Raw genomic sequence first — 57,671 nt, forward strand, 5'->3', positions numbered from 1 at the left:
GAAAAAGTACAGCAGCGTGGAATCATTCTCCGGCGACCAGACTTACAAAGATAAAGCGTTTGATGTGAAACTGCGGTTGTGGGAAGAGAGTTACTGGATGCCGCAGGTGGCGGTTGGCGCGCGCGATATCGGCGGAACGGGGCTGTTTGATGCGGAATATATTGTAGCGAGTAAGGCCTGGGGGCCGTTTGATTTTTCATTAGGTCTCGGCTGGGGCTATCTTGGCACCAGCGGCAATGTGTCTAATCCTTTCTGTTCGTATAGTGATAAATTCTGTTCGCGTGATAACAGCTATAAAGAGGCAGGTTCCGTCGACGGTAGCGATATGTTTCACGGCCCGGCTTCGCTGTTTGGCGGCGTGGAATACCAGACCCCGTGGCAACCGCTACGCCTGAAGCTGGAGTATGAAGGCAATAACTATCAGCAGGATTTTGCGGGTAAACTGGAACAGAAGAGCAAGTTTAACGTCGGCGCCATTTACCGCGTCACCGATTGGGCCGACGTTAACCTCAGCTACGAGCGCGGCAACACCTTTATGTTTGGCGTTACGCTGCGCACCAATTTCAACGATTTACGTCCCGCGTATCATGACAATTCACGCCCGCAATACCGACCACAGCCGCAGGATGCCATCCTGCAACATTCGGTAGTGGCTAATCAATTAACGTTATTGAAATATAATGCCGGTCTGGCGGACCCGAAAATCCAGGTCAAAGGCGATACGCTGTACGTTACCGGCGAACAGGTGAAGTACCGCGACTCCCGTGAAGGGATCGTGCGCGCTAACCGGATCGTCATGAACGATCTGCCGGAGGGGATCCGCACGATCCGCGTGACGGAAAACCGCCTTAATCTGCCGCAGGTCACCACTGAAACCGATGTCGCCAGCCTGAAACGCCATCTGGAAGGCGAACCGCTGGGACATGAAACTCCGCTGGCGCAAAAACGTGTGGAGCCGATCGTGCCAGAGAGTACTGAACAGGGTTGGTATATCGACAAGTCGCGCGTTGATTTTCATCTTGATCCCGTGCTGAATCAGTCGGTAGGCGGCCCGGAAAACTTCTATATGTATCAGCTGGGCGTAATGGGAACTGCGGATCTGTGGGTCACGGATCATCTGCTCACCACGGGCAGCGTGTTTGCCAATATCGCCAACAACTACGACAAATTTAACTACACCAATCCGCCGAAGGACTCGCATCTGCCGCGGGTGCGTACGCATGTCCGTGAGTATGTGCAGAACGATGTTTATGTGAATAACCTACAGGCCAACTACTTCCAGTATTTTGGCAATGGTTTCTATGGGCAGGTCTATGGCGGTTATCTGGAGACCATGTTTGGCGGTGCCGGGGCGGAAGTCCTGTATCGCCCGGTAGACAGCAATTGGGCGTTTGGCCTGGATGCCAACTACGTGAAACAGCGTGACTGGCGTAGCGCGCAGGATATGATGAAGTTTACCGATTACAGCGTGAAGACCGGACATTTGACCGCATACTGGACGCCGTCGTTCGCCCAGGATGTGCTGGTGAAAGCCAGCGTTGGTCAGTATCTGGCGGGCGATAAAGGCGGTACGCTGGAGATCGCCAAACGCTTCGATAGCGGCGTCGTTGTCGGCGGTTACGCGACGATTACCGATGCGTCGCCGGATGAATATGGGGAAGGGGATTTTACCAAAGGCGTATATGTTTCCGTGCCGCTGGATATCTTCTCGTCCGGCCCAACCCGAAGTCGTGCGGCAATTGGCTGGACGCCGCTGACGCGTGACGGTGGTCAACAGCTTGGCCGTAAGTTTGGCCTGTATGATATGACCAGTGACAGGAGCGTAAATTTCCGTTAATACTCAGGCCGGATAAGGCGTTTACGGCGCTATCCGGCAAATTATCTTATTGAACAAAATATAAACATAAATAAAAAATATAGATGCCCGTCACATTTGTGCGTTATACAGAAACCTCGCCGCAGAGAAAGAGGGGGCTGTTATGATGCCATTATCGCGCTCACGTCTTGAGTTTATCGCCACGATTTTACAAAACGTACTAAATTTGGGGCTGCTTACCCTCGGTCTGATCCTGGTCGTTTTTCTCGGTAAAGAGACGGTTCATCTGGCGGATGCATTATTCGCGCCTGAGCAAGCCAGCAAATATGAACTGGTGGAAGGGCTGGTGATCTACTTTCTTTATTTCGAATTTATTGCGCTGATTGTGAAGTACTTTAAGTCTGGCCTTCACTTTCCGCTGAGCTATTTCGTGTACATTGGGATCACGGCGATTGTGCGTCTGATCATTGTCGATCATAAAACGCCAATGGATGTATTACTCTATTCGGCGGCGATCCTCCTGTTGGTTATCACGTTGTGGTTATGTAATTCGAACCGACTACGGCGAGAATAGGCGTCGCCACACCGTAACGGACGTATGGCGTGGCAATAAATTAGCCGCTGTCTATAACGCATAAAAAAAGCGCTCCGAAGAGCGCCAAAATACGACCATAAGTGGGGATAACATAACTTGAGGGCAGTGGCATTGCCCGTTGCCGGGCAGGTACTTCGATAAAACTTAACCTTTCACACCCCCTGCCGTCAGGCCGTTGACCAGCCAACGTTGCGCCAACAGGAACACCAGGGTGATAGGAATAGCTGAAAGGACGGCGGCGGCGGCAAAGTCGCCCCACAGGTAGTTTTGCGGGTTGAGATATTGCTGCATACCCACGGCCAGCGTATAGCTGTCCACATCGCGCAGTAACAACGAGGCGACCGGAACTTCGGTAATCGCTGCGATGAACGACAGAATAAACACCACCGCCAGAATCGGTACGGAAAGCGGCAGCAGCACCAGGCGAAACGCCTGCCACGGGGTTGCGCCATCCAGCGCGGCGGCCTCTTCCAGCGAACTGTCGATAGTTTCGAAGTAGCCTTTAATCGTCCAAACATGCAGCGCGATGCCGCCAAGATAGGCGAAGATCACGCCGCCATGCGTATTCAGACCGATAAATGGAATGTATTGTCCCAAGCGATCAAATAACGCATACAGCGCTACCAGAGACAAAACCGCCGGAAACATCTGGAAAATCAGCATCCCTTTGAGCAGTGTTGCTTTACCTGGAAAACGCATTCGTGCGAAAGCGTAGGCGCAGGTGGTGGAGAGCGCCACGATGCCGATGGCGGTAATACCGGCGATTTTCACCGAGTTCCACAGCCACAGCAGGACCGGGAAGGGAGGCGGCGTTACCCGACCATCCGCATGTTCCACTCTGAAACCCAGCGCCAGCCGCCAGTGTTCCCAGGAGATTTTATCCGGGATCAGGCTTCCGGTGGCGAAGTTCCCTTCACGTAGCGAGATAGCGATGACCATCAGCAGCGGGAACATAATCGCTGCGATGAAAATCAGCAGCCCCAGGTGCGTGATGAGGAGACGCAGTTTCTGAGATTTGGGTTGGACCATAGCCATTGTTATTATCTCCCTTAATCAAACTTCATACGCGTGGCTTTCAGGTTCACTATTGCCAGCGCGCCTACCAGCAGGAAGATCAGCGTGGCAATGGCCGCCGCCAGACCGAAGTCCTGACCGCCGCCGCCTTCAAAGGCGATACGGTAGGTGTAGCTGACGAGTAGATCGGTATAACCGGCAGGCGTGGTGGTGCCGAGACGGTCTGGCCCGCCGTTGGTCAATAACTGAATCAGGACAAAGTTATTAAAGTTAAAGGCGAAGCTGGCGATCATCAGCGGCGTTAGCGGCTTAATCAGCAGCGGTAAGGTGATCTTAAAGAAATTCTGAAATGGACCGGCGCCGTCCATTGCGGAGGCTTCGTACAGGTCATCCGGAATCGCTTTCAGCAGTCCCATGCACAGGATCATCATGTAGGGATAGCCCAGCCAGGTATTCACGATAATCACCATTGCCCGCGCGGTGTTGGGGTCGCTGAACCAGGCAGGTTTAATGCCGAACAGCGCGCTCAGCATCATATTGATTTCACCAAAGCTTTGGTTGAATAACCCTTTGAAAATCAAAATTGAAATAAACGACGGTACGGCGTAGGGCAGAATCAGCAGGACGCGGTAGATAGCTTTACCTTTCAGCGCTTCCCACTGTACGAGGCAGGCCAATACCATCCCAACCGCCACGGTTAACACCACAGTGAGGACCGAAAAGACCACGGTCCAGACGAAGATAGCGAAAAAGGGCTTCTGGATCCCTTCGTCGGTAAAGACGCGCGTAAAGTTTTTCGCGCCGATAGTAACGGTATAACCAGGACTGAGTTTTTCATCACCCCAGCTTCCGTCGGCGTTGATCGACTGATAATAACCGCTATCGTTGTTTGGCCGGTATTTTACGCCGCTCTGGTTATTGGTCAGCAGGCCGTCATCAGCCAGTGTGTACAGCGGACGAGTACCGGAAAACTGACGTAGCGAGCTCATAATTACTTTACTTTCATCCGGCAGGACGGCGGTTATCTGGTTCAGCGCCAGACGGTTCTGGGTGATTATCCGCAGATTGGCGCGTTCGCCGCCCGGCAGGGCATCGGTCTCTTTCAGCTGTAATTTTTGTTCGCCGCCGAAGGAAAATGCGTCAGACAGGTAATGTTTGCCCGTTTCTCCGTCGGTGAGGGCCAGTTGCCACTCGTCGCCGGCCGGGTAAAGACCGAAGTTATAGGTTTTTCCCGCCTGATAAGAACGGTCCATCAGCACTTGCTGGGCGCGTTCAAAGGTGAGCTGGTTGGTGCTGCTGTAGTTAGTAAAGGCGATGGCGATAGTGCACACCAGCGGGAATAGCACAAACAGCCCCATGCCGGCGAGGCCAGGGTAAACGTAGCGCCAGGCGTAGGTTTTACGATTTGCGAAAATATACAGGCCAGCAGAGCTTAAAATCAGCGTCATGATGGCGAACAGATACTCCCCTTGTACGTACATTAAAACTACAAGGTAACCCACCAGCAGGCCCAGCAGACCAATTACTGACCATTTAAGCTGGTCGCTTTGCCACCAGTGTTTCTTTTTAATGACATCCATGGGGGTTTTCCTCTACAGCGTTGAAACTTCCTGGCCGGAGATGTGCCTGATGGCGCTGCGCTTATCAGGCCTACGGTGTGTTGTAGGCCGGATAAGGCATTTATGCCGCCATCCGGCACAGGCTCGCGGCATTACTTGGTGATACGGCTTTGTGCATCTTTCAGCGCGGCATCCACGGTTTGACGGCCGCTGGCGGCGTTGATCACAGCCGTACGTACCGCATACCAGAAGGCGGACATCTGCGGAATATTAGGCATGATCTCGCCTTTCTGGGCGTTATCCATGGTGGCGGCGATACGGGGGTCTTTCGCTAACTGCTCCTGGAAAGATTTCAGCGCCACGGCGCCCAGCGGTTTATCTTTGTTCACCGCTTCCAGACCCTGATCGGTCAGCAGGTAGTTTTCGAGGAACTCTTTCGCCAGCTCCTTGTTCGGGCTGGCAGCGTTAATCCCCGCGCTCAGCACGCCGACGAACGGTTTCGAGGGTTTGCCTTTGAAGGTCGGCAGCAGGGTTACACCGTAGTTGACTTTGCTCTTGTCGATGTTCGACCATGCCCACGGGCCGTTGATGGTCATTGCCGTTTCGCCTTTATTGAAGGCCGCTTCGGCGATGGAGTAATCGGTATCGGCGCTCATATTTTTGTTCTTGATCATATCGATCAGGAAAGTCAGGCCCGCTTTCGCGCCGGCGTTGTCGACGCCAACGTCTTTCACGTCATACTTGCCGTTTTCAAATTTGAATGCGTAACCGCCGTCAGCGGCGATCAAAGGCCAGGTGAAATACGGTTCTTGCAGGTTGAACATTATCGCCGACTTCCCTTTCGCTTTTAGCTCTTTATCCAGCGCCGGGATCTCTTCCCAGGTTTTCGGCGGGTTCGGGACAAGGTCTTTGTTATAAATCAGGGAGAGGGCTTCAACGGCGATGGGGTAGGCGATCAGCTTGCCGTTATAGCGTACCGCATCCCAGGTGAACGGATAGAGTTTGTCCTGAAACGCTTTATCCGGAGTGACCTCCGCCAGCAGACCAGACTGCGCGTAGCCGCCAAAACGGTCGTGCGCCCAGAAGATAATGTCAGGACCGTCGCCGGTGGCTGCCACCTGCGGGAATTTCTCTTCCAGCTTATCCGGGTGCTCAACGGTCACTTTAATGCCGGTGTCTTGCTCAAATTTTTTACCGACCTCGGCCAGACCGTTATAGCCCTTGTCGCCGTTGATCCAGATAACCAGTTTACCTTCTTCAATTTTGGCGAGAGCCGGGGCGGAAATCATCATCGTCGTAAGTGCGGATAATGCGAGGATGCCTACGCCAGTTTTAATCTTCATATCTCCCATCCTTTTTGGTGATGTACACAGAGGTGGTTTAACGGTCTCTAGTTTCTTTATACGACAACCTCTTTCCATCCTCCCCGCCCCTACGCCCCACCCCGGCTTTATGTGATCTGTGTTACATAAATGTGAGTAACGCGTGCTGGCGCACATAAAAACACGCCGATTTTTGCGGGTGGCATCACGAAATTCCTTTTCTGTCCGCGCCCGTGGTCTCAGGCGCTGTGTCCTCATCCTCCCGCCTCCTCCCCCATAAAAAAGCCGGGGGGTGGAGGATTTACCCCAGTCAGGGATCGCGCATAGTCAGGCCATCATGAATGTTGCTGTCAATGACAGGTTGTAACGAAGGGAGAAGGGCATGGCGAGCGTACAGCTACGAAATGTAACGAAAGCCTGGGGTGACGTGGTGGTATCGAAAGATATTAACCTCGATATCCATGACGGGGAGTTCGTGGTGTTTGTGGGACCGTCAGGCTGTGGTAAATCGACCTTGCTGCGTATGATCGCCGGGCTTGAAACCATCACCAGTGGCGACCTGTTTATCGGGGAAACCCGTATGAATGATATTCCGCCTGCCGAGCGCGGCGTGGGCATGGTATTCCAGTCTTATGCGCTCTATCCCCATCTCTCCGTTGCAGAAAACATGTCTTTCGGCCTCAAGCTGGCGGGCGCCAAAAAAGAGGTAATGAATCAACGCGTCAATCAGGTGGCGGAAGTGCTGCAACTGGCGCATCTGCTGGAACGTAAGCCAAAAGCGCTTTCCGGCGGTCAGCGTCAGCGCGTAGCGATTGGCCGCACGCTGGTGGCGGAGCCGCGTGTGTTTTTGCTGGATGAACCGCTCTCTAACCTGGACGCCGCGCTGCGCGTGCAGATGCGTATTGAAATTTCTCGCCTGCATAAACGTCTGGGCCGCACGATGATTTACGTCACCCACGATCAGGTCGAGGCGATGACGCTGGCCGACAAAATCGTGGTGCTGGACGCCGGTCGCGTCGCGCAGGTCGGTAAGCCGCTGGAGCTGTACCACTATCCGGCGGACCGCTTTGTCGCGGGCTTTATCGGCTCGCCGAAGATGAACTTCCTGCCGGTGAAAGTGACCGCCACCGCAATTGAACAAGTCCAGGTCGAACTGCCGAATCGCCAGCAAATCTGGCTGCCGGTCGAAAGTCGCGGCGTGCAGGTCGGCGCCAATATGTCTTTAGGCATTCGGCCGGAACACCTGCTGCCGAGCGATATCGCCGATGTCACCCTGGAAGGTGAAGTCCAGGTGGTCGAGCAGTTAGGGCACGAAACACAAATTCATATCCAGATCCCCGCCATCCGTCAAAACCTGGTTTATCGCCAGAATGACGTGGTGCTGGTAGAAGAGGGCGCCACATTCGCTATCGGCCTGCTGCCAGAGCGCTGTCATCTGTTCCGCGAGGATGGCAGCGCATGTCGTCGTCTGCATCAAGAGCCGGGTGTTTAAGGCCTCCATAAAAAAACGAAACGCAAAACCATTCGCAGTTTTAGAAGGTGGCAGCGTTTAAAGAAAAGCAATGATCTCAGGAGATAGAATGATGATTACTCTGCGCAAACTCCCACTGGCGGTTGCTGTCGCAGCGGGCGTAATGTCCGCTCAGGCAATGGCTGTCGATTTCCACGGTTACGCCCGTTCCGGTATTGGCTGGACGGGAAGCGGCGGCGAACAACAGTGTTTCCAGGCAACGGGTGCCCAAAGTAAATACCGTCTTGGTAACGAATGTGAAACCTATGCGGAACTGAAACTGGGCCAGGAAGTGTGGAAAGAGGGCGATAAGAGCTTCTATTTCGACACCAACGTCGCCTATTCGGTTAACCAGCAGAACGACTGGGAATCGACCGATCCCGCCTTCCGCGAAGCGAACGTGCAGGGTAAAAACCTGATTGAATGGCTGCCGGGCTCTACCATCTGGGCCGGTAAGCGCTTCTATCAGCGTCATGACGTACACATGATCGACTTCTACTACTGGGATATTTCAGGTCCTGGCGCGGGTATCGAAAATATCGATCTGGGCTTCGGTAAGCTTTCACTGGCGGCGACCCGGTCTACTGAAGCGGGCGGCTCTTACACCTTCAGCAGCCAGAATATTTATGATGAAGTGAAAGATACCGCTAACGACGTCTTTGACGTACGTCTGGCTGGTCTGCAAACGAACCCGGACGGCGTACTGGAGCTGGGCGTTGATTACGGCCGCGCCAATACGACCGATGGTTATAAGCTGGCTGATGGGGCATCGAAAGACGGCTGGATGTTCACCGCCGAACACACGCAAAGCATGTTGAAAGGCTATAACAAGTTTGTCGTGCAATATGCCACCGATGCCATGACTACGCAGGGTAAAGGCCAGGCGCGCGGTTCCGACGGTTCTTCATCTTTCACTGAAGAATTGCCTGATGGAACCAAAATTAATTATGCCAATAAGGTCATCAATAATAATGGCGATATGTGGCGTATTTTGGATCATGGCGCCATCTCGCTTGGTGATAAATGGGATTTGATGTACGTCGGTATGTACCAGAATATCGATTGGGATAATAACCTGGGTACTGAGTGGTGGACCGTGGGTGTACGTCCAATGTACAAGTGGACGCCAATCATGAGCACCCTGCTGGAAGTCGGCTACGACAACGTGAAATCTCAGCAGACCGGCGATCGTAACAATCAATATAAAATCACCCTGGCGCAACAGTGGCAGGCGGGCGACAGCATCTGGTCGCGTCCGGCTATCCGTATTTTCGCCACCTACGCGAAATGGGATGAGAAATGGGGCTATATCAACGACGGCGATAACATTTCCCGTTATGCCGCAGCGACTAACTCCGGCATTTCCACCAACAGCCGTGGCGATAGCGATGAGTGGACCTTCGGCGCCCAGATGGAAATCTGGTGGTAATACGATGGTCATCTGACGTAACGAGGGGCGCAAGCCCCTCTGAAACATCAGGTCTGATGATGCTTGTAAGCCGAATAAGGCGCCAGCCGCCATTCGGCGATATGTTTGGGTTGGCGCGCTATTGCCTGGCTACCGCTGAACCCGCCTTATTGAGGTGAGAATAATGAAAATGAAGAAAAGTCTCGTCGCCCTCTGTTTAACCGCAGGGCTGTTCGCCAGCGTGCCGGGTATCAGCCTGGCGGAAGTGAACTATGTACCGCAAAATACCAGCGCCGCGCCCGCTATTCCTGCTGCTGCGCTACAGCAATTAACCTGGACGCCTGTAGATCAGTCAAAAACGCAGTCTACCCAACTGGCGACGGGCGGCCAGCGCCTTGACGTCGCCGGCATTACCGGCCCGGTCGCCGCTTATAGCGTTCCGGCGAATATCGGCGAGCTGACATTAACTCTGACCAGCGAGGTCAATAAGCAAGCCAGCGTTTTTGCGCCAAACGTGTTGATTCTTGACCAAAATATGACGCCTTCGGCGTTCTTCCCCAGCAGTTACTTTACTTATCAGCAGCCGGGCGTCATGAGCGCAGACCGGCTGGAAGGCGTGATGCGCCTGACGCCTGCGTTGGGGCAGCAGAAACTCTATGTTCTGGTGTTTACGACCGAAAAAGATCTTCAGCAAACTACTACGCTGCTCGATCCGGCAAAAGCCTATGCCAAAGGCGTCGGTAACTCTATCCCGGATATTCCCGATCCAGTTGCTCGCCATACCACTGACGGCGTGGTGAAACTGAAGGTGAAAACCAACAGCAGCTCCAGCGTATTGGTCGGGCCGTTGTTTGGCTCGTCCGGTACCGGGCCGGTAACGGTAGGCAATACCGCCGCGCCGGTCGCTGCGCCAGCGCCAGTCGCGCCGAAGAAAAGCGAACCGATGTTGAACGATACGGAAAGCTACTTTAATAAAGCGATTAAGGATGCCGTAGCGAAAGGCGACGTCGATAAAGCGCTGAAACTGCTTGATGAGGCCGAACGTCTGGGATCGACATCTGCCCGTTCCACCTTTATCAGCAGTGTAAAAGGCAAGGGGTAATTGTTTCCCCACAGTGCTGATTTTGCAGCAACTGGTGCGTCTCCTGGCGCACCTTTTTTTGTCATTTCATGCGAATTGTTATTTTTTTGTTGCGCAACAGATCACTTAATTGTGATTGCGCCCCCCGTAATGTCTTTTCTGAGATACAATGACTTTAGGTTATGAATCGGAGAGTAAGGCATGTCACACCCTGCGTTAACGCAACTGCGTGCGCTGCGCTATTTTGATGCGATTCCTGCGCTTGAACCCCATTTGCTGGACTGGCTGTTGCTGGAAGATTCTATGACTAAACGTTTTGAGCAGCAGGGAAAGCGGGTAAGCGTGACGCTGATTCGGGAAGCGTTTGTCGGCCAAAGTGAGGTCGAGGAAGCATCAGGTTTACTGCCATCCGAGTCCCGCTACTGGTTACGTGAGATACTGCTTTGCGCTGACGGCGAGCCCTGGCTTGCCGGACGTACCGTGGTACCGGAATCCACGCTGTGCGGACCTGAACAGGTCTTACAACATCTGGGTAAAACCCCGCTTGGACGTTATCTATTTACATCATCGACACTGACCCGCGATTTTATTGAAATTGGACGCGATGCAACGCTGTGGGGGCGCCGCTCTCGACTGCGGTTGAGCGGAAAACCGCTGTTGCTTACCGAGCTTTTTTTACCTGCATCGCCGCTGTACTGAGAGGAAGATAAAGATGGAGTGGAGTCTGACGCAGAGTAAGCTGCTGGCGTTTCACCGTTTGATGCGTACAGATAAGCCTATTGGCGCGTTGCTGCTGCTCTGGCCGACGCTTTGGGCGCTATGGGTGGCGACGCCGGGTATGCCTCAGCTGTGGATTTTGGCGGTTTTTGTCGCTGGCGTGTGGTTAATGCGCGCGGCGGGCTGCGTGGTGAATGATTATGCCGATCGTAAATTTGACGGACATGTAAAACGTACGGTCAACCGACCTTTACCCAGCGGCGCCGTGACAGAGAAAGAAGCGCGCAACCTGTTTGTGGTGCTGGTGCTGCTGGCGTTTCTGTTGGTGCTGACGCTGAACGCCATGACGATTCTGCTTTCCGTGGCGGCGCTGGCGTTGGCCTGGGTTTATCCCTTTATGAAACGCTACACCCACCTGCCGCAGGTCGTGCTGGGGGCCGCTTTCGGCTGGTCAATCCCCATGGCGTTCGCCGCGGTGAGCGAATCCCTGCCGTTGAGCTGCTGGCTAATGTTCCTCGCCAATATTCTCTGGGCAGTGGCTTACGATACGCAATATGCGATGGTCGACAGAGATGATGATATCAAGATAGGCATTAAATCGACGGCGATCCTGTTTGGTCGTTATGACACATTGATTATCGGGATTCTGCAGCTTGGCGTCATGGCGTTAATGGCGCTGATCGGCTGGTTGAATGGTCTGGGATGGGGATATTACTGGGCTGTGCTGGTGGCGGGCGCGCTGTTTGTCTACCAGCAAAAACTGATTGCGAACCGTGAGCGTGAAGCCTGCTTTAAAGCCTTTATGAACAATAACTACGTTGGCCTGGTGCTATTTTTAGGGCTGGCGATGAGTTACTGGCACTTCTGATGTCATGCCGGGCGGACCCGGCCTACAAAGCCAAAATATTCAATACGTCATATCAGTTGCCCGATAAGCTTACGCCATCGGGCATTTCAGGCACGGGCTTACTCGCCCTGCGTCGCGCTTTCAATCGTCAGACGGACATCAGAGGTAATCAGATCGGCAAGCATCTGATATATCTTCATCGTTTCTGCCGGTTCGGCATCGCCCGTATCACTGATATAACCCTCATCCCGTAGCGTCAACACGAGTGAACTGAACACCGCTTTGTCGAAAAACTCCGGCGCGTTAATACCGTGCAGGACAGACAGACGTTGCGCCACGGTACGGCTTTCTTTCTCCAGCGTACTGCGGTTGATGGACGGATTGGCGCTCAACAGCCAGAACGTAATGGCATAACGCTGTAGCGTTTCGTGCGCGCCTGCCGCCAGCAGCTGCAGCGTACGGGAATGCGTCGGGTTGATATGCAGTTCATCATCCTGCAGGGTAATTAGCCCCTGACGCTGCATTTCACTGGCCAGAGCGTCAATGACCGAGGCTAACTCCTCGCGCTCCCAGCGCAGGAACAGCTCCGCTTTTAACATCGGATAGAGCGCTTCAACATGCTGCTGCAACGCATCACGCGAAATGCGACGATGCTGGGTGATAATCGCCGCCATCAGCGAAGGCATAATCAACATATGCGCGATATTGTTACGATAATAGGTCATCAACACCGCCTGCTCGCGCGGCAGGATGATGATATCGCCAATGGTGTCTTTCTCGACCTCAAACTTATTCATCTGCAGCGCGTGAGCGATGAGCTCGCCAGCGCTGGCGGCAGGAACGGTTGAGTCTGTGGAATAAGGGACATTGCGCATCAGATCGAGATAGCAATCAAGCTGCTCGGTGAGCTGCTCGCGGGTGAGCGAGCGCTGACGCGACGCTAACAGCGCGGTACAACACAGGTTCATCGCGTTTGCCGCGCCAGCGTTGTTAATACGCACCATCAGATCGGCGGCGATACTATTTACCGTCGGCGTCAGCCAGGCTGGGCGTATGGCCTCTATAGGGTCGATAGATTCGCGCCACTCCGGCACATGCTGGTTCAGGTACGTCATGAGCGGCATCGGTTCGCCAAAGTTAACGTAGCCCTGACCCAGATTGCGCAGCTTGCTCAAGCCTTTCAGCATCTGCGGCAGGCTCTCTTTCTCTTTTGTCGCGCCGCGCAGTTCTTTCGCATAGGTGCCCACTTCCATGACGTGCTCATAGCCGATGTAAATAGGCACTAACGTAATTGGACGGGTACCGCCGCGCAGCATCGCCTGGATAGTCATCGACAGGGTGCCGGTTTTCGGGTCTAACAAACGTCCGGTACGCGAACGTCCTCCTTCGACAAAATACTCAACCGAGTAACCGCGGCTGAACAGTTCGCCCAGGTATTCGCGAAAGACGGTGGAATAGAGTTTATTCCCCTTAAAGGTGCGACGAATAAAGAACGCGCCCAGACGACGGAAAATCGGGCCAGCGGGCCAGAAATTAAGGTTAATACCGGCGGCAATATGCGGCGGAACCAGTCCCTGATGGTACAGCACATAAGAAAGGAGCAAGTAGTCCATATGGCTGCGGTGACAGGGTACATAGACGATTTCATGCCCGTCGTGCGCCAGTTGGCGTACGCGCTCGGCGTTATGCACGTTAATTCCCTGGTAAAGACGGTTCCAGGTAAACCCCAAAATCCTGTCGGTCAAACGAATCATCTCGTAAGAGAAGTTCGCCGCGATCTCTTCCATCAGCGCAATGGCGTTTTGCTGCGCTTTTTCATGAGAGATTTTTTTACTGCGCGCTTCGTCTTCTACCGCGCGGGCGATCGCTTTCGAGGCCAGCAGTTTGTTAAACAGATCCTGACGGGCGGGCAGGCGTGGGCCAACCGCCGCCAGGCGCTGGCGAGCAAAGTGCATACGCGCCACGCGAGCCAGCTTCTGCGCGATGATTTTATCGGTGCCGTGTTCATCAGCCATACGACGCAATGAGACGGACGGCGAGAATCGGACAAAGCTATCGCGACCCAGCCAGGAGATGGCAAAGAATTTCTGTACGCCGTTCAGCATACGTAAAGGCGGGTTATCTTCTCCCTTTTCACGACCCGGCGCGCGGCCAAACATCACGGAAACGGGCACCATCTGCACGTCCAAAGCCGGATTACTCCGATGCAGATCGAGATAATCGTGAAAAAGTTTCACCGACTCTTCTTTTGGCGTGTAATAGGTAAAGACACGCGGTCCGCCGTGAATAAATACATAGCGTGGCAACAGCGCGCCGTCGATCTCCAGCGGCTCCAGCGGATCCGGGAGATCGTGCGCCAGACATTGCGCCCGCAGCGTCAGTAAGTCCGCTTTTGAGTTGTATGGCAAGACATACATAATGGGGCGAGAAGTATCGAGCCCCAATTCCTGGGCGGGTTCCGCCGGAATAGACTTGCTTTTTACCAGTATGCTTAATGGTAAATTCAGTAATTTGTAGTAAATTCGTGGCCAGCCGGACATAAACGATGTAAAGCCTCTGGTTAATAATGCAAATGCGGTGCAAGGATATCAGAAAGTTTAGCGAATTTCTGTTGTATCCCGTCATACTTCGCGCTGCGTTACGGCAGTCCGAATCGTGCAGGGCAACCGTATAATGTCATTGACGTTAATAATGTAAAAAGGTTCTTTTGATGGCCAATAATACCACTGGATTCACCAGAATTATCAAAGCGGCAGGATATTCCTGGAAAGGATTTCGCGCCGCATGGACTCACGAAGCGGCGTTTCGCCAGGAAAGTATCGCGGTATTGCTGGGCGTCATCATCGCCTGCTGGCTGGATGTGGATGCGATTACCCGTGTGTTATTGATAGGTTCCGTTTTACTTATCATGATTGTTGAAATCCTCAACAGCGCTATTGAAGCGGTCGTTGACCGCATCGGTTCTGAATACCATGAGCTTTCCGGCCGTGCGAAAGATATGGGATCGGCTGCGGTGCTACTGTCTATTTTCGTTGCCCTGATGACCTGGGGCATCCTGTTATGGTCACATTTTCGATAAAGGTTCCAAATTTTATAAATCTCTTGTTTTTTGCGCCGTTTGTGGTTCCAAAATCACCTTTAACTGTATATACTCACAGCATGACTGTATATACACCCAGGGGGCGGAATGAAAGCGTTAACGGCCAGGCAACAAGAGGTGTTTGATCTCATCCGGGATCACATCAGCCAGACAGGTATGCCACCGACGCGTGCGGAAATCGCGCAGCGTTTGGGGTTCCGTTCCCCAAACGCTGCGGAAGAACACCTTAAAGCGCTGGCGCGCAAAGGGGTGCTTGAAATCGTTTCCGGCGCATCGCGAGGTATCCGTCTGTTACAGGAAGAAGAGGACGGATTACCGCTTGTCGGGCGTGTCGCGGCGGGTGAACCGCTTCTGGCGCAGCAGCATATTGAAGGCCATTACCAGGTCGATCCTTCGCTGTTCAAACCCAGCGCCGATTTCCTGCTGCGCGTGAGCGGTATGTCGATGAAAGACATCGGTATTATGGATGGGGATTTGCTGGCGGTACATAAAACGCAGGACGTCCGTAATGGCCAGGTGGTTGTCGCTCGCATTGACGATGAAGTGACAGTAAAACGCCTGAAAAAGCAGGGCAATAAAGTGGAGCTGCTGCCGGAAAACAGCGAGTTTACACCGATAGTGGTGGATCTGCGCGAACAAAGCTTTACGATTGAAGGGCTGGCGGTAGGCGTCATTCGCAACGGGGAATGGTTGTAATCTCGTTTTAATCTCCTTGTAAGCCGTCATCCGGCAATCGTGCAGCCTGATGGCGCTGCGCTTAGCAGGCCTACGGGAATGCAGTTCCTGAGATGATTAATTTGTAGGCCGGATAAGGCGTTACGTTGCCATCCGGCAATGCGCTCGTTTCGTTTAACTCCTTGTCAGGCTTTTCTCCATGCCGCTTTTTACCTCCTCTGATAAAGCTCTCTGGCATCTCGCGCTGCCGATGATTTTTTCTAACATCACCGTCCCCTTGCTGGGGCTGGTCGATACGGCGGTGATTGGTCATCTGGACAGCCCGGTTTTCCTGGGCGGCGTGGCGGTGGGCGCGACTGCCACCAGCTTTCTTTTCATGCTGCTGCTATTTCTACGTATGAGCACCACCGGCCTAACGGCGCAGGCATTTGGCGCCAAAAATCCGCAGGCGTTAGCCCGGGCGCTCATTCAACCGTTATTACTAGCGCTGGGCGCTGGCGTGATGATTGTGCTATTTCGCACGCCGCTTATCGAGCTGGCTTTACATATTGTCGGCGGGAACGACGCTGTCCTGGTGCAAGCGAGACGCTTCCTTGAAATTCGTTGGCTAAGCGCTCCCGCGTCACTGGCGAATCTGGTGCTGCTCGGTTGGCTGTTAGGCGTTCAGTATGCGCGGGCGCCGGTTATCTTGTTGGTCGTGGGCAATATCCTCAATATCGCGCTCGACCTGTGGCTGGTGATGGGGCTTCATATGAACGTGCAGGGTGCTGCCCTGGCGACGGTCATCGCAGAATATGTCACGTTACTGATCGGCATCATGATGGTACGTAAAGTTCTCCATCTCCGCGGTGTGTCGCTGGATATGCTAAAACAGGCCTGGCGCGGCAACGTGCGCCGCCTTTTGGCGCTCAATCGCGATATCATGCTGCGCTCATTGCTCCTTCAGCTTTGTTTTGGCGCAATCACGGTGTCAGGCGCGCGGCTGGGCAGCGATATTATCGCGGTAAATGCAGTCCTGATGACCTTACTCACCTTTACGGCCTATGCGCTGGACGGTTTTGCTTATGCGGTGGAGGCGCACTCCGGTCAGGCTTACGGCGCGCGTGACGGTAGCAAGCTACTGGACGTCTGGCGAGCGGCGTGTCGTCAGTCAGGAATTGTGGCCTTGTTGTTTTCCACAGTCTATGCCCTGGCAGGCGAACATATTGTCGCGTTACTGACCTCATTGCCGCAAATACAGCTACTGGCGGATCGGTATCTTATCTGGCAGGTGGTATTACCGCTGGTGGGCGTATGGTGCTATCTGCTCGACGGTATGTTTATTGGCGCGACGCGCGCTGCCGAAATGCGCAATAGCATGGCAGTCGCCGCGGGAGGATTCGCGCTGACGCTCTTCGCCCTGCCGGTATTAGGAAATCATGGTTTATGGCTGGCATTAACCGTGTTCCTGGCGCTTCGCGGTCTGTCGTTGAGCCTTATCTGGCGTCGTCACTGGCGCGAGGGTACATGGTTTGCCAGATCGTGACGGTTAAAAATTCTGAATATAAAACCGAAGGCCGAATTCCTGCCTACAATTATTATCACGTCCAGCAGAAATTGCAGTGCATTTGGGCGAATAACACCTGCTATTCCTAACCGAATGATGAGGACAAGATGATGAATAAAGACGAAGCCGGCGGTAACTGGAAACAGTTTAAAGGTAAAATGAAAGAACAATGGGGCAAACTGACCGATGACGATATGACCGTTATCGAAGGTAAACGCGACCAACTGGTAGGTAAAATCCAGGAGCGTTACGGTTACCAGAAAGATCAGGCGGAAAAAGAGGTTGTTGACTGGGAAACCCGTAACAACTATCGCTGGTAATATGTTTTCCCCTACCAGGAGTACATGGATGTGCTTCCCCCTGTTTGCCTGTGAATGCGGGCGTGCCCCTCTCTACTGCCGCCCGTTTTTCCGTTCAGGCTAACGTGGTTTTTTCTTCACCAGCACCGAGTGATCGTGACCACAGTTTCCCGGATGGCGACACGCTTCTACTTCTACGCACGCAGGGCACAGACCGTGCGCCTCAATAACGTTATGTCGTAGCGCAAAGCCCATTTTAGCCGCCAGCGTATGCATGATGTCTTCCACGCCCTCGGCACACTCTTCCTTCACCACGCCGCAACGATCGCAGATAAACATGGCCGAGCTGTGCGTCGGCTGGTCGAACAGGTGGCAAACCACATAACTATTGGTGGATTCCACTTTATGGACAAAACCCTGTTCGAGCAAAAAATCCAGCGCGCGGTAAATGGTGGGCGGTTTGGCCTGTGGTTCCGTTTCGCGCAGCAAATCGAGCAAATCGTATGCGCTGATGGCACCCTGTTGCAGACTCATCAGGCGCAGCACTTCGAGGCGCTGAGGCGTCAGGCGCACGTTGCGCTGCGCGCAGAGTTTTTCAGCTTGCGCCAGTAACTCTTGCGTTGTGGTCTTTTCCATGTAGCACCTCGAATGGCATGAAAGTCTAATCCGTTACTTTACCACGAGCTGCTTAAAACTCTGAAATTACCCCGCGACAATATATCGCCTGCTAAGCTTTTCCGCGCCAGTATTCTCATCTATACATAATGAGGGTCGATATTATAACAACAGGATTTAACATCACTATTTCACAGCAATAGTTCGCCTCTGTCCGGTAAAGCGTGGCGGAGGAATTACTTCACCTGATAATAAGATGGGCTAACTGTGAACAAAAACGTCAAACTTTCACTGATTGCTATCGCGGTCTCGCTTTTTATGGCAAAGCAGGCGAGCGCCGCCAATACCTGGACGGAAGCGCGTAATGACGCAATGGGCGGGACGGGCGTTGCGTCCGCGAATTATGGCAGCGGAGTACTATTAAATCCGGCGTTACTGGCAAAAGCCAAACCGGAAGACAATATCACTGTTGTCCTTCCTGCGGTCGGCGTCCAGATTACGGATAAAGACAATCTCCAGGATGAAATTGACGATATCAGCGATAAAGTGGATTACTACGATGAGGTCGTCGATAACCTTACGCTGGGGCAAATTCTGCTCAATCCGCGAGGCGTGCTGAATCAATTTCAGGGCGCCGCGCGCGACCTGGCCGATGAGCTGGAATATCTCAACGGAAAAACCGCCCGCGCCAATGCCGGCGCCGGGTTGGCGGTAAGTATTCCAGGGCAAACGCTTTCCGTGGCGTTTATCGCCAAAGGTTATGCGCATGGGCGCGTGAGTTCGTCCATTGATCAGAACGATATTCAGTATCTGCGCGATATCCAGCATGATGAACGTGTCGCGCTTCGTGAAGCAGGACGCGCTGCTTTGCTGGGGTCTGACGAAATTACAAAGCATTTAAACTCTACCGCGTCGGGGCGGGTAGCGATTGTGTCTGACTACGGTATTGCACTGGCGAAGCAGTTTGTGGTGGGCGAGGTGCCTGTTTCCATTGGCGTTACGCCAAAACTGCAAAAAACCTGGCTCTATAACTACACCACCTCAATTTATAACTACGACAGTAGCGACTGGAATAGCAGCCGTTATCGCAATGACGATACGGGTTTTAACATTGATGCGGGGCTTGCTGCCGATATCGGTGAAAACTGGACGTTGGGGCTGAGCGGGCAAAATCTGGTATCTCGCGATATCGATACGAAAGATATTTACATCACTAATGGTATGACGGGAGAAACCACCAACTACAAAGATACATACCAAATCCGCCCCCTGGTTACTGCGGGCATCGCATGGCATAACGATTTGCTGACCGTAAGCGCCGATGGCGATCTGACGGAAACGAAAGGCTTTAAGAGCGAAGACAATTCACAGTACGTGGGTGTCGGCGCTGAAGTTCGACCGTTGTCATGGCTGGCGGTGCGCGCAGGGTATCGTGCGGATGTGAAAAATAACGATAGCAATGTGGTTACCGGCGGTCTTGGCTTTGCGCCCTTTAACCGTGTGCATCTCGATTTAATGGGACTGTACGGCGAAGATGAAACCTGGGGGGCAGGCGCGCAGCTTACAATGACATTCTGAGGTGCTTTCACCGGAGGCGCTACGCCTCCGGTTTAGCGTTATGCTATAGTAACGCCCCTTTTTTAACCGGATGCTTATTTATTCGCCATGCAGCCTGAAACCCAGTCCTCCGCTTTACCTGCTTATCGCTTCTCCATCGCGCCTATGCTCGACTGGACGGACAGACATTGCCGCTATTTCCTGCGTTTGCTGTCTCGCCAGACGCTGCTCTACACCGAAATGGTGACCACGGGCGCGATTATTCACGGTAAGGGTGACTATCTGGCTTATAGCGAAGAAGAGCATCCGGTCGCTCTACAGCTTGGTGGAAGCGATCCGGCTCAGCTTGCGCATTGTGCAAAGCTGGCGGAAGCGCGTGGCTACGATGAAATTAACCTCAACGTGGGGTGCCCTTCCGATCGCGTGCAAAATGGTATGTTTGGCGCCTGTTTGATGGGCAATGCGCAACTGGTCGCCGATTGTGTTAAAGCCATGCGTGATGTCGTCTCGATTCCGGTAACGGTAAAAACCCGCATTGGTATTGACGATCAGGACAGTTATGCGTTTCTGTGTGATTTCATCGATACGGTTTCCGGTCGGGGCGAATGCGAGATGTTTATTATCCATGCGCGCAAAGCCTGGCTTTCTGGCTTAAGCCCGAAAGAAAATCGTGAGATCCCGCCGCTGGATTACCCGCGCGTCTATCAGCTAAAGCGGGATTTTCCGCACCTGACCATGTCCATTAACGGCGGCATCAAATCTCTGGAAGAGGCGAAGGAGCACCTGCGCCATATGGATGGCGTCATGGTTGGCCGCGAAGCTTATCAGAATCCGGGTATACTGGCCGCGGTGGATCGGGAGATCTTTGGCGCCGATACCACCGATGCCGACCCGGTTGCGGTGGTTCGCGCGATGTATCCCTATATTGAGCGTGAATTGAGCCAGGGAGCGTATCTGGGGCATATCACTCGCCATATGCTGGGGTTGTTCCAGGGCATCCCCGGCGCGCGGCAGTGGCGTCGCTATCTGAGCGAAAACGCCCATAAAGCTGGCGCAGATGTTGCTGTACTGGAGCAGGCGCTAAAACTGGTAGCAGACAAGCGTTAAAAGTTCGCCAAAAATTAGTCAATCTCACCACGCTCTGTGCAGTCTTGCAGGGCGTTTTCTTTATATATCAAAAACATAAATATTGGCATGATTTTTGTAATAGCTTACCTGACCAAACCCGGTAAGCGCCATGCCGCCGGGCAATGCCATCTTTATGGGGAGCGACTATGCTGGAACTACTTTTTGTGCTTGGCTTTTTTCTGATGTTAATGGTGACGGGCGTCTCCTTGCTGGGCATTCTGGCCGCGCTGGTTGTAGCGACTGCCGTCATGTTCCTGGGTGGAATGTTCGCCCTGATGATCAAGCTGTTACCGTGGCTACTGCTGGCGGTGGCTATGGTGTGGGTGATCAAAGCAGTAAAAACGCCAAAAATCCCACAGTATCAGCGCAATAACCGTCGGTTTTACTAAGGTATTGAGCGGTTCGTCACAACCTGGAACTTTGCCCTCACAAGCAAATAGGAATCGATTATTAAATCTGTCATGATTGCGCAGGTAACGAATTCATCGCGCTGTACCCTACATACAGCCGAACAAAAAAAGAAAGGGCTTCCCGGGTGGAAGCCCAATTTCTTTGCAGAGCTATTACGGAATCAGCAGGCTTGAGCCCTGTGTGGCCCGGCTTTCCAGCACTTCATGCGCGCGACGGGCATCTTTTAACGCATAGCGTTGATTTTCAGCCACATCGACTTTAATCACGCCGCTGGCGATCAATGAGAACAATTCATTGCTGGCTTCGGTCAGTTCTTCACGCGTCGTAATATACCCCTGTAGTGAAGGTCGCGTGGCATACAGGGAACCTTTCTGATTCAGAATACCTAAATTCACGCCGGTGACGGGGCCGGACGCATTGCCGAAACTGACCATCAGTCCCCGACGTTGCAGGCAGTCCAGTGAGGCCTCCCAGGTATCTTTCCCCACGGAGTCATAGACCACGCGGACTTTTTTGCCGCCGGTGATCTCTTTTACCCGTTCGACAATGCTCTCTTCACGATAATTAATCACCTGCCAGGCGCCGGCGTCCAGCGCCCGCTGCGCTTTTTGCGCGCTACCGACGGTACCGATAAGCTTCGCGCCCAGCGCTTTCGCCCATTGGCAGGCGATCAGACCGACGCCGCCCGCAGCGGCATGAAACAGGAAGGGTTCGTCGGGTTTCACTTCATAGGTTTTGCGCAACAGGTAAAAAACGGTCAATCCCTTGAGAAAAGAGGCTGCCGCCTGTTCGAAGGAAATGGCGTCAGGTAAAATCGCGGCTTTATCTGCGGGGACGTTATGGACAGAACTGTAAGCGCCGAGCGTTGACTGCGCGTAGACGACGCGATCGCCGACGCGAATGTGCTCCACGCCGTTGCCGACTTTACTGACCACACCCGCAGCTTCGGTTCCCAGGCCCGCAGGCAACGACGGGGGCGGATAGAGTCCGCTACGGATATAGGTGTCGATGAAGTTGATACCAATGGCTTTGTTCTCAACCTGGATTTCGTGTTCCGCCGGTTCCGTTGGCGTAAACTCCACGGTCTGAAGCACTTCCGGACCACAATGCTTGTGAAATTCAATACGCGTTGCCATGCTTCCTCCAAAAGAAATGTGGTAATCTTTCGACCCAATCACTATCTCGGTAACTCCATTCACTATGGCAGGAAATAAACCCTTCAACAAACCACAGACTGATGCCCGCGACCGCGATCCGCAGGTTGCCGGGATAAAAGTGCCGCCGCACTCGATTGAAGCGGAACAGTCGGTGTTGGGCGGTTTAATGCTGGATAACGAGCGCTGGGACGATGTGGCCGAGCGCGTGGTGGCGGAAGATTTCTATACCCGCCCGCATCGCCATATCTTTACGGAGATGGGGCGCTTGCAGGAAAGCGGCAGTCCTATCGACCTGATTACGCTCGCGGAATCGCTGGAGCGGCAGGGCCAACTGGACAGCGTCGGCGGCTTCGCCTATCTGGCGGAGTTGTCTAAAAATACGCCAAGCGCGGCGAACATCAGTGCTTATGCGGACATTGTGCGCGAACGCGCCGTGGTCCGCGATATGATCGCGGTGGCGCATGAAATTGCGGATGCCGGTTACGATCCACAGGGGCGCAATAGCGACGAACTGCTGGATCTGGCGGAGTCGCGCGTCTTCCAGATCGCGGAAAACCGGGCCAACAAAGACGAAGGTCCGAAAAGCATCGACCAGATTCTCGACGCCACCGTGGCGCGTATTGAGCAGTTGTTCCAGCAACCGCACGATGGCGTTACAGGCGTGGATACCGGCTATCAGGACCTCAATAAAAAGACGGCAGGGTTACAGCGTTCGGATTTGATTATCGTCGCGGCGCGCCCCTCCATGGGTAAAACCACTTTTGCGATGAACCTCTGCGAAAATGCGGCGATGTTGCAGGATAAACCGGTACTGATCTTTAGTCTGGAGATGCCCGGCGAACAGATCATGATGCGTATGCTGGCCTCGCTGTCCCGCGTCGATCAGACACGTATTCGTACCGGTCAACTCGATGATGAAGACTGGGCGCGAATCTCCGGCACGATGGGCATTCTGCTGGAGAAACGCAATATGTATATTGACGACTCCTCAGGTCTTACGCCGACAGAAGTCCGTTCGCGCGCGCGGCGTATTTTCCGCGAACATGGCGGGTTAAGTCTGATTATGATCGACTACCTGCAATTGATGCGTGTGCCGTCGCTTTCTGATAACCGTACTCTGGAAATCGCCGAAATTTCTCGCTCGTTGAAAGCGCTGGCGAAGGAACTACAGGTGCCGGTCGTGGCGCTATCGCAGCTTAACCGCTCCCTGGAACAACGCGCGGATAAACGTCCGGTGAACTCCGACCTGCGTGAATCCGGCTCTATTGAACAGGATGCCGACTTAATTATGTTTATCTACCGTGATGAGGTTTATCACGAGAACAGCGACTTAAAAGGCATTGCTGAAATTATTATTGGTAAGCAACGTAACGGTCCTATCGGTACGGTTCGTCTGACGTTCAATGGTCAGTGGTCGCGCTTCGATAACTATGCGGGACCGCAATACGATGATGAGTAACTCTCCGTCATTCTTTTAACAAGGAATTCAAATGCAAGCGGCAACAGTCGTCATTAACCGCCGCGCTCTGCGACACAACCTGCAACGTCTGCGTGAACTGGCGCCTGCCAGTAAGCTGGTTGCGGTGGTGAAAGCGAACGCTTATGGACACGGTCTTCTGGAGACCGCGCGAACGCTCCCTGATGCTGACGCTTTTGGCGTGGCGCGTCTTGAAGAGGCTCTACGTCTGCGAGCGGGCGGGATCACGCAGCCTATCCTGCTGCTGGAGGGTTTTTTCGACGCCGCCGATTTGCCGACCATTTCCGCGCAATGTCTGCATTCCGCCGTACATAATCAGGAGCAGCTTGCCGCCCTGGAGGCGGTGGAGCTGGCGGAGCCGGTAACGGTCTGGATGAAGCTGGATACCGGTATGCATCGTCTCGGCGTGCGTCCCGAAGAGGCGGAGGCGTTCTACCAGCGTCTGACGCACTGTAAAAATGTACGCCAGCCGGTGAATATCGTCAGCCATTTTGCCCGTGCGGATGAGCCGGAATGCGGCGCTACCGAACATCAGCTCGACATTTTTAATGCCTTCTGTCAGGGTAAACCCGGTCAGCGCTCTATTGCCGCGTCTGGCGGTATCCTGCTGTGGCCGCAGTCTCACTTTGACTGGGCGCGTCCGGGCATCATTTTGTATGGCGTATCGCCGCTGGAGCACAAACCCTGGGGGCCGGATTTTGGTTTTCAGCCGGTGATGTCCTTAACCTCCAGTTTGATCGCGGTGCGTGACCACAAAGCGGGCGAACCGGTGGGCTACGGCGGGACATGGGTGAGTGAGCGCGACACGCGCCTGGGCGTGGTGGCGATGGGTTATGGCGATGGCTACCCACGAGCGGCGCCTTCCGGTACGCCAGTACTGGTCAATGGTCGTGAAGTTCCGATTGTCGGGCGGGTGGCGATGGATATGATTTGCGTAGATTTGGGGCCAAACGCGCAGGATAACGCGGGCGATCCGGTGGTCTTATGGGGTGAAGGTCTGCCGGTTGAACGTATCGCTGAAATGACAAAAGTAAGTGCTTACGAACTTATCACGCGCCTGACCTCAAGGGTGGCGATGAAGTATATTGATTAAATACGCGGCGGGCCGGGTGGCGCCTGCGCTTATCCGGCTTGTATCGCGCATTGGCTGTAGGCCGGATAAGACGTTCACGCCGCTATCCGGTAATATGCGCATCCACCACAACATCCTCTCGATCTTCTCGTCCTTCCGGTTTATTGTGTTATTTCCTGCCCTCTGTAAACTTGGAGAACCATCGCGTGTTTCAAAAAGTTGACGCCTATGCCGGCGATCCGATTCTTTCACTGATGGAGCGTTTTAAAGACGACTCCCGTCACGACAAAGTAAATCTGAGCATTGGCCTGTATTACAACGAAGACGGGATTATCCCACAGCTCAAAACGGTGGCCGAAGCCCGGCTTAACGCGCAGCCGCATGGCGCTTCGCTGTACCTGCCGATGGAAGGACTCAATACTTATCGCCATACTATCGCGCCTTTGCTCTTTGGCGCCGATCACCCGGTTCTTCAGCAACAGCGCGTGGCCACTATCCAGACATTAGGCGGCTCCGGCGCGCTGAAAGTAGGCGCGGATTTCCTGAAGCGTTATTTCCCCGACGCAGGCGTATGGGTGAGCGACCCCACCTGGGAAAACCATATTGCGATATTTGCCGGGGCAGGATTCGAAGTGAGTACTTACCCCTGGTATGACGACGCGACTAACGGCATCCGTTTTAACGATCTGCTGGCCACGCTGAATACGTTACCTGCGCGCAGTATCGTGCTGCTGCACCCCTGTTGTCACAACCCGACCGGGGCGGATTTAACGCCTTCGCAATGGGATGCGGTGATTGAAATAGTGAAAGCGCGCGATCTGATTCCGTTCCTTGATATTGCCTATCAGGGGTTTGGCGCAGGCATGGACGAGGATGCTTACGCTATTCGCGCCATTGCCAGCGCCGGGTTACCTGCGTTAGTCAGTAATTCTTTTTCGAAGATTTTCTCGCTGTACGGCGAGCGCGTCGGCGGCCTGTCCGTGGTGTGTGAAGATGCTGAAATCGCCGCGCGGGTTCTGGGACAGCTAAAAGCGACGGTGCGCCGAATTTACTCCAGTCCGCCGTGTTTCGGCGCTCAGGTGGTCGCTACGGTCCTGGGCGATGAGGCGTTAAAAGCGGGCTGGCTGGCGGAAGTCGACGCGATGCGTAACCGCATTATATCGATGCGCCAGACGCTGGTGAAGGAGCTGAAGGCGGAGATGCCTGACCGCAACTTTGATTACTTGTTACAGCAGCGCGGTATGTTCAGCTATACCGGGTTAAGCGAGGAGCAGGTCGAGCGGTTGCGCGATGAGTTTGGCGTTTACCTGATTGCCAGTGGCCGCATGTGTGTCGCCGGGCTTAATTCTTCAAATGTACACCGCGTGGCGAAGGCATTTGCCGCTGTCATGTAATATTCAGGCCTGACGGCGATAACAGTGCCCTCCGGCCTGACAATAGCTGTTGTGATCATCCTCTTTTTTCGTAACAAAACCGCAGATAATCCTTCCTTTTGACCGTTACTGGCGTTATGGTCAGATAGTTTTTTGAGCAAAGACTCATCTTAATAATTATAATATTTTGAATTTTAAGGGAAAAGCATGAAAAAAATAACCCTGGCGCTGAGTGCCGTCTGTTTGTTGTTTACGCTAAACCATTCCGCGAATGCGTTAGTATCTTCCCCTTCGACGCTCAATCCGGGCACTAATGTTGCAAAACTCGCGGAACAAGCGCCTGTCCATTGGGTCTCTGTCGCCCAGATTGAAAACAGCCTCACCGGACGCCCGCCGATGGCGGTCGGCTTTGATATTGACGACACCGTGTTATTTTCCAGCCCCGGATTCTGGCGCGGAAAGAAAACCTACTCCCCGGACAGCGACGATTATCTGAAAAATCCGGCCTTTTGGGAAAAAATGAACAACGGCTGGGATGAGTTCAGTATTCCAAAAGAAGTGGCCCGACAGCTCATTGATATGCATGTTCGCCGTGGCGACAGTATTTACTTTGTCACTGGTCGTAGTCAGACGAAAACGGAAACCGTGTCGAAAACGCTGGCGGATAACTTCCATATTCCGGCGGCGAATATGAATCCGGTGATTTTCGCCGGCGATAAACCGGAACAAAATACGAAAGTACAGTGGCTGCAGGAGAAGAACATGCGTATCTTCTACGGCGATTCGGATAACGATATTACCGCGGCTCGTGATTGTGGTATCCGCGGTATTCGCATCCTGCGCGCGGCTAACTCCACCTACAAACCGCTGCCGCAGGCAGGAGCGTTTGGCGAGGAAGTCATTGTCAACTCGGAGTACTAAAAATCAGGAGAGCGTCAGGCTCTCCTTTTTTGCATGATTTTTGCACAAACTTGCCCCGCTGGCTTTTACCTTTTCCAGACTTGCTGCACACTATTCAGGAGACGTTTGTTTTTAGGAAGGAGCAGCCTATAGCGCACCATTACACTGAGCGAGAAGCCGCGCGGGTTTCATCTGATAACAGATGAAATTATCGATAAATTGTCTGGCTTACCGCCTGTCGAAACGGGTTTGCTGCATCTGTTGTTGCTACATACCTCGGCCTCGCTGACGCTAAACGAAAACTGCGATCCCACCGTGCGCGCTGATATGGAGCGCCATTTCCTGAAAACCGTTCCCGATAATGCGGCGTATGAACATGACTACGAAGGCGCGGATGACATGCCTTCGCATATTAAGTCGTCAGTATTGGGCGTCTCGTTGCTGCTGCCTGTACGCCAGGGGCGTTTACAGTTAGGAACATGGCAAGGTATCTGGTTGGGAGAGCACCGTATTCACGGCGGTCCACGTAAAATCATCGCGACACTACAAGGGGAATGATAATGACCATTTCGGAATTACTGCAATACTGCATGGCAAAACCTGGCGCAGAGCAGAGCGTCCACAGCGACTGGAAAGCGACGCAAATTAAAGTGGAAGATGTACTTTTCGCGATGGTAAAAGAAGTTGAAGGACGCCCGGCAGCCTCTCTCAAAACCAGCCCGGAACTGGCAGAGTTGTTACGTCAGCAGCACAGCGATGTACGACCGAGTCGGCACCTTAATAAAGCGCACTGGAGCACGGTCTATCTGGACGGCTCGCTGCCGGATTCACAACTCTATTATCTGGTCGATGCCTCTTATCAACAGGCGGTAAATGCGCTGTCGGAAGATAAACGCAAGCAGTTGCCGCAGTCCTGATTATAGCGCGCCGACCAACAACGCCAGGGCGATATCAATGAGGCGGATGACCGTAGACCGGATACGGCTGCCGAGGGCGATTTGCGCATTATTGGCGCGTAGCCTGGCGAGGTCCCGCTGTCCTTCCAGCAGAATAATCATATCGTCGTCGTCCAGCCAGCCGCGAGCATGTTCCTGAAGCGCGCGGGCGATAAACGCGGCGGACTCGCGGATAGCGTCGTCGCTGTCTTCTCTTGCCTGCTTATACGTCTGGATAAACTCGGCAATCGCCGAGGACGCTACAGGGTGTTCGGCCCGGGCGGTGGTCATCAGGTTATGTATTTCGTTAATAGACGCCATTTTCATCTCCTTGAGTGCAGTGGGCGCCCCAATGCAGACACTCACCCTGTATAGCTAATTTCCAGACCTGATTATTTTGCTGTTGGTATCTCTCTGCCTGGATGTGAGTAAGTGGTTGCTTACGTTGCATAACCCGCGCATAAAGACGCAAATAGTGATTTTTCAGCAGCGCCAGATTATCGAGTCGGTGTTTATCCCCACCTTGACGGGCGACCCGCTCAGCCTGAAAAAATGTCTGGCGGATATCGCGGTCATCCTTGAGCAGTGTCTCTTTTTGCCACGGTATTCGCGCCGCGTCCTGCAGGAAGCGGGTTGAGCGCGTTTGTAATAGCGTCAGTTGTTGAAAAGCCACGGCGCTAAAGTGGTCAGGCAGCGTACAGGCGGCTAAAAACAGGCACAGCAGTAGTGTGATTGCGTAGGGCAACTTCATGGTGTTTTCCATAACAGACCGTTTGCGCTATCACATGTCAGAGCGAGGCGGCACGCAAATCACAAATGCTCAACACGGATACAATGAGGTGGGATGAGGAAAAATGATGCCGCTTCCCGGCGAATCGGAAAGCGGCGTGAAGGTTATTTGAGCATAGGTTTAAGGAAGCGGGCAGTATGCGACGCCTCGCACTCCGCCACGGTTTCCGGCGTACCGGCGACGAGAATTTCGCCGCCGCCGCTGCCGCCTTCCGGGCCGAGGTCGACAATCCAGTCCGCCGTTTTAATGACGTCCAGGTTGTGTTCGATCACCACGATGGTGTTGCCCTGATCGCGCAACTGATGCAGAACGTCAAGCAACTGCTGAATATCGGCAAAGTGCAGGCCGGTGGTTGGCTCGTCGAGAATATACAGCGTCTGCCCGGTGCCGCGCTTCGACAGTTCGCGCGCCAGCTTCACGCGCTGGGCCTCGCCGCCGGAAAGCGTTGTCGCCGACTGACCAAGACGGATATAGGTCAGCCCCACGTCCATCAGCGTCTGCAGCTTACGCGCCAGCGCCGGAACCGCATCAAAGAACTCACGCGCTTCTTCAATGGTCATATCCAGTACTTCGTGGATGGTCTTGCCTTTGTACTTAATCTCCAGCGTTTCCCGGTTATAGCGCTTGCCTTTGCACTGGTCGCACGGCACGTAAATATCCGGCAGAAAGTGCATTTCGACTTTAATGACGCCATCGCCCTGGCACGCTTCGCAGCGACCGCCGCGCACGTTGAAGCTGAATCGCCCTGGCGTGTAGCCGCGCGAGCGAGACTCCGGCACGCCAGCAAAAAGCTCGCGAACCGGGGTAAAGACGCCCGTATAGGTCGCCGGGTTGGAACGCGGGGTGCGCCCGATCGGGCTCTGGTCGATATCGATCACTTTATCGAAATGTTCCAGCCCCTGAATATCCCGATACGGCGCCGGTTCGGCGATAGTCGCCCCGTTTAACTGACGCTGGGCGATGGGGAACAGCGTGTCGTTAATCAGCGTCGATTTACCGGAACCCGAGACGCCGGTGATACAGGTAAACAGCCCTACCGGTAGCGTAAGGGTCACATCTTTCAGGTTGTTGCCGCGCGCGCCGGTGAGTTTGAGCACTTTTTCTGGATTTGCCGGCACGCGTTGTTTCGGCACTTCAATTTTGCGTTTGCCGCTCATGTACTGGCCGGTCAGCGATTCCGGTACCGCCATAATGGCTTCCAGCGGGCCTTCCGCCACCACCTCGCCGCCGTGAACGCCCGCGCCGGGGCCAATATCAATCACATGGTCGGCGGCGCGGATGGCGTCTTCATCGTGTTCCACCACAATCACGGTATTGCCAAGATTGCGCAGATGAATCAGCGTACCCAGCAGCCGTCCGTTATCGCGCTGGTGCAGACCGATGGACGGTTCATCCAACACATACATTACGCCGACTAACCCGGCGCCTATCTGGCTCGCCAGACGAATACGCTGGGCTTCGCCGCCGGAAAGCGTCTCTGCCGAGCGGGAGAGCGTGAGATAGTTCAGGCCGACGTTCACCAGAAACTTGAGGCGATCGCCGATCTCTTTTAGCACTTTTTCGGCGATTTTCGCCCGTTGCCCGGAAAGCTTGAGATTAGTGAAAAAATCCATCGCATGGCCAATGCTCATATCGGAAATAGCAGGCAGCGGCGTATTTTCCACAAATACATGGCGCGCTTCGCGATTCAGTCGCGTTCCTTCACAGCTGGCGCAGGGGCGATTACTGATGAATTTCGCCAGCTCTTCGCGCACCGTGCTGGATTCCGTCTCTTTATAACGGCGCTCCATATTATGCAGCACGCCTTCGAACGGATGGCGGCGCACGGAAGTATCGCCGCGATCGTTCATATATTTAAATTCAATATTCTCTTTGCCGGAACCGTACAGCACGACTTTATGTACGTTGGCGCTGAGGCTTGCCCACGGCGCATCTACGTCGAACTTATAGTGTTCCGCCAGCGACTTGAGCATTTGAAAGTAGTAAAAATTGCGACGATCCCAACCACGAATCGCGCCGCCTGCCAGCGACAGGTCGGGATTCTGGATCACGCGGTCCGGATCGAAATATTGCTGAACGCCGAGCCCGTCACAGGTCGGGCAGGCGCCTGCCGGGTTGTTGAATGAGAACAGACGCGGTTCCAGCTCGCGCATACTGTAGCCGCAAATCGGGCAGGCAAAATTGGCGGAGAACAGAAGCTCCTCCGCTTTCTCATCGTCCATATCGGCAACAACCGCCGTGCCGCCGGATAATTCCAGCGCCGTTTCGAACGACTCCGCTAGGCGTTGGGAAAGATCGTTGCGAACTTTGAAGCGATCGATCACCACCTCAATGGTATGTTTCTTTTGCAGCTCCAGCTTCGGCGGATCGGAGAGATCGCAGACTTCGCCGTCAATACGGGCGCGAATGTAACCCTGGCTTGCCAGATTTTCCAGCGTTTTGGTGTGTTCGCCTTTACGCTCTTTAATAATCGGCGCCAGCAGCATCAGACGTTTGCCTTCCGGCTGTGACAGCACGTTATCGACCATCTGACTAACGGTTTGCGCCGCCAGCGGCACGTCATGATCCGGACAACGCGGCTCGCCCACGCGGGCAAACAGCAGGCGCAGGTAGTCGTGGATCTCGGTAATGGTACCCACCGTAGAGCGCGGGTTGTGAGATGTCGATTTCTGTTCAATTGAGATCGCGGGCGATAGCCCCTCAATATGGTCGACATCCGGTTTTTCCATGAGCGACAAAAACTGCCGCGCGTAAGCGGAGAGCGATTCAACGTAACGACGCTGCCCTTCGGCATACAGAGTGTCGAAAGCCAGTGAGGATTTGCCTGAACCCGAAAGCCCGGTCACGACAATCAGTTTGTCGCGGGGGATGACGAGGTTAATATTTTTGAGATTATGGGTGCGGGCGCCCCGAACTTCGATCTTATCCATTCACCTTTCCCGGTAGAGACTCGGATGCCTGGTTTGTTTGAAGGACAAACGGCAGAAACGGCTAATTATGACACAATTTAACCTGTTTGAATATACAGTATTGGAATGCATCTTCAGCTAAAGTATGCAACAATATGAGGTTCGCGCGAGTGACCTGGAACCTGCATCGCAGCTATTAAAATGCTACGTGGAAATGGTACACTCACGCGTTTACACTATTTATGAAACGTATTCAGGAGACTCAATTATGGCCAGCAGAGGCGTAAACAAGGTGATTCTCGTTGGTAATCTGGGCCAGGACCCGGAAGTACGCTATATGCCGAGTGGCGGCGCTGTCGCCAACTTAACGCTGGCTACTTCTGAATCCTGGCGCGATAAGCAGACCGGCGAAATGAAAGAGCAGACTGAATGGCACCGGGTGGTGATGTTCGGCAAACTGGCGGAAGTGGCCGGCGAATATCTGCGTAAAGGTTCTCAGGTGTATATCGAAGGTCAATTGCGTACCCGCAAGTGGACCGATCAGAGTGGCCAGGAACGCTATACGACTGAAATTAACGTTCCGCAGATCGGCGGCGTGATGCAGATGCTGGGGGGGCGCCAGGGCGGCGGCGCACCGGCAGGCGGTCAGCAGCAGGGTGGTTGGGGTCAGCCGCAACAACCTCAGCAGCCGCAGGGCGGCAACCAGTTCAGCGGCGGCGCGCAGTCGCGTCCACAGCAATCCGCGCCAGCGCCGTCTAACGAACCGCCAATGGATTTTGACGACGACATTCCGTTCTGATTTTTGGTAAAAAAGTCAAAGCGTTATTTGCATTTTCGCTATAGTTCTCGTCTGCTGAAATGCCTGGTGTAAATCAGGCATTTTCTTACCTGGTATTATTGTCTTAGAGCCTATCCCACCAGGCGTTATTGGCGCAGCCAGTTTGGACACGGACAGCGCGCAAAAGCCGGAGCGTACACGTAGTACGTGAAGTTTGACTCGCTACGCTCGCCCTTCGGGCCGCCGCAAGCGGCGTTCAAAACGCTAACGCGTTTTGGCGAGCACTGCCCAGGTCCAAAATGGCAAGTAAAATAGCCCTAATGGGATAGACTCTTAGTATCCCTTTCAAAAAAGAGAAGCGCATATCTTACGGAAAAATGTCGCTTATCGCCTCTGGCCGACTCGCCTCGGCACATCATTATCCAGCCGAAGTTCATAAATGTACTGCAATAACCCGGATTGTCTTAAATATGAAAGAGAAATCTCATCTGCAAAATATATAATTTATAGCCATTTTTTGACAACAAAAAGATATTATAAAATAACGGTAGAGAATGGTCGGTATTATCAATAGTTAATTAAATGTTTGCTTTAGCTTGTGATGAGCTCAAATATGATATGTGTATCTTGCTTTATTTTTAATTGCTGAAGATAAAATTGTTACTTATAGCTGGCTTTATATAAAAAATGGTTTTATTTGTGTGTTTTTTTACGCAATTCTGATTTTTTACTCCCCACTTATTATATTTTCAATGATTTAAGTTATATTGAAGTCCCTATGACCCTATGTTTTAATTGTGAAAATTCATTTTATCCTCTGGAGGCAAATTTATTAAATACGTATGGTTATAACGCGTATTAAAAAGAAATATGTCCTTAAAATGATTTAGAGTTTCAATGATTAGCTAACAAATCTATTTATCGGCGGGTGGTTTTAATTTGCTGATGACTATTTTTTATTTATGAGCTGAGAGCTTATGCGATACCTATTATTGGGGAAGATATAGTTAGTGCAATAATTGATGTCTACCTAATTAAAAAATGAAGAGTGTTTTTAATTAAAGCACTCATCTTTGTTGTGGGCGCATAAAAATGGCGTCGTTGTTTTTATTTTTCTGATTACGAGATGTAGGAAAACTGAAATCTATAAAGCGTATTGGTAGCAGGAAGCCAAGGGCGGTAGCGTTCACTTTCTGAATAAGTTGAGCATCCTTTATCCTTTCTAATCCACAAAAACATTTTATTCACAATGTAATATCAGGAGACAACATGGAAGACGAAAGTAATCCGTGGCCTAGTTTTGTTGATACATTCTCTACGGTATTGTGCATTTTTATATTTCTTATGTTGGTGTTTGCACTTAATAATATGATTATTATGTATGACAACTCAATTAAAGTTTATAAAGCAAATATAGAGAATAAGACTAAATCTACTGCTCAAAATAACGGAGCCAATGACAATTCAAATGCTAATGAAATAGTTAATAAGGAAGTGAATACCCAAGATGTGTCGGACGGAATGACTACAATGTCAGGTAAGGAGGTTGGAGTATACGATATCGCCGATGGTCAGAAAACTGATATAACGCCTACAAAAAATGAGCTTGTTATTACGTATCATGGCAGGCTGAGAAGCTTTTCAGAAGAGGATACTCATAAAATAGAAGCTTGGTTAGAAGACAAAACTAATAGTAATTTATTGATAGAAATGGTTATTCCTCAGGCAGACATCTCTTTCTCTGACTCTTTACGACTGGGATATGAACGGGGAATTATTTTAATGAAAGAGATTAAGAAGATATATCCTGATGTAGTTATTGACATGAGTGTTAACTCCGCAGCATCAAGTACAACGAGTAAAGCTATTATCACGACTATTAATAAAAAGGTGTCAGAGTGAAATATATAAATCATTACCGCTATTTGTTTGTCTGTTTTTTCCTTGCCATACTCCCTTTTTTCGCTTTATCTTTTCCCGGTATAAGAGAGTATGTTTTTGATAACTTTATGGTTTCTGCAATTTACAATGGAGTCATTATTGCCATTTATATTACAGGTTCTTTGTGTGCATTATTCACTATTCTTAAAAATATTTCAGCAAAAGACATATTAATAGCTCAGGACGCCAGTAGAAAAAATAGCATTCTTTCTAACCTCAATCAGGTTTTGTTTGCCGGGGAACCCAAACAGTGTGATTTCAATTTGCTGATGGAATTAGATGACAATGTGTCTACCGCCCGTAATCAACGATTGTCATTTATTATGAGCTGTAGCAATGTGTCGACGCTTGTTGGCCTGTTGGGGACGTTTGCGGGTCTGTCTATTACGATTGGTTCAATCGGGAACTTATTGAGCTCGCCATCAGATGTTGGCGGTGATAATGCAAGTAATACACTCAATATGATCGTGACAATGGTAGCGTCGCTTTCTGAACCATTGAAAGGGATGAATACCGCATTTGTATCTTCTATCTATGGTGTTGTTTGCGCCATACTCCTGACCTCACAAAGTGTTTTTGTTCGCAGCTCCTATTCCCTTGTTTCTACGGAAATCAAAAAATTAAAAATCATAAGCAACAGATCCAATAATAAACAACGAAGTCTGCGGGTTGAATCAGAGACGCTTGTAGAATTTAAAGAGTTGTTTAAAGCGTTTTTTGATAACTACCTGACAGTTGAAAACTTACGGACGCAGGATGAAGAAAAGAAACGAGTGATGCTATCAGATAGCTTTGTCACTTTGCAAAACCGACTATTGGATAACTCAGCAAAACTGGAACAACTTTCTACGCTGATTGACGGTTATCTGGTAAGCAATAACGAAAATACCAAAAAATTAGTTGACGGTGTAATAACAATTACCTCTCGTTTATCTGAAGGTAATACCCTGCTTGCTGATAATAATGCACGACTGGAGGCAATGAGTACAATACAAAATATTATAGATAAAAAGAATGATTCAATAATGGCATCAGTTGATAAATGCTATCAGGAATCTCTTTCACATGGTAAGACCATAAACGATATTGCCGCTGGCAGTGCCGATATTTCCCATACTCTCGATGGGCTGAGAAAAGAAATGGATGAGGATATGAACAATGTTCATTTAGCGCTATCCGATCTATCGGCTACTGATAAAAAGATTATTACTAATACTAAAGAGATTAGTGCTGAAATGGTTAGCTACCGTGATACCTATATGCCATTAATGGAAAAAATAACATCTATGCATCAGGAAATAGTAAAGCAACGTTTGTTAAACAAGGAGGAAAAAAATGAAGATTAAGATGTTTTTTCTGACGACTGCTTTTATTACACAAAGCACATACGCCAGCGAGCTTCCGGTCATTCCTCTAAGAGATTTAGTTAATGCCGCATTAACGCATCAGCCCTCTGTTGCTGTTTCATATTATGAGACTGAAAAGAAAAACAGTGACTTAGATCTTTCACGGGCAGCACTTTATCCTACCCTGGATCTAACATCTGGCCTTAATAATAACAGGAAAGAGTCATCAGGTACCGAGAGGAACGTTGAAAATAAGGTGTCTTTATCATACCGAATAACGGATTTTGGAGTGAGGGGGGCTAATATCAGGAAATCTGAATATGAAAGAGATAATAGTAAAACTGACTATGAAAAAACAAAGAATATAGTGTCTCAGGAGGTTGTGACAACCTATTACAACATCAGTAAATATCGTGAAATGATTGATGGCGTAAATCTGGAGAAAGAGTTTTATAAAAAGATGCTGGAAACTTTTTCGTTGCTGGTATCTTCCGGTGTAGCGATGCAATCTGATATGCGTAAAGTACAAGTATCTATCGATGCATTAAATACCAGAAGCATTATGTATCAGTCGATGTTGGATGATGAAATGTATAAAATGCAGAATATGACTGGTCTGAATTTATCGCCAGTTCAGATTCAAAGCGATGAAAAATTCAACCTCTTCAAAAAATATATCTTTGTCGAAAGCCCTGAAAAACTTATGGACATGGTGATGAAATACAACGATGACTATAAGATGCTTGTCAATACCCGAAAAGCCGCGACCGAAGATATTAATGCCGCAAAATCATCCTATTTTCCGACTGTAGATCTTGTTTCCAGCTATGTACAGAATAACCCGAGCGGTAGTGCCAAAAAAAGTGATTATGAAGATGAATTTAAAACGGGTATCAATGTTAGTTTCAACATTTTTAATGGGTTCAGAAATTCAGCCCAGGAAAGAAAAATGGTGGCAAGTTACTCGCAGGCTAAGCTGCAAATTGACGATTTTTTGATTAAAACGCGTTATAACATTGATTCACAACTTTCAAGATACGCCGCTGCAAAAGAGACTTACTCAGTGGCGGAACGTTCACATACAAACGCGTTACAGCTTACTGAATTATATGAGCAGGAGTTTCAGTTAGGGCAAAAAAGTTTGCTTGATTTAATTTCAAGCCGTAATGAAGCATTTCAGGCATATGTAAGCATGATCGACAGCAAATATAGCCTGTATATTTTAAAGCTACAGCAACTCTCATTGATTTTTCATTTAATGGATTATTTAAAAGGAAATACTGAAAGTGAGTTAAATGTAATGAAATGAATAGAAGACAAAGCGATCATCTCATGATGATAATTATTTCTTTGACGATCTTAATTATTATCCTTACCTACTTTATAGAAATTAATTCAGTGGTTCATGGTCAGGGCGTTATCACTACTAAAGATAATGCTCAGTTAATATCTCTTTCTAAAGGAGGGACGATACAAGATATTTATGTAGCCGAGGGTGATACTGTAAAAAAAGGAGAACTCCTTGCAAAGGTCGTTAACCTTGATCTGCAAAAAGAATATCAAAGGTATAGAACTCAAAAAGGGTATCTGGATAAAGATGTTAACGAAATATCTTTCATTCTTGATAAAGAAAATGAGAGTGGGTTGATTACCCTGGATGGCACCCGTTCTTTAAGCAATAAAGAGGTAAAAGCGAATATTGAATTAGTGCATAGTCAGATAAGAGCTAAAGAGTTAAAAAAAACCTCTCTTGATTCTGAGATTAGCGGATTACAAGAGAAACTGAGTTCGAAAGAAAAAGAACTCGCATTGCTTGCCGAAGAAATAAATATTCTTTCCCCACTGGTAAAAAAAGGAATTAGCCCATATACCAATTTTCTTAACAAGAAACAGGCGTATATAAAAGTTAAGTCTGAAATTAATGATATTGAAAGTAGCATCACTTTAAAAAAAGATGATATTGAGTTGGTTGTTAATGATATTGAGGCGCTTAATAATGAATTGCGACTATCTTTATCTAAAATAATATCTAAAAATCTTCAGGAACTTGAGGTTGTTAACTCTACATTAAAAGTAATAGAGAAGCAGATAAATGAGGAGGATATCTATTCACCGGTTGACGGTGTAATTTATAAAATCAATAAAAGTGCCACTACTCATGGTGGTGTGATTCAGGCGGCGGACTTACTTTTTGAAATAAAACCAAAAGTAAGGACTATGCTGGCCGATGTGAAAATATTACCCAAATACCGTGACCAAATATATGTAGATGAAGCCGTTAAACTGGATGTGCAGTCAATTATCCAACCAAAGATAAAATCGTATAATGCGACTATCGATAATATTAGCCCTGATTCCTATGAGGAAAATACCGGAGGAACAATTCAGCGTTATTATAAAGTAATTATTGCATTCGATGTTAATGAAGATGATTTACGGTGGTTAAAACCAGGTATGACTGTTGACGCCAGTGTAATTACCGGAAAACACAGCATTATGGAATACCTGTTATCTCCCTTGATGAAAGGCGTGGACAAAGCCTTTTCAGAACCAGTTAATACTAAACGATTAGATACACCTTGAGAGTGAATATAATATTATGGGAAATAAAAGCATACAAAAGTTTTTTGCCGATCAAAATTCTGTAATTGATTTATCTTCTTTGGGTAATGCCAAAGGCGCAAAAGTTTCTCTTTCCGGGCCAGACATGAACATTACCACGCCGCGTGGTTCAGTGATCATTGTCAATGGCGCCCTTTATTCAAGTATCAAAGGCAATAACCTCGCTGTTAAATTTAAAGATAAGACTATTACCGGCGCTAAAATTCTGGGCAGCGTAGATTTAAAAGATATTCAACTGGAGAGAATTGACAGCTCATTGGTTGATTCTGCTCAGGTAGAAAAGAAAGGTAATGGCAAACGACGAAATAAGAAGGAAGAAGAGGAATTAAAAAAGCAGCTTGACGATGCTGAAAACGCAAAGAAAGAAGCTGATAAGGCGAAGGAAGAAGCAGAGAAAGCTAAGGAGGCAGCAGAAAAAGCGCTCAATGAAGCGTTTGAAGTACAGAATTCGTCAAAGCAAATTGAAGAAATGCTGCAGAACTTTTTGGCTGACAATGTAGCAAAAGACAATTTGGCTCAGCAAAGCGATGCTTCCCAGCAAAATACACAGGCTAAAGCAACGCAGGCTTCTAAACAGAACGATGCTGAAAAAGTTCTTCCTCAACCTATTAATAAAAATACCAGTACTGGCAAAAGTAATAGCAGTAAAAATGAGGAAAATAAGCTCGATGCCGAGTCTGTTAAAGAGCCGCTTAAAGTCACATTAGCGCTTGCGGCCGAGAGTAACAGCGGTAGCAAAGATGATAGTATAACTAATTTTACCAAACCTCAGTTTGTAGGTAGCACTGCTCCCAATGCCACGGTTATTATTAAAATTAATGGTATTGCTGTCGGTCAGGCTGTAGCGGATAGTTTGGGTAACTTCACCTTCACAGCGCCTGAAACATTGACTGATGGAACATACAATCTGGAGGCAGAGGCCAAGACTGCTGATGGAAGCGGTAGCGCCAAACTTGTCATTACTATCGATTCCGTTACCGATAAGCCAACATTTGAGCTTTCGCCTGAAAGTAGTGTGTCCGGTCATAAGGGCTTAACGCCGACCTTGACGCCTTCAATTGTTGGTACGGCGGAAGAGAATGCTAAGGTTGACATTTATGTAGATAATAAACTGGTTGCCAGCGTTGATGTCGATAAAGATGGAAACTGGAGTTATGAATTTAAGGATAATGAATTATCTGAGGGCGAAAATAGTATAAAAGTCGTTGCTGTAGATAAAGCAGGTAATAAAAACGAAACGACGGATAGTATCATAACCGACACCATTCCTCCGGAAAAGCCGACGATTGAGCTGGATGATAGTAGTGATTCCGGCATTAAAAATGACAACATTACAAATAGCACCCTGCCAACATTTATTGGTGTGGCGGAACCCGGTTCTACAGTCTCTATTTATCTTGGACTTAAACATCTTGGTGAGGTCATTGTTGCTAAAGATGGGACATGGAGCTATACGCTTACTACGCCGCTCAAGGATGGCGAATACAATATAACAGCAACAGCTACTGATATTGCCGGGCATACCTCAGCGACGGCAAATCTGCCTTTTACTATTGATACACGTATCAGCTATTTCAGCGCTGAGATTGAAACGACGAATGATAGCGGTATTGTCGGAGATAACGTTACTAACAATACTCGCCCAACCTTTACAGGTAAAACTGAGCCAAATGCTATTATCAGTGTCATAAATAGTGAGACTGGCGAAGAGGTTATTTTTAAAGCGAATGACAAGGGCGAATGGACGTTCAATTTCACTTCCGACTCAGTGGAAGGGATTAACAATCTTACGTTCACTGTTGAAGATGTCGCTGGCAACAAAAAGGATTTTTCCTTTAGTTACGTTATCGATACTATTGCCCCTGTACCTCCGACGGTTTCTTTGGAGGACTTTGTTGTTTTACCGAATGGTATAATTTTATCAGGGAATGATTTACCGGCTTTAGTCGGTACGGCAGAGCCAAAGTCTACCATCTTATTGATGCGAGATGGTAAATTATATGACAGCATTGAGGTTGACTCAAACGGGACCTGGAATTATCAGTTTAGTAATAAATTTCTTCAGGGCGCCTATGATATTGAAATCATTTCTCAGGATGCCGCCGGCAATAAATCCTCTACTGTTAAATATTCTTTTACTATTCAAACTGAAGTTGTACCTCCAAAAGCGGAACTCGATGCCAGTGATGATTCCGGTGCAAAAGGCGACTGGATTACCAATAAACATAATGCTCTGACATTACTGGGAACAGCGGATAGGTTTGCTACCGTAAATATCCTTATTGATGGTAAAACGATAGGCGTGACGACTGCGGATGCAGACGGTAACTGGAATTTTGATATTTCCCGAAATCTGTCTGACAATGTTTATAAGATTACGGTTGAATCCATCGATCCTTTAGGAAGAACGTCATCTGTAGATTATCAGCTTACCATTGATAGCTTTACGCCGATCCCTACTGTTATGTTGCATGATAGCGCTGATTCTGGCGTTAAAGGCGATATGATTACTAAAATTAATACGCCGTTGTTTACCGGGATGGCTGAAGCTAATGCTAAGGTTTCCATCTATGTTGACGGTGTGTTAAGTGGTGAGGCTATTGCTGGCGATGATGGTGTATGGAATTTTCAATTTACCACAGCGTTATCCGATGGCTCGCATGACGTAACGGTAAAAGTAGAAGATATTGCCGGTAATACTGCCTCCTCATCAGCGTATAATTTCCAAATCGTAACGCAAACGCAAAAACCAACAATAGAGTTGGTCAACGATACGGGGGTTGATAATACAGACCATATTATTAATGAAAAGAATCCTGCACTGACAGGAACCGCTGCACCCTATTCAACGGTTAAACTCTATATTGATGGCGCACTGATCGCTGAGGTCAGAACAAATAAAGATGGCAGATGGGAGTATACCCTGAAAGCCGATCAAGGTTTGGTTGATGGCGATCATAGAATAACCGCTTCAGTTGAAGATATCGCTGGCAACATTGCCCATTCGGATCCTTTCTTAATTAGCGTCGATACTGCTATTTCAATACCGATAGTTTCATTGAGCCCGGATTCAGATTCGGGAATTGCAGATGATAATTTAACGAATATCGTTAAACCTACCTTGCACCTAAAAGATATTGATCCGGACATTATCAGTGTTCAGGTATGGGATGCCATGTCTGATACGCAGATCGGTGTTGCCACGCAACAACCTGATGGTTCATGGGCCTATACCTTTACTTCAGATTTAACGGAAGGCTTGCATCAGGTTTATGTCAAGGTTGAGGACATTGCGGGTAATAAAGCGAACAGTGCGGTATTCGATTTTACTATCGATACCACAGTATCAACGCCGGTGATTTCCCTGCTTTCTAAGGATGATACGGGGGTTACAGGCGATAACCTGACCAATATCAATAAGCCAGGTTTTGCTATTTCCGGTGTTGATGCCGATGCGCATCGGGTCGTCGTACAGGTGATGCATAATGGCGTGAGCGAAGAGATCGAACTTTCCCACCTCAATGGTAGTTGGTTATTTACACCAGGGAATACGTGGGCGGATGGCAGCTACACGTTAACGGTGAAAGTAGAAGATAAGGCAGGAAATACCAGCTATTCAGCGCCGCTGACGGTCGTTATCGATACCCAAATCGCCATTGATGGGGTGGAACTGGTCAACGATAGCGGTGTGAAAGGCGACAATATGACCAACGACGACCGTCCCCACTTTCGTGTGACGGTACCTACGGATGTCAATGAAGTCCGTCTGAGCATTGACGGTGGTAATTCGTGGGTTCAGGCAACCCCGGGCGTGGCAGGCAGCTGGGAGTATATCTGGCCGACAGACCTGGCAGATGGTCAATACACGCTAACGGTGGAGGCGACTGATAAAGCAGGCAATACCGTGACGAAGACCATCGATTTCGCGGTGGATACCACGCTGTCAGTGCCGGTCATCGTACTGAATAGCGCGGACGATACCGGTGTCCAGGGCGATAACATGACGAATCGCACCCAGCCGACATTTGCCCTGCAGCATATTGATGATGATGCCGTTCGCGTTACGGTCAGCGTGGAGCATGGCGGCGTCACCACCACATTTGACGCCACGAAAGGCACAGGCGGATGGACCTTTACGCCGCCGACATCATGGGCGGATGGTGATTATACCCTGAGTGTGTCAGTCGAAGATAAAGCGGGGAACACCAGCCATTCTGCATCGCTGACGGTGACGGTGGACACGCAAATCGCCATTAATAACATTGAACTGGTCAATGACAGCGGTATTCCCAACGATAATCTGACTAATAATGTGCGTCCGCACTTCCAGGTGACGGTACCGACGGATGTCAACGTGGTGCGCCTGAGCATTGACGGCGGCAAGACGTGGTTCAACGCTACCCAGAGCGCGACGACGGGCGTCTGGGATTATATCTGGCCGGATGATGTGGCCGACGGGGGCTATACCCTGACGGTAGAAGCGACCGATGAGGCGGGAAATAAGGCAACACAGACGCTCGATTTCACCATCGATACCACTCTGTCTGTGCCGACCCTCTCGCTGGACAGCGCAGATGACAGCGGCATCGCGGGCGATAATATCACCAGTGTTAAAACGCCGGGCTTTACCCTCAACAATATTGATACCGATGTCAGCCGGGTGATAGTGGAGGTAATGCACAATGGCATTAAACAGGAGGTACCACTGGTTCAGACCGGCGGACAGTGGCGCTTTGCGCCGACCAGCGACTGGGCGGACGGCGACTATATCCTGACGGTGAAGGTAGAAGATAGGGCCGGAAATGTGAAGCAGTCCGCGCCGTTGACGGTGACAGTGGACACGCACATCGCCATTGACCGTATTGAACTGGTTAACGACAGCGGTATCCCCGACGATAATCTGACCAATGAAGCGCGCCCGCACTTTCAGGTGACAGTACCGGCGGATGTTAACGGTGTAAGACTGAGCATTGATGGCGGCAAAACGTGGTTTGACGCCACGCAGAGCGCGACGTCGGGCGTCTGGGATTATACCTGGCTGACGAATGTGGCTAACGGCCCTCACACCCTGATGGTGGAAGCAACCGACAAGGCGGGAAACAAAACGACGCAGAAACTGGACTTCATCATCGATACCCTGCTGTCAGAACCGACTATTACCCTGGACAGTGCGGATGACAGCGCCGCTGGCGATAACATCACCAACGTTAAGATGCCAGGCTTTACCCTCGGTAATATCGACGCCGACGTGACCAAAGTGGTGGTGACGGTGGCGCATGATGGTAAGAACCAACAGATAGAGTTGATTAAGAACGGCGGTGTGTGGCGCTTTACGCCGGGCGCAGCCTGGACCGATGGCGACTATACGCTGACGGTAAAGGTAGAAGATAAGGCGGGTAATACAAATTATTCTGCGCCGCTGACGGTGACTATCGATACGCAAACGTCTATTGATCGCATTGAGCTTCTTAATGACACGGGTATTGTCGGGGATAACCTGACCAATGAAGCACGTCCACAGTTTCATATTACGGTACCGACGGACGTGAACTCTGTGCAACTGAGTCTTGATGGCGGCATCAACTGGGTTAACGCAACGCTGACGTCTGACGGCGTTTGGGAGTATATATGGCCGACAGATCTGGTCGAAAATACGTATACCCTGACAGTGAAAGCAACCGATGTTGCAGGCAACACGGCGACGGAAACGCTCAATTTTATCATTGATACCACATTGTCGACACCGACCATCACGCTGGATAGCGCAGATGATAGCGGCACCGCCAACGATAATAAGACTAACGTTAAAACGCCGGGTTTTATTATCGGCGGTATTGATTCTGACGTGACTCAGGTCGTCGTGCAGGTGATGCGCGATGGTCACAGCGAGGAGGTGGAGCTGACGCAGACTAACGGGCAGTGGCGTTTTGTACCCGGCAGCGCGTGGACTGATGGCGACTATACGCTGACGGTAACGGTGAAAGATGAGGCGGGTAATATTCGCCACTCAGCGCCGTTGACGGTCACCATCGATACGCAAATCACCATTGACCATATTGAACTGGTCAATGACAGCGGTATTCCCGACGATAATCTGACTAATAATGTGCGTCCGCACTTCCAGGTGACGGTACCGACGGATGTCAACGTGGTGCGCCTGAGCATTGACGGCGGCAAGACGTGGTTCAACGCTACCCAGAGCGCGACGCCGGGCGTCTGGGATTATACCTGGCTGGCTGATGTGGGAGAGGGTAAGCATACCCTGACAGTGGAGGCGACCGACAAGGCGGGAAACAAAACGACGCAGCAACTGGACTTCATCATCGATACCCTACTGTCAGAACCGACTATCGTGCTGGACAACACGGACGACAGCGGAACAAAAGGCGATAACCTGACCAACGTAAATAAGCCGACGTTTTTACTGGGCAATATTGACGCAGACGCGCGGTATGTCACGGTTGAGGTGCAGCATGGCGGCACGAAAGAAGTGCTGACGGCCACCAAAGACGCGACCGGCAACTGGAGCGTAACACCGACCGGCACATGGGCAGATGGCGACTATACGCTGACAGTGAGGGTGGAGGATGATGCGGGGAACGTAAAATACTCCGCGTCGCTGACGGTCACGGTCGATACCCAAATCACCATCGATGTTATTGAACTGGTTAACGACAGTGGTACCAGGGGCGACAATCTAACTAACGACGCCAATCCACACTTCCGTATCACGGTACCAGGGGATGTTAACGAAGTCAGTCTGAGCATTGACGGTGGCGTGACCTGGGTTAAGGCGACACAGAGCGCGACGCCGGGCGTCTGGAATTATACCTGGCCGGGCACCGTGCCGGATGGCGACTATACGCTGAATGTGAAAGCGACTGACAATGCGGGTAATACGGTGACGGAGACACTCCACTTCACTATTGATACCACGCTGTCGACGCCGGTCATCGTACTGGATAGCGCGGACGACACCGGCATCCAGGGCGATAACATGACCAATCGCACCCAGCCGACATTTAACCTGCAACATATTGATGATGATGCCGTTCGCGTTACGGTCAGCGTAGAGCATGGCGGCGTCACCACCACATTTGACGCGACTAAAGACGCAGGCGGATGGACCTTTACGCCGCCGACATCATGGGGAGCGGGCGATTATACCCTGAGTGTGTCAGTCGAAGATAAAGCGGGGAACACCAGCCATTCTGCATCACTGACGGTGACGGTGGACACGCAAATCGCCATTAATAACATTGAACTGGTCAATGACAGCGGTATTCCTGACGATAATCTGACTAATAATGTGCGTCCGCACTTCCAGGTGACGGTACCGACGGATGTCAACGTGGTGCGCCTGAGCATTGACGGCGGCAAGACGTGGTTCAACGCTACCCAGAGCGCGACGCCGGGCGTCTGGGATTATACCTGGCTGGCTGATGTGGGAGAGGGTAAGCATACCCTGACAGTGGAGGCGACCGACAAGGCGGGAAACAAAACGACGCAGCAACTGGACTTCATCATCGATACCCTACTGTCAGAACCGACTATCGTGCTGGACAACACGGACGACAGCGGAACAAAAGGCGATAACCTGACCAACGTAAATAAGCCGACGTTTTTACTGGGCAATATTGACGCAGACGCGCGGTATGTCACGGTTGAGGTGCAGCATGGCGGCACGAAAGAAGTGCTGACGGCCACCAAAGGCGCGACCGGCATCTGGAGCGTGACACCGACCGGCACATGGGCAGATGGCGACTATACGCTGACGGTGAGGGTGGAGGATGATGCAGGGAACGTAAAATACTCAGCGCCGCTGACGGTCACGGTTGATACCCAAATCACCATCGATGTTATTGAACTGGTTAATGATAACGGTATTCCCGGCGACAACCTGACCAATGACGTTCGTCCACACTTCCGCGTCACGGTGCCAGGGGATGTCAACGAGGTACGTCTGAGTATCGACGGCGGTAATACGTGGGTTCGTGCAACACAGGGCACGGCAGGGACCTGGGATTACACCTGGCCGAAAGATGTGACCGACGGGCTACATACCCTGACGGTAGAAGCGACCGATAAGGCGGGAAATAAGACGACGCAGACGCTCGATTTTACCATTGATACCCGGCTGTCAACGCCTACCATCGCTATGGATAGCAGGGACGATACAGGTGCCATTGGCGATCATATTACGAGCGTCAAAAGACCGGGCTTTACCATTGGCAATATTGACGCCGATGCGCACTCGGTCATTTTGCGGATCACACAGGGCGGCAATAGCCAGGAAGTGACACTAACCCAGGTTGGAGGACAGTGGCGCTTTACGCCAGATGCTGACTGGGCGGACGGTAGCTATACGCTAACGGTAGAAGTCCAGGATAACGCGGGGAATGTTCGCCAGTCCACACCGCTGGTGGTGACGGTGGACACGCAAACCAGCATTACTGATATTACATTGGTCAATGATCATGGCGTGCCTGATGACAATCTAACTAACAGCACCCGTCCGCAGTTTGAGATCACGGTGCCGGCGGATGTGAATTCTGTGCAACTGAGCATTGATGGGGGCGCAAACTGGGTGAGCGCGGCGCAGGGTATCGAAGGCGTCTGGGGCTATACCTGGCCAACGGATATGGGCGATGGAAAACACACCCTAACCGTCATGGTCACCGACAGAGCGGGCAATACGGCGACGCAAACGCTTGAATTTTTCATCGACACCCGGTTGTCGACGCCGACCATTGCGCTGGATAGCACGGATGATACCGGTACGCCTGGCGATGATATGACCAATCGCACCCGACCGACCTTTATTCTGCAGAATATCGATTCGGATGTTATCAACGTTACAGTCAGCGTCACGCATAATGGAACGACAACCTCGTTTACTGCGACACAGGGGGCTGGAGGATGGAGCTTTACACCGCCAGCGCCGTGGGGCGACGGTGATTATACGCTGACGGTGACAGTGGAGGATCGGGCGGGAAATACGCGTCCGTCTACGCCGCTGACGGTGACAGTGGATACGCAAATAGCCATTGATCGTATTGAATTAGTCAACGATAGCGGCGTCCCTGGCGATAATGTGACAAAACATGTGCGTCCGCAGTTCCAGATCTCGGTACCGGATGATGTGGAAAAGGTTCTTCTGAGTATTGACGGCGGCACGACCTGGGTTACTGCAATCAAGAGTTCGACGGCTGGCATTTGGGATTACACCTGGCCGACGGATATGCCAGAGGGACAGCATACCCTGACCGTGGAAGTGACTGACGGTGCGGGTAATAAGATGACGGAGACGCTCAATTTCACTATCGATATCACGTTGTTAACGCCAACCATTGAGCTAGCGCCCGATCAGGATACCGGACAGAATAAGAACGATAATCTGACCAGCGTCACTCAGCCGGTATTTGTGTTGGGGAGTATCGATAAAGATGTTCGACACGTGGAATTGAGTATTGAGCATAACGGCACGTTTAAAACGGTGGTACTCACCGAATCAGCCGACGGCTGGCGCTATCGACCGGATTCTGCTTTGGCGGACGGTAGCTACACATTCACCGTGACGGTAACAGATGTGGCAGGCAACCAGCAAACATCCGCGCCTTTAAAGGTGACGATAGACGGTACGTTGACTACGCCGGTGATTGAACTGGCAGCTGGCGAAGATAGCGGTACTGTTGGCGATCGCCTCACCAATCACGATCGGCCTGTGTTCGACATACATCAGGTTGATTCTGACGTTACGCGCGTGATGGTCAAAGTAACTTACAACGGTAAAACGCACGAGGAAGCGGCGGTATTCACCAATGGTCAATGGCGCTTTACGCCTTCTGCGAGCTGGGCTGATGGCTCATATCAGTTAGCCGTTGTGGTGGAAGATCTGGCGGGGAATGTAAAAGAGTCTGCGCCGTTTGAGGTGCGTATTGATACCACGACAACCATTAACAATATCGTATTGCTTAATGATACTGGCGTGCAGAATGATCAATTAACGAATGTTGCCAAACCGTCATTCAGAATTGACGCTCCCGGTGATGTCGTCCAGGTACGCGTAACCCTGGATGGTGGCGCTAACTGGAATGTGATACGCAAAAATGCCGACGGACAGTGGATTTTTGACAGCCCGAATACTCTGGTTGACGGCACATATACCCTTCGCGTAGAGGCCACGGATGAGGCAGGTAATATTGCGAATAAAGATTTAGTATTTAATATCGATACTAATATACAGGTTCCTACTATTGCTTTAGACGCAGGACAAGATACCGGAGCGAATACCGCCGATAATATTACTAATATTTCACGACCCACCTTTACGATTGGTAATGTTGACCCCGATGTTATCAAAGTCGTGGTGACGATTGATGGTCATGATTATAACGCGACTAAGGTTGGGGCTGGTTGGCAATTTACACCAGGCAATGCCATTCCGGATGGTTCTTATAATATTACCGTTACGGTTGAAGATAAGGCCGGAAATACCGCGACATCGAAACCATTACCTGTTGTGATAGATACGACGGCTGAAATTGAAAGCGTCACGTTGGTTACAGATAGCGGTGATAGCGATGTAGATAACATTACCAAAGTCGACAAGCCGCAGTTTAGTATTGTTACCGCTGATGATATTACCCATGTGCGCGTTAAAATCGATAACGCCGCTAATTGGATTGAACTCACAAAAGGAGGGGATGGCCGCTGGATATTTAATGTCGGTTCGGCATTACCTGATGGGCAACACACTCTCTTGGTTGATGTGACTGATATCGCCGGCAACGTTGCGCAAGAAACGCTGCAGTTTACGATTGATACGACTCTGCGAGAGCCGACAATTGTACTCGATCCCACCCATGATACTGGTGATGATACTAATGATAATCTTACCAGGATTAACAAACCGGTGTTTATTATCGGTAATGTCGATAATGATGTATCACACATTGTGGTTCATATTGATGGTCGGGATTACACCATTGAAAACACAGGGGGGAATTTAACCTTTACGCCGGATCAACCGCTGTCTGACGGTCAGCATACGATCTCTGTTACCGTAACGGATATTGCTGGTAATACCAAAACATCGGCCGAACTGCGGATTGAAATCGACACGCAGGTTCAGATTGACAGTGTTACGTTAACAACAGATAGCGGCGTCAACGATCACGATAATGTCACCAATGCTACCCGTCCCTCTTTTGAAATTGCAACGCCTGATGATGTGACATCGGTGCTGGTTTCTTTCGATGGCGTAAACTGGACGCCCATCAGTAAAAATGCGGCCGGGCAGTGGGAATTTACTGCAGGTAGCGCATTGCCTGATGGTCATTATACTCTCCATGTCCAGGCGACGGATCGGGCAGGGAATACGGCAAATTCCACGCTGGGCTTCACCGTGGATACGCAGATTGACGGCCTGAGCGTCGTGATGCTGGACGACGCCGGAAAGGATTCTACGGATGGTATTACGAATATTACCTCTCCACGTTTTGAAATTTCAGCCAGAGAACCGCTGCAGAGCGTGACGGTAATTTTAAACGGGAAATCCAGCACACTGACTCAGGGGGCAGGTAATAAATGGCTGTTTACCCCTGATACACCGTTAGTGGATGGAACTTACAAAATAGAAATAGTGGCTGAAGATATCGCAGGTAATAAAATTAGCAAAGAGGTATCATTCACAATAGACACTATTGTTTCTGATCCCAGTATTGATTTGCTGGATGCGGATGATACTGGCGAAAGCGCTGTTGATAATATTACGAGTGTCACTACACCACGTTTCGTTATTGGCAATGTACCCGCCGATATTGATACTGTTGTAATCAGAATTAACGGCGTTTCTTATCCGGTTACGGCAAATGGCAATAACCTCTGGGAATTTCAGGTTCCCGTTGCGTTAAACGATGGCGTATATGAAGCCGTTGTTGTCTTCAGCGATATTGCCGGAAATACTTCTGAAACTAAGCTGCCCTTTACCATTGATACCACGACAAGCGTCAGTGTCAGAATGGAGCCAGCGTCTGATACCGGAAATTCCAATAGCGATAACCTTACGAATAAGCAAAATCCCAAATTCGAAGGTACTGCAGAGCCCAATGCGAAACTGGTGATTACCATTGTTGACGATAAGTCAGGTCGGGAGGTTTTAAAACAAACGATTACGGTTGGCGCTGATGGCAACTGGAGTGTGACGCCGAATATACTGCCGGATGGCATGTATACCATCAACGTCGTCGCAACAGATGTCGCGGGAAATACTGCGCAAACGCAGGAAAGATTCACTATCGATACGGTTACGATCGATCCCACCATTCGCCTTTCGGATCCATCTATTGATGATCAGCATGAAGCAACCAGCCTGCGTCCTGAGTTCAAAGGGTTTGCCGAAGCGTTCTCGACGATTATGATTCAGTGGGATGGGAAAGTGGTCGGCTCGGCAAACGCCAATGCGAATGGCGAATGGAGTTGGACGCCGCCATCAGTATTAGCGCCAGGCTCCTATGTTGTGAGCATTGTTGCCAAAGATAAAGCGGGTAATGAATCGTCGCAGGTCGACTTTCCTGTCGTAATACCTGTTATTGATGTCACGCCTCCAACCATAAAGCTTAGCGAGGAGAGCGATAGTGGTGCCTTAGGAGACTTTACGACGAATAATAAAACGCCGACCCTGATTGGGAGCACGTTACCTAATACGATTGTGAGTATTTATGTGGATGGCGTGAAGGTCGGCGAGGCGACAGCGGATACAGCGGGTCGATATACTTTCCAGTTATCGGAAATGAAAGATGGCCATTATGTCGTCCAGGTGGGTATCGTCAACCCTCGCGATAATAGCGAACTGCGTTCTACCGCCGTTGATGTCACTATCGATACCGAGGTTGCTGAACTGGTATGGAATATATCTGGAATGCATGAGGGCGGATATATCAATACGGTGACGCCGGAGATTGGCGGCACCAGTGAGCCAAACAGCAAAATCACTATCTTTGTGAATGGCGTTGAAAAAGCGATTGCTTATACGACAGGCGCAGGACACTGGGGCGTAGTATTACCCGCTTTGGGTAATGACGGTAATTATGAATTAACGTTTAAAGTTGAAGACGTTGCCGGTAATATCAGAGAGTTTGGTCCGCAGAATGTAATACTGGATACAGTAATTTCGCCGTTAACCGTGGTATTACGCGAAGCTGATGACAGTGGCAAAGTTGGCGACTGGATCACCAATAAATCTCATGTCACCATCGATGGTACTGCCGAAGCCGGAAGTACTTTAACCATCAGGAATCCGCAGGGAGTGGTTATTGCTACCCTGGTGGTAGGCAATGATGGTCGATGGAGCGCAGAATTAGATCTGCGTGAAGGTAGTAATGCCTTTGTCGTGGTATCGGAAGATAAAGCGGGCAACAGTCAACAAAAAGAGATTCTGATAGAACATGATACGCAGATTGAAATCAGCGATATTTCATTAAGTCGGGATACTAATAGCGGTGATAAATATGATCTGATTACCAATAATAAGTCTCCGGTACTGGTTGCCATGACCGATCCCGGCGCGACGGTACAGGTTTATATTAATGGTGTGTTACAAGGCACAGTAGAGGCGAGTTCGTCAGGTAATATTAGCTATACCATGCCGGCAAATAGCGCCGACGGCGAGTATCAGGTGCAATTTGTTGCTACGGATACTGCTGGTAACCGGGTTGAGTCTGCGATTACAACCGTGACAATCGATTCTCAAATTGCTGTCTTTGATATTGATGAAGATTCATTACCGGCCCTCTCTAATAACCGAGCGTTGTCAGTCTCAGGTGTCGGGGAGGCTGGTTCTCAGGTCAGCATCTTTGTCGATGGTAAATTAGTCAACGTTGTTATGGTTGAGGCTGATGGCTCATGGCGCGCGCCGATACTGCTGCAAGATGATGGTACGTTTAATATTCATTTCAGCATTACTGACGTTGCTGGCAACACTGAAGTGAGCAAGGATTATAGCGTGGATGTCGATTCATCAACCGACTTCCCAACGCTCAACCTTGAAGATGCAAGCAACTCTGGTTCACTTGACGATCTGATTACTAATCACAACAAGCCTGTGTTAGTTGGCACCGCAGAAGCGGGAGCCACAATCCATATTTATGTGGATGAAAAGATCGTGGCAAATGTTCTTGTGCTTGAAGATGGAACCTGGTCCTACCAGTTTGATAATGCGTTAAAAGATGGTGAATATTCTATCCGTGTGGTTGCCGAAGACCCGGCAGGTAATACGGCAGAATCGCCTCGCTTACTCGTCACGATAGATACCAGTACGTTTATCGATAATCCTGCTATGGTGGCAGGTTCTGATAACGGTATTTTCAGTAATGATAGTATAACGAGTCAGACCCGGCCTACGTTTAGTATTTTTGGAGAAATGAACCAGAGTGTTCAGATTTTCATTGATGGGGTGTTAGTCGATACGATCACGGTGACGGACAGAAATCAAGTTTATCGACCTGAGTCACCGTTGGGCGATGGTTCCCATAGCATTTATTATGTTATCACCGATAAAGCAGGCAACACGGCTACCTCGAAAACGCTAAACTTTACTATCGATACCTTTAATACGACGCCTGTCGCCATTGATTCTATCGGTGGACAAACGTTAGCAGAGATGACCGGTAGTGATGGCAAAATATATATAACGGACACGACGCGTAACTTATTGTTTAGTGGCAGTGCCGAGCCCAATAGCAAAATAGAAATCATCATTAATGGTTTAAATGTGGGGGAAGTTTGGGTTAATGAAAAAGGCCACTGGCAGATGCCGGTGAACCCGCTTTATTTCACAGAAGGCCAACTGGATATCACTGTTAAATCTACGGACCGTGCTGGTAACGTAAATCAGGAAAAGTATTCCATTTGGGTCGATACGCATATCCAGGTATTTACCAGCGAGCTTGATGACAATAAATCATCATCGAAAACGGACTGGTGGAGTAATAGCTCCACTATTACCATGAGAGGTATGGGGGAAATTGGCGCTACGGTATCATTAATCGTGGCAGGGGTCACGTTGGCAACCGCTGTCGTTGCGGCTAATGGGCAGTGGGAATTATCGACCGATCAGCTTCCGGAAGGTAAATACGATATCACGTTGAGTATTGAGGATAACGCAGGCAACCGTAAGGAAGAGGTACATGAAATATTTATTGATCGAACGCCGCCAAACGCTCCGGTCGTAACGTATTCAGATATTGTCAACGATCTAATTATTATGCAGGGAACGGCGGAAGCCAAATCTCAGCTAATAATAACCGATAGTAATGGGAATACTTATACGTTAACCGTTCCTGATAATGGTAAATGGAGTATGGCGATCCCGTATCCATCGGAAGGGAAGTTTACCATTACGAGTGTGGATGCGATTGGTAACCGGAGTGATGATGTCCCTCTCGATATCATGAAAGAGGTTCCCGTTATTTCATTATCTCCAGACTCAGACAGTGGTACGGTGGGCGATAATATTACGCGAGATAAGCAACCTACCTTTATTATCGGGAATCTGGAAAGCGATGTTGTGGTCGTTCAGGTCGATATCAATGGGACCGTATATAATGCTGAAAAAAATGCCGATGGCGTTTGGTTCTTTACGCCAGGTACACCGTTAGCTGATGGTTCCTATACGATATCGGTAATCGCAAGCGATGCCGCGGGTAATCAGAAAAACTCGTTACCCATTACTGTCACGATCGACAGCACGCTGACGGTGCCGGAGATTGCGTTGGCAGCAGGTGAAGACAATGGCGCTTCAGACAGCGATAACGTGACGAATCACACCCAGCCTAAGTTCACGCTGCAGCATATTGATGCTGATGTGACCGGGGTGACCGTAAACGTGACGCATAATGGCGTGACAGACACCTATCAGGCGACGCAAGGCGCGGATGGCTGGACCTTCACGCCGCCAGCCGCCTGGAATGACGGTAACTACACGCTGAGCGTGACGGTGGTGGATCGCGCGGGGAACTCACAGCAATCTGCTTCGCTAGCGGTGACGGTTGACTCAACGGTGACGGTAACAGCGGATAGCCAGCATGACGATGCGAGCGATGACGCCACGGCAACAGCGGTTACTCCACCGGAGTCTGAAACAGTGAATGCCGAAAGCGCTACGCATCTTCGTACAGTGCCGTCTGCGGCGGAAGAAAGCGTGGTGAAGGAGACAGCCTATAGTATTACATTGTTAAACGCTGACTCTGGGGATGAAATAGATCGTTCAATTAGTCAGACACCTTCTTTTGAAATATCAGTACCTGAGAATATTGTTAATGTCAGTATTATGTTTGAAGGAGAAGAGTTTACTCTGCCGATAACTAACCAGAAAGCAATATTCGAAGTTCCGCTATCTTTGGAAGATGGTGAGTATACTATGGACGTGAAATTCATTGATAAAGACAATGATTTCCTGATTAAGGAGAAAACATTCTCAGTCGATCACTCCTCGGCGGATATTGTGAACGCAATGAATGCAAGAGGAAAGACCGAGGATGATATTAATGATTCCCCTTCCACGAGTTCTGTAGGGCACAACAATAACGGCGCTATTGATGTTTTCGCCGTTAATGAAGTTACGCTACCTGTAGATAATCAAGAAGAACACGCATAATAACGGAGGCCCCTCACCTTTGGGTGAGGGGGTTTACTTATGGATAAAAAACTAGAACCTTATTATTTAAGTGCGGAAACGGCATTATCTATAGTGTCTAAAAAAGTCAACATAAAAATTGATATCAAAGAGGATGATATAAATTTAAGATTTAAAAAGTACGACAGAAATAACACTGATGACTCTATACAAATGAAGAATTTCTTTTTGTCGTTAGGGCTTTCTCTACAGGATATATTATTTAATAATGGTGAGGATTTACTAAATGAGCCTATGCCGATTTTACTATTAACACCAGAAATGAAGTGGATGGTGTGTGTGAGCGGCGGGCAAAAAATAAAGTTGGTAAACGCGCGCGGTGAACTCTGTTATGTTGAAATTGAAGATGAATATTTAAAAGAGTTATCTGCATTTAGTATACTACCTTTAAATAAAGTTGTTGATAGTATAAGAGTAAAAAATATCATAAAAAACTCTTTATCGATGAACAAGATTTTTTATACTAAATACTTTTTTTCATCTCTTTTTATGGCAATTTTTGCGTTAACTATCCCAGTATTTAGTAATCTATTCTATGATAAGCTTGTTCCAAGCGCTTCGGTTTCATCTTTATTTGGCGTGGCTATAATTGTTGCTGTATTTATTGTTTTTGAGTTTATCCTTCGTACTTCGAAAGATATTTATCAGTCTATCACAGCAAGGCAGGATGACGTCGATATTGATATCGCATTTCTTGAAGCGGTACTTTATAGTAAAAAGAAAAATGGCAGATCCATGTCATCAGCATTTGTGCTATGGAATGAGTTTCAGAAAATTAAACCCGTTTTATTAAACTCGATCTTTCAACGTATAGCCGATATTCCAATATTTATTATATTTCTCATTGTTATATATGTAAATTTAGGTCTGGTCGTTATTGTACCTATTACCATGTTTATCGTCTCTATTATTATTTCCCTCGTTAACCACCATTATACTAATGAGTTAATGAACAAACAAAAAGAAGGACAGAAGAACAGGAATATTTTTATCTCAGAAGTTTTCTTATCTATTAAAATGATCCATACCTTAAATAATCAAGGTTTACTTTTTGATTGGGTTAATACATCAAATGAACAGTCGTATCTTAACCTGAAGATAAGGAAATTAAATCTTATCTATCAATCTATATTGGGGAGTATGTCATCTATTACCCAAATAACTATTATGGTAATAGCCTTTTTTATGGTAATCAAGGGTGATGTTACTACTGGCGCAATTGTTTCATCTGTCATTGTCTCTGGTCGTATTTCCGGGATCATTTCGAATTTTTCTTCTACATTAATCTCTATTTTATCAGCAGAAAAAACCGGTAAGGATCTGCTTTCTTTTTTTGATGAAGATCAGGCAGAAAAAACACCGGCATTACAGTCAATATCAAAGTGCAATGGCGATATTTCTATTCGGGGTGTGAGTTATCAGTATGATGCTCAATCTCCGATGATTATTAACCGACTGTCTATAGACATACCTGCGGGGCAACGTGTCGCGGTGGTAGGCGAATGCGGAGCAGGAAAAAGCTCATTACTGGGAATGCTATCTGGCTACCTTTCGCCAACAGACGGTGCCATTTTATATGATGGATATAACTTAGGACATTTATCGCAGAACTTTTTTTCTCAGCATTTAAGCGTGGTGACGACACATGATGTTTTATTCACCGGAACCATTGAAAGTAATTTCGCGTTAAAACCGCAAAACGACAGGGGCCGGGTACTCAAGGCGCTTCAGCTGGCGAACTGTGGTTTTATCTTGCAACATCCTATGGGGCTGAAGTTTCCGGTGAATTTTATGGCTAAAAACCTGTCATCCGGACAGCAGCAGCAGTTATTATTAGCACGTAGTCTGAGTAGTGACGCCAGCGTCTTTTTATGGGATGAACCAACATCAAATCTGGATGAGAATACCGAGAAGCAAATTTTTGATAACTTAGATGAGTTTATTCATGGGAAAACGTTGATCATGGTGACGCATCGTCGATATCTGATAAAGTATTTTGACCGGGTTCTGGTAATGAAAGGTGGAAAAATAATCCGTGATTGTTCTCCGGATAAATTATTAATGTAAAATAAGCAGCGCTTGTCGCTGTTATCAGGTGGTACTGCTTAATAAAAAAGACCCGTTGCACAAACGGGTCTTTTTTGTCATTTAACGAGTCGGCAATGTCTTCAATAAGTTTAGCTCGATTCTGTTAGGGCTATTCCACTTGCCATTTTTGGATAACCACACCTGGCGGCCCTCATCAACGGCAATGCGAGGGACGTGATGGTTCGCAAGGCTACCCCTGGCGCGCGATTCCGCGTTGAGATAACCGGTGGGCGGCTTCAGCGGCAGCGATAGCGTATCAGGTCAGCACCATCGGCCATTCTGGCGGGGTCTGGCTCATCGTTTCGACCATCACGGCTTCAATGTTATGCCAGATCGCAGCGAGATCCATCATGGTAATACCGAGTAAGCCGGTGGCAAACCAGCAGG

At 49.8% G+C, this 57,671-nt stretch carries 38 protein-coding genes and 1 pseudogene (2 of these 39 only partly in view); 29 read left to right on the top strand and 10 right to left on the bottom strand.

Translation table 11 applies throughout. The features are described from left to right. A protein-coding gene (locus ACFK9X_RS02475) for a YjbH domain-containing protein (RefSeq protein WP_000750804.1) crosses the window boundary here: on the top strand, window positions 1–1,837 show its 3' portion. The gene continues 260 nt to the left of window position 1, outside the view; only the last 1,837 of its 2,097 coding nucleotides appear in the window; the start codon falls outside the window, past its left edge; its stop codon occupies window positions 1,835–1,837. Window positions 1,838–1,979: 142 nt separating this feature from the next. After that, on the top strand, window positions 1,980–2,390 hold the full coding sequence (psiE, locus tag ACFK9X_RS02480) for a phosphate-starvation-inducible protein PsiE (protein ID WP_151115428.1): 411 nt from the start codon (window positions 1,980–1,982) through the stop codon (window positions 2,388–2,390). Window positions 2,391–2,555: 165 nt separating this feature from the next. On the opposite strand, the gene malG is transcribed toward psiE, so the two are convergent. Together malG and malF are read right to left on the bottom strand one after the other, a co-directional pair. After that, entirely contained in the window at window positions 2,556–3,446 is an 891-nt protein-coding gene (gene malG, locus ACFK9X_RS02485; RefSeq protein ID WP_070119925.1) for a maltose ABC transporter permease MalG, read from the bottom strand. Between the two features lie 14 nt (window positions 3,447–3,460). Continuing rightward, the gene (malF, locus tag ACFK9X_RS02490; protein ID WP_000382565.1) at window positions 3,461–5,005 is read right to left on the bottom strand and encodes a maltose ABC transporter permease MalF; all 1,545 of its coding nucleotides are present in this window, start codon (window positions 5,003–5,005) and stop codon (window positions 3,461–3,463) included. 42 nt (window positions 5,006–5,047) lie between these two features. Here malF and ACFK9X_RS02495 point away from each other — a divergent pair. After that, window positions 5,048–5,188: pseudogene (locus tag ACFK9X_RS02495) on the top strand (hypothetical protein); the annotation flags it as partial. On the opposite strand, the gene malE reads toward ACFK9X_RS02495, so the two are convergent. Next, window positions 5,137–6,327 carry a maltose/maltodextrin ABC transporter substrate-binding protein MalE gene (gene malE, locus ACFK9X_RS02500; RefSeq protein WP_000695415.1) on the bottom strand — a complete coding sequence of 397 codons (1,191 nt, stop codon included), beginning with the start codon at window positions 6,325–6,327 and terminating at the stop codon, window positions 5,137–5,139. The pseudogene ACFK9X_RS02495 and the gene malE sit on opposite strands and share 52 nt — an antisense overlap. Window positions 6,328–6,688: 361 nt before the next feature. On the opposite strand from malE, the gene malK reads away from it, so the two are divergent. The 5 genes from malK to ubiA all read left to right on the top strand — a co-directional run bounded on the left by malK (window position 6,689) and on the right by ubiA (window position 11,890). Continuing rightward, the gene (gene malK / locus ACFK9X_RS02505) at window positions 6,689–7,798 is read left to right on the top strand and encodes a maltose/maltodextrin ABC transporter ATP-binding protein MalK (protein WP_000179175.1); all 1,110 of its coding nucleotides are present in this window, start codon (window positions 6,689–6,691) and stop codon (window positions 7,796–7,798) included. 88 nt (window positions 7,799–7,886) lie between these two features. Next, window positions 7,887–9,245 (top strand): maltoporin, encoded by a 1,359-nt coding sequence (locus ACFK9X_RS02510; protein WP_151115430.1) that lies wholly within the window; start codon window positions 7,887–7,889, stop codon window positions 9,243–9,245. Between the two features lie 163 nt (window positions 9,246–9,408). Beyond that, window positions 9,409–10,326, top strand: a complete 918-nt coding sequence (gene malM, locus ACFK9X_RS02515; RefSeq protein WP_000782497.1) for a maltose operon protein MalM — start codon at window positions 9,409–9,411, stop codon at window positions 10,324–10,326. A 180-nt stretch (window positions 10,327–10,506) separates the two neighbouring features. Beyond that, window positions 10,507–11,004, top strand: coding sequence for a chorismate lyase (gene ubiC, locus ACFK9X_RS02520; protein WP_000019219.1), 498 nt, complete (start codon window positions 10,507–10,509; stop codon window positions 11,002–11,004). A 13-nt stretch (window positions 11,005–11,017) separates the two neighbouring features. Further along, window positions 11,018–11,890, top strand: a complete 873-nt coding sequence (gene ubiA, locus ACFK9X_RS02525) for a 4-hydroxybenzoate octaprenyltransferase (RefSeq protein ID WP_000455249.1) — start codon at window positions 11,018–11,020, stop codon at window positions 11,888–11,890. Window positions 11,891–11,988: 98 nt separating this feature from the next. On the opposite strand, the gene plsB is transcribed toward ubiA, so the two are convergent. Continuing rightward, window positions 11,989–14,409, bottom strand: a complete 2,421-nt coding sequence (plsB, locus tag ACFK9X_RS02530) for a glycerol-3-phosphate 1-O-acyltransferase PlsB (protein ID WP_151115432.1) — start codon at window positions 14,407–14,409, stop codon at window positions 11,989–11,991. A gap of 170 nt (window positions 14,410–14,579) precedes the next feature. On the opposite strand from plsB, the gene ACFK9X_RS02535 reads away from it, so the two are divergent. The 5 genes from ACFK9X_RS02535 to ACFK9X_RS02555 all read left to right on the top strand — a co-directional run bounded on the left by ACFK9X_RS02535 (window position 14,580) and on the right by ACFK9X_RS02555 (window position 17,510). Further along, window positions 14,580–14,948: a diacylglycerol kinase gene (locus ACFK9X_RS02535; RefSeq protein WP_000002900.1), complete on the top strand. Its 369-nt coding sequence runs from the start codon at window positions 14,580–14,582 to the stop codon at window positions 14,946–14,948. A gap of 108 nt (window positions 14,949–15,056) precedes the next feature. Beyond that, window positions 15,057–15,665 carry a transcriptional repressor LexA gene (gene lexA / locus ACFK9X_RS02540; RefSeq protein ID WP_000646079.1) on the top strand — a complete coding sequence of 203 codons (609 nt, stop codon included), beginning with the start codon at window positions 15,057–15,059 and terminating at the stop codon, window positions 15,663–15,665. Window positions 15,666–15,843: 178 nt separating this feature from the next. Continuing rightward, complete coding sequence (gene dinF, locus ACFK9X_RS02545) at window positions 15,844–17,169, top strand: MATE family efflux transporter DinF (protein ID WP_151115434.1); 1,326 nt, start codon at window positions 15,844–15,846, stop codon at window positions 17,167–17,169. Beyond that, window positions 17,166–17,279 (top strand): hypothetical protein, encoded by a 114-nt coding sequence (locus ACFK9X_RS02550; RefSeq protein WP_001575282.1) that lies wholly within the window; start codon window positions 17,166–17,168, stop codon window positions 17,277–17,279. Before dinF ends, ACFK9X_RS02550 begins: the two co-directional genes overlap by 4 nt. A 21-nt stretch (window positions 17,280–17,300) precedes the next feature. Beyond that, window positions 17,301–17,510, top strand: coding sequence for a CsbD family protein (locus ACFK9X_RS02555; RefSeq protein ID WP_001030592.1), 210 nt, complete (start codon window positions 17,301–17,303; stop codon window positions 17,508–17,510). A gap of 99 nt (window positions 17,511–17,609) precedes the next feature. On the opposite strand, the gene zur is transcribed toward ACFK9X_RS02555, so the two are convergent. Continuing rightward, window positions 17,610–18,125: a zinc uptake transcriptional repressor Zur gene (gene zur / locus ACFK9X_RS02560; protein ID WP_000416272.1), complete on the bottom strand. Its 516-nt coding sequence runs from the start codon at window positions 18,123–18,125 to the stop codon at window positions 17,610–17,612. Window positions 18,126–18,371: 246 nt separating this feature from the next. Between zur and ACFK9X_RS02565 the strand changes: the two genes are divergently transcribed. The 3 genes from ACFK9X_RS02565 (at window position 18,372) to pspG (ending at window position 21,178) form a co-directional block, all read left to right on the top strand. Continuing rightward, on the top strand, window positions 18,372–19,682 hold the full coding sequence (locus tag ACFK9X_RS02565; protein ID WP_001039335.1) for a conjugal transfer protein TraF: 1,311 nt from the start codon (window positions 18,372–18,374) through the stop codon (window positions 19,680–19,682). A gap of 87 nt (window positions 19,683–19,769) precedes the next feature. Continuing rightward, entirely contained in the window at window positions 19,770–20,768 is a 999-nt protein-coding gene (gene dusA / locus ACFK9X_RS02570; RefSeq protein ID WP_079830916.1) for a tRNA dihydrouridine(20/20a) synthase DusA, read from the top strand. Window positions 20,769–20,935: 167 nt separating this feature from the next. Next, window positions 20,936–21,178: an envelope stress response protein PspG gene (gene pspG / locus ACFK9X_RS02575; protein ID WP_151115436.1), complete on the top strand. Its 243-nt coding sequence runs from the start codon at window positions 20,936–20,938 to the stop codon at window positions 21,176–21,178. 174 nt (window positions 21,179–21,352) lie between these two features. Here the strand turns inward: pspG and ACFK9X_RS02580 are convergent, their stop codons facing one another. Beyond that, window positions 21,353–22,336, bottom strand: a complete 984-nt coding sequence (locus ACFK9X_RS02580) for a quinone oxidoreductase (protein ID WP_151115438.1) — start codon at window positions 22,334–22,336, stop codon at window positions 21,353–21,355. A 64-nt stretch (window positions 22,337–22,400) separates the two neighbouring features. Here ACFK9X_RS02580 and dnaB point away from each other — a divergent pair, with 64 nt between their 5' ends. From dnaB to ACFK9X_RS02610, 6 genes are all read left to right on the top strand, one after another. Then, complete coding sequence (gene dnaB / locus ACFK9X_RS02585) at window positions 22,401–23,816, top strand: replicative DNA helicase (RefSeq protein WP_000918353.1); 1,416 nt, start codon at window positions 22,401–22,403, stop codon at window positions 23,814–23,816. 31 nt (window positions 23,817–23,847) lie between these two features. Beyond that, window positions 23,848–24,927, top strand: a complete 1,080-nt coding sequence (alr, locus tag ACFK9X_RS02590) for an alanine racemase (protein WP_151115440.1) — start codon at window positions 23,848–23,850, stop codon at window positions 24,925–24,927. Window positions 24,928–25,112: 185 nt separating this feature from the next. Next, complete coding sequence (tyrB, locus tag ACFK9X_RS02595; protein ID WP_024158069.1) at window positions 25,113–26,300, top strand: aromatic amino acid transaminase; 1,188 nt, start codon at window positions 25,113–25,115, stop codon at window positions 26,298–26,300. A 186-nt stretch (window positions 26,301–26,486) separates the two neighbouring features. Next, entirely contained in the window at window positions 26,487–27,200 is a 714-nt protein-coding gene (gene aphA, locus ACFK9X_RS02600) for an acid phosphatase AphA (RefSeq protein WP_000724435.1), read from the top strand. Window positions 27,201–27,338: 138 nt separating this feature from the next. After that, window positions 27,339–27,737, top strand: coding sequence for a secondary thiamine-phosphate synthase enzyme YjbQ (locus ACFK9X_RS02605; protein ID WP_064507047.1), 399 nt, complete (start codon window positions 27,339–27,341; stop codon window positions 27,735–27,737). A gap of 2 nt (window positions 27,738–27,739) precedes the next feature. Continuing rightward, window positions 27,740–28,096 carry an MmcQ/YjbR family DNA-binding protein gene (locus ACFK9X_RS02610; RefSeq protein WP_000155666.1) on the top strand — a complete coding sequence of 119 codons (357 nt, stop codon included), beginning with the start codon at window positions 27,740–27,742 and terminating at the stop codon, window positions 28,094–28,096. On the opposite strand, the gene ACFK9X_RS02615 is transcribed toward ACFK9X_RS02610, so the two are convergent. The 3 genes from ACFK9X_RS02615 to uvrA all read right to left on the bottom strand — a co-directional run bounded on the left by ACFK9X_RS02615 (window position 28,097) and on the right by uvrA (window position 31,834). Next, window positions 28,097–28,435, bottom strand: coding sequence for a hypothetical protein (locus ACFK9X_RS02615; protein ID WP_000146587.1), 339 nt, complete (start codon window positions 28,433–28,435; stop codon window positions 28,097–28,099). After that, a complete protein-coding gene (locus tag ACFK9X_RS02620) occupies window positions 28,422–28,877 on the bottom strand; it encodes a hypothetical protein (protein ID WP_151115442.1) in 456 nt (151 codons plus the stop codon). Before ACFK9X_RS02620 ends, ACFK9X_RS02615 begins: the two co-directional genes overlap by 14 nt. 131 nt (window positions 28,878–29,008) lie before the next feature. Then, window positions 29,009–31,834 carry an excinuclease ABC subunit UvrA gene (uvrA, locus tag ACFK9X_RS02625; RefSeq protein WP_151115444.1) on the bottom strand — a complete coding sequence of 942 codons (2,826 nt, stop codon included), beginning with the start codon at window positions 31,832–31,834 and terminating at the stop codon, window positions 29,009–29,011. A gap of 247 nt (window positions 31,835–32,081) precedes the next feature. On the opposite strand from uvrA, the gene ssb1 reads away from it, so the two are divergent. The 7 genes from ssb1 to siiF all read left to right on the top strand — a co-directional run bounded on the left by ssb1 (window position 32,082) and on the right by siiF (window position 57,263). Continuing rightward, window positions 32,082–32,612, top strand: coding sequence for a single-stranded DNA-binding protein SSB1 (ssb1, locus tag ACFK9X_RS02630; protein WP_000168322.1), 531 nt, complete (start codon window positions 32,082–32,084; stop codon window positions 32,610–32,612). A 1,248-nt stretch (window positions 32,613–33,860) separates the two neighbouring features. Then, a complete protein-coding gene (gene siiA / locus ACFK9X_RS02635; protein WP_151115446.1) occupies window positions 33,861–34,493 on the top strand; it encodes an SPI-4 type I secretion system auxiliary protein SiiA in 633 nt (210 codons plus the stop codon). Further along, window positions 34,490–35,878, top strand: a complete 1,389-nt coding sequence (locus ACFK9X_RS02640; RefSeq protein WP_151115448.1) for a MotA/TolQ/ExbB proton channel family protein — start codon at window positions 34,490–34,492, stop codon at window positions 35,876–35,878. Before siiA ends, ACFK9X_RS02640 begins: the two co-directional genes overlap by 4 nt. Next, the gene (gene siiC, locus ACFK9X_RS02645; protein ID WP_001541306.1) at window positions 35,868–37,187 is read left to right on the top strand and encodes an SPI-4 type I secretion system protein SiiC; all 1,320 of its coding nucleotides are present in this window, start codon (window positions 35,868–35,870) and stop codon (window positions 37,185–37,187) included. Before ACFK9X_RS02640 ends, siiC begins: the two co-directional genes overlap by 11 nt. Continuing rightward, window positions 37,184–38,461 carry an SPI-4 type I secretion system protein SiiD gene (gene siiD / locus ACFK9X_RS02650; RefSeq protein ID WP_001081935.1) on the top strand — a complete coding sequence of 426 codons (1,278 nt, stop codon included), beginning with the start codon at window positions 37,184–37,186 and terminating at the stop codon, window positions 38,459–38,461. The genes siiC and siiD overlap by 4 nt, the downstream gene beginning before the upstream one ends. Before the next feature lie 16 nt (window positions 38,462–38,477). Next, window positions 38,478–55,157 (top strand): non-fimbrial adhesin SiiE, encoded by a 16,680-nt coding sequence (gene siiE, locus ACFK9X_RS02655; RefSeq protein WP_151115450.1) that lies wholly within the window; start codon window positions 38,478–38,480, stop codon window positions 55,155–55,157. Window positions 55,158–55,196: 39 nt separating this feature from the next. After that, window positions 55,197–57,263: an SPI-4 type I secretion system protein SiiF gene (gene siiF, locus ACFK9X_RS02660; RefSeq protein ID WP_151115452.1), complete on the top strand. Its 2,067-nt coding sequence runs from the start codon at window positions 55,197–55,199 to the stop codon at window positions 57,261–57,263. Between the two features lie 277 nt (window positions 57,264–57,540). Here siiF and ACFK9X_RS02665 read toward each other — a convergent pair whose 3' ends face one another. After that, window positions 57,541–57,671, bottom strand: partial view of a YjcB family protein gene (locus ACFK9X_RS02665; protein WP_000719058.1) — the end only. It continues 151 nt past the right edge of the window; only the last 131 of its 282 coding nucleotides appear in the window; its start codon lies beyond the right edge, outside the window; it ends in the stop codon at window positions 57,541–57,543.

The sequence above is a fragment of the Salmonella sp. WC3 genome (assembly GCF_042932255.1).
Lineage (GTDB): Bacteria > Pseudomonadota > Gammaproteobacteria > Enterobacterales > Enterobacteriaceae > Salmonella > Salmonella enterica.

Bases quoted from the DNA above. Each gene is read 5' to 3' on its own strand.
- psiE (WP_151115428.1), top strand. From the start codon at position 1,980: ATGATGCCATTATCGCGCTCACGTCTTGAGTTTATCGCCACGATTTTA.
- malG (WP_070119925.1), bottom strand. From the start codon at position 3,446: ATGGCTATGGTCCAACCCAAATCTCAGAAACTGCGTCTCCTCATCACG.
- malF (WP_000382565.1), bottom strand. From the start codon at position 5,005: ATGGATGTCATTAAAAAGAAACACTGGTGGCAAAGCGACCAGCTTAAA.
- malE (WP_000695415.1), bottom strand. From the start codon at position 6,327: ATGAAGATTAAAACTGGCGTAGGCATCCTCGCATTATCCGCACTTACG.
- malK (WP_000179175.1), top strand. From the start codon at position 6,689: ATGGCGAGCGTACAGCTACGAAATGTAACGAAAGCCTGGGGTGACGTG.
- ACFK9X_RS02510 (WP_151115430.1), top strand. From the start codon at position 7,887: ATGATGATTACTCTGCGCAAACTCCCACTGGCGGTTGCTGTCGCAGCG.
- malM (WP_000782497.1), top strand. From the start codon at position 9,409: ATGAAAATGAAGAAAAGTCTCGTCGCCCTCTGTTTAACCGCAGGGCTG.
- ubiC (WP_000019219.1), top strand. From the start codon at position 10,507: ATGTCACACCCTGCGTTAACGCAACTGCGTGCGCTGCGCTATTTTGAT.
- ubiA (WP_000455249.1), top strand. From the start codon at position 11,018: ATGGAGTGGAGTCTGACGCAGAGTAAGCTGCTGGCGTTTCACCGTTTG.
- plsB (WP_151115432.1), bottom strand. From the start codon at position 14,409: ATGTCCGGCTGGCCACGAATTTACTACAAATTACTGAATTTACCATTA.
- ACFK9X_RS02535 (WP_000002900.1), top strand. From the start codon at position 14,580: ATGGCCAATAATACCACTGGATTCACCAGAATTATCAAAGCGGCAGGA.
- lexA (WP_000646079.1), top strand. From the start codon at position 15,057: ATGAAAGCGTTAACGGCCAGGCAACAAGAGGTGTTTGATCTCATCCGG.
- dinF (WP_151115434.1), top strand. From the start codon at position 15,844: ATGCCGCTTTTTACCTCCTCTGATAAAGCTCTCTGGCATCTCGCGCTG.
- ACFK9X_RS02555 (WP_001030592.1), top strand. From the start codon at position 17,301: ATGAATAAAGACGAAGCCGGCGGTAACTGGAAACAGTTTAAAGGTAAA.
- zur (WP_000416272.1), bottom strand. From the start codon at position 18,125: ATGGAAAAGACCACAACGCAAGAGTTACTGGCGCAAGCTGAAAAACTC.
- dusA (WP_079830916.1), top strand. From the start codon at position 19,770: ATGCAGCCTGAAACCCAGTCCTCCGCTTTACCTGCTTATCGCTTCTCC.
- pspG (WP_151115436.1), top strand. From the start codon at position 20,936: ATGCTGGAACTACTTTTTGTGCTTGGCTTTTTTCTGATGTTAATGGTG.
- ACFK9X_RS02580 (WP_151115438.1), bottom strand. From the start codon at position 22,336: ATGGCAACGCGTATTGAATTTCACAAGCATTGTGGTCCGGAAGTGCTT.
- dnaB (WP_000918353.1), top strand. From the start codon at position 22,401: ATGGCAGGAAATAAACCCTTCAACAAACCACAGACTGATGCCCGCGAC.
- alr (WP_151115440.1), top strand. From the start codon at position 23,848: ATGCAAGCGGCAACAGTCGTCATTAACCGCCGCGCTCTGCGACACAAC.
- aphA (WP_000724435.1), top strand. From the start codon at position 26,487: ATGAAAAAAATAACCCTGGCGCTGAGTGCCGTCTGTTTGTTGTTTACG.
- ACFK9X_RS02610 (WP_000155666.1), top strand. From the start codon at position 27,740: ATGACCATTTCGGAATTACTGCAATACTGCATGGCAAAACCTGGCGCA.
- ACFK9X_RS02615 (WP_000146587.1), bottom strand. From the start codon at position 28,435: ATGGCGTCTATTAACGAAATACATAACCTGATGACCACCGCCCGGGCC.
- ACFK9X_RS02620 (WP_151115442.1), bottom strand. From the start codon at position 28,877: ATGGAAAACACCATGAAGTTGCCCTACGCAATCACACTACTGCTGTGC.
- uvrA (WP_151115444.1), bottom strand. From the start codon at position 31,834: ATGGATAAGATCGAAGTTCGGGGCGCCCGCACCCATAATCTCAAAAAT.
- ssb1 (WP_000168322.1), top strand. From the start codon at position 32,082: ATGGCCAGCAGAGGCGTAAACAAGGTGATTCTCGTTGGTAATCTGGGC.
- siiA (WP_151115446.1), top strand. From the start codon at position 33,861: ATGGAAGACGAAAGTAATCCGTGGCCTAGTTTTGTTGATACATTCTCT.
- siiC (WP_001541306.1), top strand. From the start codon at position 35,868: ATGAAGATTAAGATGTTTTTTCTGACGACTGCTTTTATTACACAAAGC.
- siiD (WP_001081935.1), top strand. From the start codon at position 37,184: ATGAATAGAAGACAAAGCGATCATCTCATGATGATAATTATTTCTTTG.
- siiE (WP_151115450.1), top strand. From the start codon at position 38,478: ATGGGAAATAAAAGCATACAAAAGTTTTTTGCCGATCAAAATTCTGTA.
- siiF (WP_151115452.1), top strand. From the start codon at position 55,197: ATGGATAAAAAACTAGAACCTTATTATTTAAGTGCGGAAACGGCATTA.